The sequence below is a fragment of the Micromonospora sp. NPDC048871 genome, from assembly GCF_043198155.1.
In the GTDB taxonomy this organism is placed as follows: Bacteria; Actinomycetota; Actinomycetes; order Mycobacteriales; family Micromonosporaceae; genus Micromonospora.
In genome coordinates this window covers 1-54,307 of the sequence record NZ_JBICUM010000002.1, presented here as the reverse complement: position 1 = coordinate 54,307, position 54,307 = coordinate 1, and the positions used below count along the sequence as shown (strand labels likewise).

General features: G+C 71.7%; 56 protein-coding genes and 1 pseudogene (1 of these 57 cut by a window edge). 34 read left to right on the top strand and 23 right to left on the bottom strand.

Annotation, left to right across the window (positions count from 1 at the left end):
* From ACGFIK_RS04860 to ACGFIK_RS04850, 3 genes and pseudogenes are all read right to left on the bottom strand, one after another.
* Positions 1–936: pseudogene (locus tag ACGFIK_RS04860) on the bottom strand (NAD(P)-dependent alcohol dehydrogenase); it reaches 37 nt to the left of the window's first position.
* Positions 933–1,166, bottom strand: coding sequence for a helix-turn-helix transcriptional regulator (locus ACGFIK_RS04855; protein ID WP_327025479.1), 234 nt, complete (start codon positions 1,164–1,166; stop codon positions 933–935). Before ACGFIK_RS04855 ends, ACGFIK_RS04860 begins: the two are co-directional and overlap by 4 nt.
* Positions 1,160–1,588, bottom strand: coding sequence for a hypothetical protein (locus tag ACGFIK_RS04850; protein WP_327025480.1), 429 nt, complete (start codon positions 1,586–1,588; stop codon positions 1,160–1,162). Before ACGFIK_RS04850 ends, ACGFIK_RS04855 begins: the two co-directional genes overlap by 7 nt.
* A 224-nt stretch (positions 1,589–1,812) precedes the next feature.
* Here ACGFIK_RS04850 and ACGFIK_RS04845 point away from each other — a divergent pair, with 224 nt between their 5' ends.
* The 3 genes from ACGFIK_RS04845 to ACGFIK_RS04835 are packed head-to-tail and all read left to right on the top strand — an operon-like array spanning position 1,813 to position 5,137.
* Positions 1,813–2,727 carry a polyphosphate polymerase domain-containing protein gene (locus tag ACGFIK_RS04845; RefSeq protein ID WP_393337736.1) on the top strand — a complete coding sequence of 305 codons (915 nt, stop codon included), beginning with the start codon at positions 1,813–1,815 and terminating at the stop codon, positions 2,725–2,727.
* A 5-nt stretch (positions 2,728–2,732) separates the two neighbouring features.
* A complete protein-coding gene (locus tag ACGFIK_RS04840) occupies positions 2,733–3,407 on the top strand; it encodes a DUF4956 domain-containing protein (RefSeq protein ID WP_327025482.1) in 675 nt (224 codons plus the stop codon).
* Positions 3,407–5,137 (top strand): CotH kinase family protein, encoded by a 1,731-nt coding sequence (locus ACGFIK_RS04835; RefSeq protein WP_327025483.1) that lies wholly within the window; start codon positions 3,407–3,409, stop codon positions 5,135–5,137. Before ACGFIK_RS04840 ends, ACGFIK_RS04835 begins: the two co-directional genes overlap by 1 nt.
* 1 nt (position 5,138) lies before the next feature.
* Here the strand turns inward: ACGFIK_RS04835 and ACGFIK_RS04830 are convergent, their stop codons facing one another.
* Positions 5,139–5,717 (bottom strand): WHG domain-containing protein, encoded by a 579-nt coding sequence (locus tag ACGFIK_RS04830; protein ID WP_327025484.1) that lies wholly within the window; start codon positions 5,715–5,717, stop codon positions 5,139–5,141.
* Positions 5,718–5,793: 76 nt separating this feature from the next.
* Between ACGFIK_RS04830 and ACGFIK_RS04825 the strand changes: the two genes are divergently transcribed.
* Together ACGFIK_RS04825 and bla are read left to right on the top strand one after the other, a co-directional pair.
* The gene (locus ACGFIK_RS04825) at positions 5,794–6,285 is read left to right on the top strand and encodes an FBP domain-containing protein (protein WP_327025485.1); all 492 of its coding nucleotides are present in this window, start codon (positions 5,794–5,796) and stop codon (positions 6,283–6,285) included.
* A 35-nt stretch (positions 6,286–6,320) separates the two neighbouring features.
* Positions 6,321–7,253, top strand: coding sequence for a class A beta-lactamase (gene bla / locus ACGFIK_RS04820; RefSeq protein ID WP_393338508.1), 933 nt, complete (start codon positions 6,321–6,323; stop codon positions 7,251–7,253).
* Between the two features lie 148 nt (positions 7,254–7,401).
* On the opposite strand, the gene ACGFIK_RS04815 is transcribed toward bla, so the two are convergent.
* Complete coding sequence (locus ACGFIK_RS04815) at positions 7,402–8,880, bottom strand: glutamate--cysteine ligase (RefSeq protein WP_327025487.1); 1,479 nt, start codon at positions 8,878–8,880, stop codon at positions 7,402–7,404.
* 153 nt (positions 8,881–9,033) lie between these two features.
* Here ACGFIK_RS04815 and ACGFIK_RS04810 point away from each other — a divergent pair, with 153 nt between their 5' ends.
* On the top strand, positions 9,034–9,378 hold the full coding sequence (locus ACGFIK_RS04810; protein WP_327025488.1) for a DUF3817 domain-containing protein: 345 nt from the start codon (positions 9,034–9,036) through the stop codon (positions 9,376–9,378).
* Positions 9,379–9,429: 51 nt separating this feature from the next.
* On the opposite strand, the gene ACGFIK_RS04805 is transcribed toward ACGFIK_RS04810, so the two are convergent.
* The gene (locus ACGFIK_RS04805) at positions 9,430–9,969 is read right to left on the bottom strand and encodes a hypothetical protein (RefSeq protein WP_327025489.1); all 540 of its coding nucleotides are present in this window, start codon (positions 9,967–9,969) and stop codon (positions 9,430–9,432) included.
* Between the two features lie 174 nt (positions 9,970–10,143).
* On the opposite strand from ACGFIK_RS04805, the gene ACGFIK_RS04800 reads away from it, so the two are divergent.
* From ACGFIK_RS04800 to ACGFIK_RS04785, 4 genes are all read left to right on the top strand, one after another.
* Positions 10,144–11,262 (top strand): Vms1/Ankzf1 family peptidyl-tRNA hydrolase, encoded by a 1,119-nt coding sequence (locus ACGFIK_RS04800; protein ID WP_327025490.1) that lies wholly within the window; start codon positions 10,144–10,146, stop codon positions 11,260–11,262.
* On the top strand, positions 11,255–12,235 hold the full coding sequence (locus ACGFIK_RS04795; RefSeq protein ID WP_393337731.1) for a thiamine pyrophosphate-binding protein: 981 nt from the start codon (positions 11,255–11,257) through the stop codon (positions 12,233–12,235). The genes ACGFIK_RS04800 and ACGFIK_RS04795 overlap by 8 nt, the downstream gene beginning before the upstream one ends.
* Before the next feature lie 335 nt (positions 12,236–12,570).
* Entirely contained in the window at positions 12,571–13,917 is a 1,347-nt protein-coding gene (locus tag ACGFIK_RS04790; protein WP_393338505.1) for a hypothetical protein, read from the top strand.
* Between the two features lie 215 nt (positions 13,918–14,132).
* Positions 14,133–15,005 carry a SigB/SigF/SigG family RNA polymerase sigma factor gene (locus tag ACGFIK_RS04785; RefSeq protein ID WP_327025492.1) on the top strand — a complete coding sequence of 291 codons (873 nt, stop codon included), beginning with the start codon at positions 14,133–14,135 and terminating at the stop codon, positions 15,003–15,005.
* A gap of 76 nt (positions 15,006–15,081) precedes the next feature.
* Here ACGFIK_RS04785 and ctaD read toward each other — a convergent pair whose 3' ends face one another.
* The 3 genes from ctaD to ACGFIK_RS04770 all read right to left on the bottom strand — a co-directional run bounded on the left by ctaD (position 15,082) and on the right by ACGFIK_RS04770 (position 18,927).
* Positions 15,082–17,085 carry a cytochrome c oxidase subunit I gene (ctaD, locus tag ACGFIK_RS04780; RefSeq protein WP_327025493.1) on the bottom strand — a complete coding sequence of 668 codons (2,004 nt, stop codon included), beginning with the start codon at positions 17,083–17,085 and terminating at the stop codon, positions 15,082–15,084.
* A gap of 88 nt (positions 17,086–17,173) precedes the next feature.
* On the bottom strand, positions 17,174–17,902 hold the full coding sequence (locus ACGFIK_RS04775; protein ID WP_327025494.1) for an ATP-binding protein: 729 nt from the start codon (positions 17,900–17,902) through the stop codon (positions 17,174–17,176).
* 101 nt (positions 17,903–18,003) lie between these two features.
* A complete protein-coding gene (locus ACGFIK_RS04770) occupies positions 18,004–18,927 on the bottom strand; it encodes a glucosyl-3-phosphoglycerate synthase (RefSeq protein ID WP_393338502.1) in 924 nt (307 codons plus the stop codon).
* Between the two features lie 389 nt (positions 18,928–19,316).
* On the opposite strand from ACGFIK_RS04770, the gene secA2 reads away from it, so the two are divergent.
* The 4 genes from secA2 (at position 19,317) to ACGFIK_RS04750 (ending at position 24,023) form a co-directional block, all read left to right on the top strand.
* Positions 19,317–21,611 (top strand): accessory Sec system translocase SecA2, encoded by a 2,295-nt coding sequence (gene secA2 / locus ACGFIK_RS04765; RefSeq protein WP_327025496.1) that lies wholly within the window; start codon positions 19,317–19,319, stop codon positions 21,609–21,611.
* Between the two features lie 209 nt (positions 21,612–21,820).
* Entirely contained in the window at positions 21,821–22,561 is a 741-nt protein-coding gene (locus ACGFIK_RS04760; protein ID WP_327025497.1) for a GAF and ANTAR domain-containing protein, read from the top strand.
* Positions 22,562–22,662: 101 nt separating this feature from the next.
* A complete protein-coding gene (locus ACGFIK_RS04755) occupies positions 22,663–23,196 on the top strand; it encodes a DUF2231 domain-containing protein (protein WP_327025498.1) in 534 nt (177 codons plus the stop codon).
* Between the two features lie 71 nt (positions 23,197–23,267).
* On the top strand, positions 23,268–24,023 hold the full coding sequence (locus tag ACGFIK_RS04750; protein ID WP_327025499.1) for a class I SAM-dependent methyltransferase: 756 nt from the start codon (positions 23,268–23,270) through the stop codon (positions 24,021–24,023).
* 2 nt (positions 24,024–24,025) lie between these two features.
* Here ACGFIK_RS04750 and ACGFIK_RS04745 read toward each other — a convergent pair whose 3' ends face one another.
* Positions 24,026–24,418, bottom strand: coding sequence for an ankyrin repeat domain-containing protein (locus ACGFIK_RS04745; RefSeq protein ID WP_327025500.1), 393 nt, complete (start codon positions 24,416–24,418; stop codon positions 24,026–24,028).
* A 179-nt stretch (positions 24,419–24,597) separates the two neighbouring features.
* Here ACGFIK_RS04745 and ACGFIK_RS04740 point away from each other — a divergent pair, with 179 nt between their 5' ends.
* From ACGFIK_RS04740 to ACGFIK_RS04705, 8 genes are all read left to right on the top strand, one after another.
* Positions 24,598–25,059, top strand: coding sequence for a cysteine dioxygenase family protein (locus ACGFIK_RS04740; RefSeq protein ID WP_327027094.1), 462 nt, complete (start codon positions 24,598–24,600; stop codon positions 25,057–25,059).
* A gap of 34 nt (positions 25,060–25,093) precedes the next feature.
* Complete coding sequence (locus ACGFIK_RS04735; RefSeq protein WP_327025501.1) at positions 25,094–25,585, top strand: rhodanese-like domain-containing protein; 492 nt, start codon at positions 25,094–25,096, stop codon at positions 25,583–25,585.
* Between the two features lie 45 nt (positions 25,586–25,630).
* A complete protein-coding gene (locus ACGFIK_RS04730) occupies positions 25,631–26,152 on the top strand; it encodes a winged helix-turn-helix domain-containing protein (RefSeq protein WP_327025502.1) in 522 nt (173 codons plus the stop codon).
* Positions 26,153–26,490: 338 nt separating this feature from the next.
* Complete coding sequence (locus tag ACGFIK_RS04725; protein ID WP_327025503.1) at positions 26,491–27,102, top strand: winged helix-turn-helix domain-containing protein; 612 nt, start codon at positions 26,491–26,493, stop codon at positions 27,100–27,102.
* A gap of 45 nt (positions 27,103–27,147) precedes the next feature.
* Positions 27,148–27,789 carry a uridine kinase gene (locus ACGFIK_RS04720; protein WP_327025504.1) on the top strand — a complete coding sequence of 214 codons (642 nt, stop codon included), beginning with the start codon at positions 27,148–27,150 and terminating at the stop codon, positions 27,787–27,789.
* Positions 27,790–27,911: 122 nt separating this feature from the next.
* On the top strand, positions 27,912–28,310 hold the full coding sequence (locus tag ACGFIK_RS04715) for a TraR/DksA C4-type zinc finger protein (RefSeq protein WP_327025505.1): 399 nt from the start codon (positions 27,912–27,914) through the stop codon (positions 28,308–28,310).
* Between the two features lie 45 nt (positions 28,311–28,355).
* Positions 28,356–29,231 carry a DUF72 domain-containing protein gene (locus tag ACGFIK_RS04710; RefSeq protein WP_327025506.1) on the top strand — a complete coding sequence of 292 codons (876 nt, stop codon included), beginning with the start codon at positions 28,356–28,358 and terminating at the stop codon, positions 29,229–29,231.
* A gap of 293 nt (positions 29,232–29,524) precedes the next feature.
* Positions 29,525–29,953 (top strand): DUF2267 domain-containing protein, encoded by a 429-nt coding sequence (locus ACGFIK_RS04705; RefSeq protein ID WP_327025507.1) that lies wholly within the window; start codon positions 29,525–29,527, stop codon positions 29,951–29,953.
* A 106-nt stretch (positions 29,954–30,059) separates the two neighbouring features.
* Here the strand turns inward: ACGFIK_RS04705 and ACGFIK_RS04700 are convergent, their stop codons facing one another.
* Positions 30,060–30,806, bottom strand: coding sequence for a PIG-L deacetylase family protein (locus ACGFIK_RS04700; RefSeq protein WP_327025508.1), 747 nt, complete (start codon positions 30,804–30,806; stop codon positions 30,060–30,062).
* Positions 30,807–31,059: 253 nt separating this feature from the next.
* On the opposite strand from ACGFIK_RS04700, the gene ACGFIK_RS04695 reads away from it, so the two are divergent.
* Both ACGFIK_RS04695 and ACGFIK_RS04690 read left to right on the top strand, forming a co-directional pair.
* On the top strand, positions 31,060–31,362 hold the full coding sequence (locus ACGFIK_RS04695; protein ID WP_327025509.1) for a hypothetical protein: 303 nt from the start codon (positions 31,060–31,062) through the stop codon (positions 31,360–31,362).
* 12 nt (positions 31,363–31,374) lie between these two features.
* Positions 31,375–32,637 (top strand): JmjC domain-containing protein, encoded by a 1,263-nt coding sequence (locus ACGFIK_RS04690; protein WP_327025510.1) that lies wholly within the window; start codon positions 31,375–31,377, stop codon positions 32,635–32,637.
* Positions 32,638–32,800: 163 nt separating this feature from the next.
* Here ACGFIK_RS04690 and ACGFIK_RS04685 read toward each other — a convergent pair whose 3' ends face one another.
* The 5 genes from ACGFIK_RS04685 to ACGFIK_RS04665 form a co-directional block, all read right to left on the bottom strand.
* Positions 32,801–33,463, bottom strand: coding sequence for a hypothetical protein (locus ACGFIK_RS04685; protein ID WP_327025511.1), 663 nt, complete (start codon positions 33,461–33,463; stop codon positions 32,801–32,803).
* Positions 33,460–36,123 carry an FtsK/SpoIIIE domain-containing protein gene (locus ACGFIK_RS04680; RefSeq protein WP_327025512.1) on the bottom strand — a complete coding sequence of 888 codons (2,664 nt, stop codon included), beginning with the start codon at positions 36,121–36,123 and terminating at the stop codon, positions 33,460–33,462. Before ACGFIK_RS04680 ends, ACGFIK_RS04685 begins: the two co-directional genes overlap by 4 nt.
* Positions 36,116–37,099 (bottom strand): hypothetical protein, encoded by a 984-nt coding sequence (locus tag ACGFIK_RS04675; RefSeq protein ID WP_327025513.1) that lies wholly within the window; start codon positions 37,097–37,099, stop codon positions 36,116–36,118. The genes ACGFIK_RS04680 and ACGFIK_RS04675 overlap by 8 nt, the downstream gene beginning before the upstream one ends.
* Positions 37,100–37,108: 9 nt before the next feature.
* Positions 37,109–37,369 carry a hypothetical protein gene (locus ACGFIK_RS04670; RefSeq protein ID WP_327025514.1) on the bottom strand — a complete coding sequence of 87 codons (261 nt, stop codon included), beginning with the start codon at positions 37,367–37,369 and terminating at the stop codon, positions 37,109–37,111.
* A 194-nt stretch (positions 37,370–37,563) separates the two neighbouring features.
* Positions 37,564–37,941, bottom strand: a complete 378-nt coding sequence (locus ACGFIK_RS04665; RefSeq protein WP_327025515.1) for a hypothetical protein — start codon at positions 37,939–37,941, stop codon at positions 37,564–37,566.
* Between the two features lie 233 nt (positions 37,942–38,174).
* Between ACGFIK_RS04665 and ACGFIK_RS04660 the strand changes: the two genes are divergently transcribed.
* Genes ACGFIK_RS04660 through ACGFIK_RS04650 form a run of 3 tightly spaced genes read left to right on the top strand, consistent with a single transcriptional unit; the run spans position 38,175 to position 41,278 of the window.
* On the top strand, positions 38,175–40,730 hold the full coding sequence (locus ACGFIK_RS04660) for an ATP-dependent Clp protease ATP-binding subunit (RefSeq protein WP_327025516.1): 2,556 nt from the start codon (positions 38,175–38,177) through the stop codon (positions 40,728–40,730).
* A 30-nt stretch (positions 40,731–40,760) separates the two neighbouring features.
* Positions 40,761–40,925, top strand: a complete 165-nt coding sequence (locus tag ACGFIK_RS04655; protein ID WP_327025517.1) for a hypothetical protein — start codon at positions 40,761–40,763, stop codon at positions 40,923–40,925.
* The gene (locus ACGFIK_RS04650) at positions 40,925–41,278 is read left to right on the top strand and encodes a DUF3140 domain-containing protein (RefSeq protein WP_327025518.1); all 354 of its coding nucleotides are present in this window, start codon (positions 40,925–40,927) and stop codon (positions 41,276–41,278) included. The genes ACGFIK_RS04655 and ACGFIK_RS04650 overlap by 1 nt, the downstream gene beginning before the upstream one ends.
* Positions 41,279–41,326: 48 nt before the next feature.
* Here ACGFIK_RS04650 and ACGFIK_RS04645 read toward each other — a convergent pair whose 3' ends face one another.
* The 3 genes from ACGFIK_RS04645 to ACGFIK_RS04635 form a co-directional block, all read right to left on the bottom strand.
* Positions 41,327–41,563, bottom strand: coding sequence for a hypothetical protein (locus tag ACGFIK_RS04645; protein WP_327025519.1), 237 nt, complete (start codon positions 41,561–41,563; stop codon positions 41,327–41,329).
* 19 nt (positions 41,564–41,582) lie between these two features.
* A complete protein-coding gene (locus tag ACGFIK_RS04640; RefSeq protein WP_327025520.1) occupies positions 41,583–42,581 on the bottom strand; it encodes a LysR family transcriptional regulator in 999 nt (332 codons plus the stop codon).
* Between the two features lie 71 nt (positions 42,582–42,652).
* Positions 42,653–43,252, bottom strand: coding sequence for a hemerythrin domain-containing protein (locus ACGFIK_RS04635; RefSeq protein WP_327025521.1), 600 nt, complete (start codon positions 43,250–43,252; stop codon positions 42,653–42,655).
* A gap of 152 nt (positions 43,253–43,404) precedes the next feature.
* Between ACGFIK_RS04635 and ACGFIK_RS04630 the strand changes: the two genes are divergently transcribed.
* Both ACGFIK_RS04630 and ACGFIK_RS04625 read left to right on the top strand, forming a co-directional pair.
* Positions 43,405–44,733 (top strand): M20/M25/M40 family metallo-hydrolase, encoded by a 1,329-nt coding sequence (locus ACGFIK_RS04630; RefSeq protein WP_327025522.1) that lies wholly within the window; start codon positions 43,405–43,407, stop codon positions 44,731–44,733.
* 57 nt (positions 44,734–44,790) lie between these two features.
* On the top strand, positions 44,791–45,438 hold the full coding sequence (locus ACGFIK_RS04625) for a hypothetical protein (RefSeq protein WP_327025523.1): 648 nt from the start codon (positions 44,791–44,793) through the stop codon (positions 45,436–45,438).
* Between the two features lie 66 nt (positions 45,439–45,504).
* Here the strand turns inward: ACGFIK_RS04625 and ACGFIK_RS04620 are convergent, their stop codons facing one another.
* A complete protein-coding gene (locus tag ACGFIK_RS04620) occupies positions 45,505–46,155 on the bottom strand; it encodes a YoaK family protein (protein WP_327025524.1) in 651 nt (216 codons plus the stop codon).
* A 309-nt stretch (positions 46,156–46,464) separates the two neighbouring features.
* Between ACGFIK_RS04620 and ACGFIK_RS04615 the strand changes: the two genes are divergently transcribed.
* Together ACGFIK_RS04615 and ACGFIK_RS04610 are read left to right on the top strand one after the other, a co-directional pair.
* On the top strand, positions 46,465–46,710 hold the full coding sequence (locus ACGFIK_RS04615) for a hypothetical protein (protein ID WP_327025525.1): 246 nt from the start codon (positions 46,465–46,467) through the stop codon (positions 46,708–46,710).
* Positions 46,694–47,839 (top strand): cupin domain-containing protein, encoded by a 1,146-nt coding sequence (locus ACGFIK_RS04610; RefSeq protein WP_327025526.1) that lies wholly within the window; start codon positions 46,694–46,696, stop codon positions 47,837–47,839. The genes ACGFIK_RS04615 and ACGFIK_RS04610 overlap by 17 nt, the downstream gene beginning before the upstream one ends.
* Positions 47,840–47,892: 53 nt before the next feature.
* On the opposite strand, the gene ACGFIK_RS04605 is transcribed toward ACGFIK_RS04610, so the two are convergent.
* A complete protein-coding gene (locus ACGFIK_RS04605) occupies positions 47,893–49,911 on the bottom strand; it encodes a helix-turn-helix transcriptional regulator (protein ID WP_327025527.1) in 2,019 nt (672 codons plus the stop codon).
* Positions 49,912–50,196: 285 nt separating this feature from the next.
* Here ACGFIK_RS04605 and ACGFIK_RS04600 point away from each other — a divergent pair, with 285 nt between their 5' ends.
* Entirely contained in the window at positions 50,197–50,922 is a 726-nt protein-coding gene (locus ACGFIK_RS04600; protein ID WP_327025528.1) for a YoaK family protein, read from the top strand.
* A 25-nt stretch (positions 50,923–50,947) separates the two neighbouring features.
* Here ACGFIK_RS04600 and ACGFIK_RS04595 read toward each other — a convergent pair whose 3' ends face one another.
* Together ACGFIK_RS04595 and ACGFIK_RS04590 are read right to left on the bottom strand one after the other, a co-directional pair.
* Complete coding sequence (locus ACGFIK_RS04595; protein WP_013734349.1) at positions 50,948–51,139, bottom strand: DUF5703 family protein; 192 nt, start codon at positions 51,137–51,139, stop codon at positions 50,948–50,950.
* Positions 51,140–51,209: 70 nt separating this feature from the next.
* Complete coding sequence (locus ACGFIK_RS04590) at positions 51,210–52,181, bottom strand: aldo/keto reductase (protein WP_327025529.1); 972 nt, start codon at positions 52,179–52,181, stop codon at positions 51,210–51,212.
* A gap of 138 nt (positions 52,182–52,319) precedes the next feature.
* On the opposite strand from ACGFIK_RS04590, the gene ACGFIK_RS04585 reads away from it, so the two are divergent.
* On the top strand, positions 52,320–53,372 hold the full coding sequence (locus ACGFIK_RS04585) for an LLM class F420-dependent oxidoreductase (RefSeq protein WP_327025530.1): 1,053 nt from the start codon (positions 52,320–52,322) through the stop codon (positions 53,370–53,372).
* Positions 53,369–54,205: an undecaprenyl-diphosphate phosphatase gene (locus ACGFIK_RS04580; RefSeq protein WP_327025531.1), complete on the top strand. Its 837-nt coding sequence runs from the start codon at positions 53,369–53,371 to the stop codon at positions 54,203–54,205. The genes ACGFIK_RS04585 and ACGFIK_RS04580 overlap by 4 nt, the downstream gene beginning before the upstream one ends.
* Positions 54,206–54,307: the final 102 nt, after the last annotated feature.

Genomic DNA, 54,307 nt, shown 5'->3' with positions numbered 1-54,307 from the left:
GTGCGGAGGTGGCGGAGGGCGTCGGCCGCCTCGGCCAGCGGATAGCAGCGGTCGACCGGCGGGGTCAGGGCGCCCGAGGCGATCAGGTCGCGCAACTCCTCCAGGTCCTCACTGCGCTCCATCGCACTGACGTTGCGCAGTCGATGGCTGATGAACAGGGACAGCAGCGGTGCGCCGAACATCTGCCGGCCGTACCCGCCGAGCAGCCCACCCCGGGTGTACGTGCCGCCCACCAGCGCCAACGTCCCGCGCGGGGTGAGCGCGCGGCGCATCAACGACAGCGAGCGGTCGCCGCCGGTGTCGATGACCACGTCGTACACCGGGCCGTCCCGGTCGATCTCCTCGCGGGTGTAGTCGAGCACGTCGTCGGCGCCGAGGGAGCGGACGAAGTCGGCCTTGGCGGGGGCGCAGACCCCGGTGACGGTGGCACCGTACGCCTTGGCGATCTGCACCGCCTGTGATCCGACGCCGCCGGAGGCCCCGATCACCATGACCCGCTGCCCCGGACGCACTGTGCCGCTGTCGCGTACGGCGCGCAGCGCCGTCAACCCGGAGACCGGGACCGCGGCGGCCTGGGCGAAGGACAGGTTCGCCGGCTTGTGGGCCAACCGCCGCGCCGAGGTGCTGGTGAATTCGGCGTACGACCCGCGCAGGCAGGTGCCGAACACCTCGTCGCCCGGCCGGAACCGGGTCACCCGGGCACCGACCTCGGCCACCACCCCGGCCAGGTCCCGTCCGCGTACCGCCGGGCCGGCGCACCCCGCTGGCCAGGCGCACCAGGTACGGCTGACCGACCATGAGGACCCATACGCCGGGATCCACCGCTGCCGCGCGTACCTGCACGAGCACCTCGTCGTCGCCGACGGAGGGCCGGTCGACCTCACCCAGCCGCAGTACGTCGGGCGGGCCGTAGCTGTCCTGAACGATGGCCCTCACGGTGCCACCTCCTCGGAGTCGGGGTACTGGAACACGTCGTCGAGCCGTACGCCGAACACCCGGGCGATCCGGAAGGCCATCTCCAGGGAGGGGGAGTAGCGCCCCTGCTCGATGGCGATCACGGTCTGCCGGGTCACCCCGATCCGCTCGGCGAGATCGGCCTGGGTCATCTCGTCCTGGGCGAAGCGCAACGCCCGGATGTTGTTGGTGACGCGTGTCGGTTTCACCACTGCGGGACACCCGTGCGGTAGACGATCACCTTCGCCAGGGAGCCGATCACGGCCGACAGGACGAAGCAGAGGTAGATGACGTTGGCGATCCAGAACCAGTGCCACTCGGCCATCGCCATCAGCATCGCCGACACCGCGCCGATGATCACGAACGCCTGGCCGACGTGGTCGCCGAGGCGTCCGATCTCCCGGTCGCGGACGTCTTTGACCCGGGAGGCCCGCGGGTTGGCCATGCCCATCACGATCTCGGCCAGGATGCTCGCGACCATGGCGCCGAAGACCGTCCAGAGCAGCGCGCCGACGTAGGGCACCGCGGTGAGCGACCCGCCGTCCTGTCGACCCAGCACGACCGCTACATAACCGCCGTACGCGATCACGCTGACCACCAGCATGATCCAGGCGCGTTTCTCCTCGTGCGTCATGACGGCCTCCCGAGGTAAAGAATCTTTGACATCCTCAGAGTAAGGCGTTCTTGACACCATGTCTAGAAAGCTTTACATGGGAGTTGTTGGCGGGCGGTGTTTGGCCGCGAGGGCCCGGCGGCAGCGGGGGTTCACCGCTGGTTCACCCGGAACGCAAAGCTGATTCATAGCCTCGCCCGGTTGGATGTGCTGGTCCCTGTCCCCGCAGAGATCGGCTCACCTGCATGCGCTCGTGGCTCCGTCGGGCTCCCTCTTCCGCCCAAGAACCGCCGCCAGCCCGCGCACCGTCCACCCCCGATGGTGGACCGGAGACCGGTGACGACCGGGGCGGCCATGCGCTGCGGGCACCGAGCAGGTTGCACGCCTTCAACCGGTACGAGATCAAGTATCTGGTGCCGACCGGCGACGTCCCGGCGTTGCGCGAGCGGTTCGCCGCCCGGATGGACCGGGACAGCCACGGCGGCGACACCGGGTACGGCGTGTGGAGCGTCTACTACGACACCGCCGGGCTGCGCTTCTACTGGGAGAAGATCGAGGGGCTGAAGTTCCGCCGCAAGCTGCGGGTGCGGCACTACGGCGAGGCGTCCACGGTCACCGACGACAGCATCGTGCACGTCGAGATCAAGCAGCGGGTCAACCGGGTCACCCAGAAACGGCGGGTGGCGTTGCCGTACCACCTGGCCCGTGACCTGTGCGACCGGCGGCAGTTGATCGAGCATGTCCCGGAGCAGCGGCCCTTCCTCGACGAGGTGCTGGAGCTGCTCTGCGGCCTGGACCTGCGCCCGGTGGCGATGACCGGCTACCAGCGGGAGGCGTTCGTCGGCCGGGACTCCGACCTCGGCCTGCGGGTCACCCTCGACCACCGGGTACGCGGCCGGGACCGCGACTTCCACCTCGGCGCGGACGCCGAGAACCGGCTCATCGTGCCGCCGAAATACTCCGTGCTGGAGATCAAGGCCAACGAGCGGGTGCCGTACTGGCTGACCGACCTGGCCGCCCGGACGAACCTGTCCATCGTCCGCATGTCGAAGTACTGCCAGAGCGTCGAGGCGTTCGGTCACGCCCCCCGCTCCCTCTTCCACGTTCCCGACGACGCCGACGGGGCTACCGCCGGCAGCCCCGTGAAAAGTGAGGTCTGAACCCCATGCCGTTCGAGTTCCAGGATCTGTCCGGCACCTTCAGTGTCGGCGACATCGCCCTGGCCCTGTCGCTGTCGTTCCTGCTCAGCGCCATGATCGGGTGGGTCTACCGGTTCACCCACCGCAACGTGTCGTACAGCCAGTCGTACGTGCAGACGCTGGTCATCCTGGGCATGCTCATCTCGCTGATCATGCTTGTCGTCGGCTCCAACATCGCCCGCGCCTTCGCCCTGGTGGGCGCGCTGTCGGTGGTGCGGTTCCGCAACGCCATCAAGGAGACCCGTGACGTCGGGTTCATCTTCCTGGTGATGGGCGTGGGCATGGCCTGCGGCACCCGGTTCTACCTGCTGGCGGTGGTCGCCGCCGTGACGATCAGCCTGATCATCGTGCTGATGTACCGCTTCAACTGGTTCGCCTCGAACGTCCAACGCCAGGTGGTCAAGGTGCAGGTGCCGCCCGGCAGCCACACCGACCACATCCAGGACGTGCTGATCCGCTTCACCAGCGAGTTCGAGCTGGTCAGCATGGAGACCATCCGGGGCGGCGCATTGACCGAGATCATGTACACGGTGCGGTTGAAGAAGGGCACCGAGCCCGCCGAACTGATCAACGCGCTGGCCGAGCGGACCGGCGGCCAGCGGGTCACCGTCCTGACCGGCTACGACCAGACGGACCTGTGATGCGCTGGCGGCACCGCATCCCGATCCGGATTCGGCACTACTGGAAGTTCCTGGCGGGCTGCCTCGCGTTTGCGCTGGTGCTCACCGTGACCCTCAGCTCGGTGCCGATCCGCCCGTACGTGACCAGCACCAGCACCAGCACCAGCACCGGCGACCTGGTCACCCAGAACATCGCCGGCACGGTCGACCTCTTCGACGAGACGGTGGCCCACCGCATCGAGCTGGTCTTCCGCGACGCCGACTACGAACGGATGCTGGACGCCTTCTACGACGAGGGGGAGAAGGCGTACCTGGAGGCCGACCTGGTCATCGACGGCACCACCATCCCCAGCGTCGGCATCCGCCTCAAGGGCAACTCGACCCTGCGCGGCCTGACCCGCAACGGCCAGACCCCGCAACGCGGCGGCGGCCCGGAAGGCCCCGAGGGCCGGGTGGCCCCGGGCGGACCGGATGGTCAACGCCGGCCCGGCGGCCAGGACGGCCCGCGCGGCCCCGGCAGACCCGGCGGTCAGTTCGGGCCGGGTGGTCAGTTCGGGCCGGGTGGTGAGTTCGGGCCGGGCGGGCAGACCGCGACTGATGGTCAGACAGCGCCCGGTGGCCAGACAGCGCCCGATGGTGAGGCTGGGCCTGGCGGTCAGGCTGGGCCGGGCGGTGCCGCGATGCCGGGCGGGTTTTCCCGGACGTCGTTGCGGGCTGAGGAGCCGGAGACCTTGCCCTGGTTGATCCGCTTCGACGAGTACGTGGACGGTCGCCGGTATCAGGGCCACCGGGAGATCAGCCTGCGCGTCGGCGGGATGGGCGGCGGCACCTCCGTGCTCAACGAGGCGGTCACCCTCAACCTGCTCACCGCTGCGGGCGAGGTGACCCAGGAGTACGCCTACACCAGCTTCACCGTCAACGACCGGCCGACCACCGCCCGACTGATCGTGGAACATCCCGACGAGCATTTCGCCGAGGACTTCGACAGCGCGGGGGTGCTCTACAAGGCGTTGGCCACCAGTCGGTTCACCGACCAGGGCGACGACCAGACCGCGTACGCCGACGACTTCAAGCAGATCACCATGAAGGGCAGCCAGGACCTGCAACCGGTCATCGACCTGATCAAGTGGGTGGACACGGTCGGCGACGCCGAGTTCGACGAGCAGCTCGCCGACCGGCTCGACGTGACCTCCTTCGCCCGGTACCTCGCCTGGCAGAACCTGCTGCTCAACTCCGACGACATGGCCGGTCCCGGCCGCAACTACTACCTCTGGTACGGCCTGGGGGCGAAACGGTTCACGGTGATCGGCTGGGACTACAACCTGGCGTTCAGCGGCAGCGCCGACCAGGGGCCGCACGACGAGGGTCGGTTCGGCGCTCGGGGCAACGCAGGCCCCGGCGCTGGTGATCCCAGCGCTGGTGACCCCGGTGGCGCTGAGGGCCCCCGCGCTGATGGCGTGGGCGGCCCTGGTGGCATCGGTGGCCCGGGTGGCGGTGGTCACCGGCTCAAGGAGCGCTTCCTGGCCAGCGAGAAGTTCACCCAGTTGTACGAGGACGCGTACCGCGACCTCTATCAGCGGGTCTACCGCGACGGTGCGGCGCTGGCCGCGGTGGACGCGATCAGCGGGGTGCTGGCCACCGTGGACGGGTACGACGCTTCGGTCGCCACCGGCGATGCGCAGCGCCTGCGTACCCTCATCGAACAGCGCACCACGAGCCTCGCCACCAACGAGGTGATCGCCCGGAGCTGAGTCAGGGGCAGCCGCAGGTCGACCGGGCCGACAGCAGCGCGTCGAGGGAGTCCAGGGCCCACGACCACGACTGCTCGCTGTCCGGGAGGCTGTGGCTGAACGCGCCGGCGAGTTCCAGGCTGGCGAAACCGTGGAACACGCTGCCGAGCAGGCGTACCGCGTGGGTCTGCTCCGGCTCGCCCAGTTCGTAGCAGCGCAGGACCGCGCGGGCCAACTGGGCGTGCCGGGGGCCGGCGCTTGCCGCCGCCGTCTGCGGGTCGAGCCGCAGTCGGCTGGCGGCGTACCGGCCGGGGTGTTCGCGGGCGTAGTCGCGGTAGACGTCACCGAGGGCGACCAGGGCGTCCTTGCCAGCCCGGCCGGCGACGGCCTCGGCCGCCCGGTCGGCCAACTCGTCCAGCGCGAGCAGCGCGATGCGTACCTTGAGGTCCTGGGTGCTGCGGATGTGCGAGTAGAGGCTCGCCACCTTGACGCCGAATCGCTGCGCCAGTGCCGAGGCCGTCACCCGGTCGAAGCCGACCTCGTCGGCCAGTTCCGCACCTTCGGCCGCGAGCCGCTGCGGAGTCAGTCCCAGCCGTGCCATGTTCCCTCCGAGGTCCGTGTTCCATGACACCTTTAAAGGTTTTGCCTAAAGTCTTTAGGAACAATACCTTGGCCTTATGGAAGCACTGACCGAGTCAGAGATCCGTGCCGCCTTCGTCAACTGCAGCAAGGGGGAGGCTAAGCGCCTGTTCGTGCCGCGCGACCTGGCCACCCGGCCCTGGGCCGACCTGGATTACCTGGGCTGGCGCGACCCGAAGGCGGAGGACCGCGCCTATCTGGTCACCGAGCAGGCGGGCCGCCCGACGGCGTTGGTCCTGCGCAGCCCGAGCGCCTCCGCCGGGCGAGGCAGCCGCAACATGTGCGCGATCTGCCTGACTTCCCCGGAGGCCGGGGTCAGCCTGCTGGTCGCCCCCAAAGCCGGTCGAGCCGGCCGGGACGGCAGCTCGGTGGGCACCTACCTGTGCAGTGACCTGTCCTGCTCGCTCTACCTGCGGGGCAGGAAGGACGGCGGGGCCGGGGCCCGGCTGCCGGAGACGATCAGCCTGGAGGAGAAGATTGCCCGCACCACGACCAATTTGGCAGGCTTCATAGCCAAGGTGATGAACTGACCGGTTCGTCATCACCGGCTAGCTGGAAGGATGCGATTGTGCTCAGCACCACCCGCAGTGCCCGTACCGGTGTGCTCGCGGCCGTTCTGACGGCCGGGCTGCTCACCGGCTGCTCGTCCGACACCCCGACCGGGCCCGCGTCGCCGACCACCCCGTCAGGCACTCCGTCGGCGACCCCGTCGGCCGGGCCGGTAGCGGTCGACTTCGGCCCGCTGGAGCGGGAGTTCGACGCCCGCCTGGGGGTGTACGCCGTGGACACCGGCACCGGGCGCACCGTCGAGCACCGGGCCGACGAGCGTTTCGCGTACGCCTCGACCTTCAAGGCCCTGGCCGCCGCCGCGGTGCTGAAGGCGACCACCACGGAGGAGTTGGACCAGATCGTCCGCTACTCCCGCGACGACCTGGTCACCTACTCGCCGATCACCGAGCAGCACGTGGCTACCGGCATGACCCTGCGGGCGATCGCCGATGCGGCGGTGCGCTACAGCGACAACACCGCCGGCAACCTGCTTCTCGACCGGCTGGGTGGTCCGGCCGGCTTCAAGCGGGCGCTGCGTGACATCGGCGACGAGGTCACCGAGCCGGCGCGGATCGAGACCGCCCTCAACGAGGCCGCCCCGGGCGATGTCCGCGACACCAGCACCCCCCGCGCGCTGGCCACCTCCCTGCGGGCGTACGCGGTCGGCGACGCCCTCTCCACCGAGGACCGGGAGGTGCTGGTCGACCTGCTCAAGCGCAACACCACCGGTGACAAGGTGATCCGAGCCGGTACCCCGGACGGCTGGGTGGTCGGCGACAAGACCGGCTCCGGCGGCTACGGCACCCGCAACGACATCGCCGTGATCTGGCCCCCCGGCCGCGACCCAATCGTGCTGGCCCTCCTCTCCACCCGCCACACGGAGGACGCCCAGCCCCAGGACGCCCTCCTAGCCCGAGCCACCGAACTAACCCTGACCGCCCTGCCCTGACCCACCCCCCTCCCCACCCTCCGCGCCCCCCTCCCTCCGCGTTGATCATGAGGTTAGCGGCAGTCGTTGATCTCTGAACTGCCGCCAACCTCATGATCAACGCGGAGGGCGGGGGCGGGGGCGGGGGCGGGGGCGGGGGCGGGGGTGGTTAGGGGATGGGCCATTCGTGTACTGGGCGGTTGCTGTGCATCAGGTCCACGTAGTGGCGGACCATCTCGCGTAGGGCTGTCGGGCGGTCCAGGTGGTCGGTGGACTCCAGGCGGTGCAGGGTGGCGATCTGCCAGGTCGCGCCGTTGCGTCCGGTCAGGCACCGTTGCTCGATGATGCTCAGCAGGCGGTCCCGCTCGTCCGGATCGAGTCCCCACCGGTCCAGGCCGTACTGGGCCAACGGCAGCAGGCGCCGCAGCACCAACTCGGTGACCGGCAGGTAACCCAGGCCGGGCCAGAAGACGTGCGCGTCGATGCCGTGCCGGGCACAGGTGTGGAAGTTCTCCTCGGCCGCACTGAACGACATCTGGGACCACAGGGGCCGGTCGGCCTCGGCCAGGGCCCGGATCAGTCCGAAGTAGAAGGCCCCGTTGGCCACCGTGTCCAGCACGGTCGGCCCGGCGGGCAGGACCCGGTTCTCCACCCGCAGGTGCGGGCGACCCCGGAACACGTCGTAGACCGGCCGGTTCCACCGGTAGACCGTGCCGTTGTGCAGTCGCAGTTCACCGAGGGTGGGCACCCCACCGGCGGCCAGGGTCGCCGCGGGATCCTCCTCCTCGCAGACCGGCAGCAGGGCCGGGAAATAGCGCACGTTCTCCTCGAACAGGTCGAACACGGAGGTGATCCACCGTTCGCCGAACCACACCCGGGGTCGTACGCCCTGGGTCTTGATCTCCTCGGCGCGGGTGTCCGTGGCCTGCTGGAACAGCGGGATGCGGGTCTCGCGCCACAACTCCCGCCCGAAGAACAGTGGCGAGTTGGCGCCGAGGGCCACCTGTACCCCGGCGATGGCCTGGGCGGCGTTCCAGTAGTCGGCGAACTGGTTGGGGCCCACCTGCACGTGGAACTGGGTGCTGGTGCAGGCCGCCTCCGGGGTGATGGTGTCCGCGGTGACCGCCAGCCGCTCCACCCCGTTGATGGCGATCCGCAGATCCTCACCCCGCGCCGCGAAGATCTGCTCGTTGAGCAGGGCGTACCGGGGATTGGCCGACAGGGTGGCCGCGGTCAGGTGCTCCGGCAGCACGGTCGGCAGGATGCCGATCATCACCAGGTGGGCCCCGACCGTACGGGCCCGCTGGTCGGCGGCGTTGAGGGTGTCCCGCAGGTGCTGCTCGAACTCGACCGTGCCGGTACCGGCCAGGCGCCGGGGGGTCACGTTGATCTCGATGTTGAACTGGCCCAGCTCGGTCTGGAAGCTCGGATCGGCGATCGCCCGCAGCACGTCGGCGTTGCGCATCGCCGGCATCGAGTCCTCGTCGAGCAGGTTGAGTTCGATCTCCAGCCCGGTCATCGGCCGGTCGATGTCGAAGCGGGACTCGCGCAGCATCTCGGCGAAGACGTCGAGGCAGCGACGAACCTTGTCCCGGTAGCGAGCCCGATCCTGACGGCTGAAGGTCTGTACGCCGACTTCCTCGCCCATGGTCACCACCTTGTCACCACTGGTACCCCCAACGTCGCATGTCCATGCACTCCGGGAAAAGTCCGGACGTCCGGTTGTCCACCATCCGGTGCACGGATGTCCGGCCTTGCTGCCCGACCCGGCGTCGCGGGCCGGCGCGGCAGCGGCACTACCATGGCCCTCGTGCGCGACAAGGTGACCCGGTTGTTCGTGATGGCGGCGATCGCGGAGGCGATCTCCTGGGCCGGCCTGTTGGCCGGAATGGCGGTCAAGTACGGCCCGCCCGGCAACGAACTGGGGGTGCAGATCTTCGGTCCGGTGCACGGCGCCCTGTTCGTGATCTACGGGGTGCTGGTGCTCGCGGTGGCCCGGCTGCGGGGCTGGCGCATGACGACCGCGGTGGTCGCGCTGATCTGCGCGGTACCCCCGTTCGCCACCATCGCCTTCGAGCGCTGGGCCCGTCGGCGCGGCCTGCTGGGGAGCACCGAACCGGTACGCGAACCCGCCCCGGTCGGCTGACCTGGCCGCCGCGGACGCGGCGGCACCTCAGCGTCACCGGCTGCGGCACCCTCAGGTCAGGGCGGTGCAGGCACCCAGCCCGGCGATCAGCAGCACCCCAAGGGTGGCCTGCAACAGCAGCGGGGGCCCGAGATGCGACCACATGGTGGCCGTACGCGGGCGCAGCAACTGTCCGGTGGTCAGGTTGACGATCCGCTCGATCTTCGGCGCCAGGTCGGGGTCCCCCTGGTCGCGCAGGGTCAACTGGACGAGGTCGGCCGAGTGCAGGGCGCTCTGCGGCAGATGCCCGTGCAACTCCACCTCGTACAACCGGCCGTTGTCGTCGCGCAGCCGGATCGGGGTGACCAGGTATTCCGGGCCCTTCTTCAGGTCCTTGAACTTGCGTCGACCGCTGCCCGAGCCGGCGGACAGGGCGGCGCGGACCAGCTTGGCCAGCAGGCCGACCACCCCGGCCGCCGCCAGCACCAGGACCAGCGCGGGCTGCTTCACCCGTACCTGTCGGGGATAGCCCTCCATCAGGCGGACCACCCGGGCGGTGAGGATGCGGCCGCTGGGGTGCAGGCTGCGCCGGGAATACGATGTCGTGTCCATTTTCCCACCACCCTGAGTCCGCGACTGTGCACAGATCGTATCGATCCACACGATTGATCAACATGAATGAAATTCGGTCATGTGATGGGTCATGCGGTCGGTCACCCGGCGTCGAGGAGGTGACAAGCCGGGTGGGGCGGGTAAGCGCGGGGCCGAGCTGGAAAGGGGTCGAGCATGCAGTTGTCTTTTCTGCGCCCGCTCTACGACCGTCCTGGTCCGTGGTGCTCGGTCTACCTGGACGCCTCCCTGGACACCGAGGACGCCCACGCGGCACTGGATCTGCGCTGGCGTGACCTGCAACGGCGACTGGCCGAGCAGGGTGCCGACGAGCCGACGATCGCCGCCATCGACCGGGTGATCCGGGGTCACGATCCCATGCCCGGCGACTACGGCCTGGCCGTCTTCGGCACCCGGGGCCGGGTGGTGCTCTCCGAGTACCTGTCCGCCCCGCCGCGTCGTGACCTGGCCGCCTACTCGGCGCTGCCGCACGTCATGCCGCTGCTGGCCCAACGCGGCGAGCAGGTGGCCTGGGTTCGGGTGCTGGCCGACCGCACCGGGGCCGACGCGATGTCGGTGAGCGCCGGTGGGGTGCCGCGTCGGGCCCAGGTCGTCGGCCGGGAGGACTTCCAGTTGCGCCGGGTCCAGCCCGGCGGCTGGTCACAGTCGCGCTACCAGCGCGCCGCCATGGAGGCGTGGCACCACAACGCCGGAGATGTCACCGCCGCCACCGTGGAGCTGGCCGAACGGGTCGGCGCCGAGGTGGTCGTGGTCGCCGGGGACATCCGCGCCACCGGCGTGATCGCCGCACAGATGCCGCAGCGCTGGCAGGACCTGGTGGTACGCACCGATGCCGGCTCCCGGGCCGGGGGCGCCGACCAGACCCTGCTGGACGACATCACCGTGCAGACCGTCGCCGAGGTCGCCGACCAGCGGATCAGCGCGGCCCTGGACCGCTTCGGCATGCAGGAGGATGTCGGCGCCGGGCTCGACGCCGTGGTGGCCGCCCTGCAGCGTAACCAGGTCGACACCATGCTGATCGTGGACGACGCCTCCGCCGACGGTGAGCTGTGGATCGGCCCGGCCGCCACCGACATCGCCACCGAGCCGGATCAGCTTCCCGGGGTCGGGGACCCCGAGCGGGTACGCGCCGACGCGGCCCTGGTCCGCGCCCTGGTGGGCACGGACGCGGAACTGACCGTCCTCGGCCCCGACGAGGCGCCGGAACTGGCGGACGGAGTGGGTGCGGTGCTGCGGTACGTAGACCCCGCCACTCCGGGACGGGGCGGTGCCTGATCCACGGCTGTCGGACACGGTCGTCGCACGGCTGGCGGCCTGGCGGGTACCACGGGTGTTCGGCATCCCCGGGGAGCCGGTCGCGGAACTGGTCGAGGCGTTGCACGCGGCCGGCGGTGAACCGGAGCTGGTGCCCGTACGACACGGCGGGAACGCGGCCGCCATGGCCATCGCGCACGCCCGGCTCACCGGCGGGGTCGGCATCTGCCTGAGTCCGGCCGGACCGGCCGCGTACGGGCTGCTCGGCGGCCTGGACGCGGCCCGGCGGGACACCCCACCGGTGGTGGCCATCATCGGTGGGGAGGACCCCGTCCGGGTCGACCAGATGGTCGCCGGGCTGTGCCGACAGGTGTGGCATGTCGAGGATCCGCGACGGGCACCGGCCCGGGTGGACGAGGCGGTACGCGCGGCCCTGGCCGGCCGGGGACCGGTCTGCCTGGTGCTGCCCGGTGCCCTGGGCGGCCCGCGGCCCACCCCCGCCGACCCGGCCGGGGCGGTCGTCGAGGAACTCTCCGCCCGGTTACCCCCGGCGGCCACGGTGACGGTGGACGGGGAACCCGACCTGATCCGCCACACCGGCCGACTGCCGCCCGACGCCACGGTCCTGGCCTGCGCCGCCCACGAGGCCCCCGGGGCGGCGCTGTCCTGTGCCGTGGCCGCCAAACTGGCCGACCCGGACCGGCCGGTGTTCGCCCTGGTCACCGACGACGGGATGCGCGCACAGGGGTTCACCGAGCTGGTCACCATCGCCCAGGGCTGGCCGAGGTGGCCCGATCCCCGGCTGGTCGTGCTGGTGCTGCACACCCGGGCCAGTCACCCGGCCGACGAGGTCCCCTACGCCGGCTGGGCCCGCCTGCTGGGCCTGCACGGCGTACGCGTCACCCGCCCGCCCCTGCTAGGCCCCGCCGTCACCCAAGCCTTGACCGCCGACCGCCCCTCCGTCCTCGACGTCCCCCCAACCCCCCACCCCTGACCCACCCCACCCCCCGCCCTCGTCGCCCCGCCCGCCCCCTTCGCCCCTCGATCTTGCACTTTGTGTCGCCTTTATGCACTGTTTGCGCCCTTTGTCGGGGCAGGAAGCGCATGATCGCCGCGTGAGGGTGTCGCCGCGTGGGGGTGTGGGGTGGTGTCGGGAACGGTCAAGATCCGATGGTTGATGCCGATGGGTGGGGTGATGCCCTGTTTAACCCGCATCCGGGCGGGAAGCCGGGGCGCGTGAGCGAACGGGGCAGGGTGGGGCCGGTGCGCAAGGTGCGGCGGGAGGTCATCGCGGCGGGTGCCGGGTTGGCCGGTGACCGGGTGGTGGCGATGGGCAGTACCGCCCGGGTCCTGGTCGCGGCCATCGCCCGGGGACTGCGCGGGGAGGACTGCGCCGATCTCGGCCAGGTGGGACCGATGTCCCGGTTCGTCGGCACTCCTGATCCGGTCCGCCGGGCGGTGGCCGTACGCTCCGCCGGTCGGGTGGCCCTGACCGCCGGGCAGGCCGCCGAGGTGGACGCGGCCCGGGTCGCGGAGTGGTTCGTCGGTCAGTATCCGGCCGGCCGCTACCCCGGGGTGCTGCTGGGCTCGCCGCACGGCGCCGCCGCCCACCTGGCGGTGGCCCTGGGGGTGCCCTGGCTGCCGGCGGGGTTCGAGATGGTCGCGCACTGGCCCAAGGGCTCCGTGGACCGCCCCCGGGCCGCCCTGGACCACGGCGCCGCCCTGGCCGGACGGATGCTCGCCGGCAACCCCGACCTGCACCTGCGGCAGGTGCACTGCCCGGCCAGCCGGGGCGCGCTGGCCTCGGCCACGGTGGCGCTGACCGCCCGGTGGCTGAGTCTGCCGCAGGCCTACCGGCGCTTTCTGGCGCAGCGGCTGGAACCGGGGGCCCCGGTGGTGGTGCTGCGCGACGCCCGGACCTGGCCGGTCTTCGAGGCCGCCGAGGGGCACAGCTTCCAGGTGGGCTGCCCGGCCAGCGGGCTGGACCCGGTGGACTTCCACCCTGACAGTCACACCCTTCGTCAGGTGCTGCGGTCCGCCGGGGGCGACGGGGCGCAGTGGGAGCCGCCGGAGATCTCCACTCCGCCCGAGGGCGCCGAGCACGGGGTGGAGGCCGGTTTCGACAGCAGTGTCGCCGGCTGGGCCGGGCGCGAGGGACATCCCCTGCACCAGATCGTCGTCCCCAGTCCCGCGGCCTTGAGTGCGGCCACCGCCGACCTGTACCGCCGCTGGCTGCGGGCCGCCGGCAAGACCGGCAACCGTCTGGTGGTCGAGTGCGGCCGGCTGCTGGACCCCTGGCAGGTGGTCCGCGCCGGCATGGTGCCGTACTGGTGCGAGAACGCCACCCGGCGCTGTGTCGAACAGGCCGAATGGTGGCTGGCCGGCAGCGAGCCCTTCACCTCGGTGGACGTCCTGCCGGAGCCGCCCGGGGTGCGGTCCCCGGCCCTGGCCGGGCTGCCGCAGTGGCTGGCCGTCGCCGGCTTCGGCCGCCGTCGTCGGGCCCTGGACCGAACGGCTGCCCGCGGCTACCCGGTCACCTCGGTACCCACCCGCCGGGCCACCGAGGTGCTCCGCGCCCAGCCGTACGACCTGCCCACCCCGCCCCGCATCGAGGTGGCAGACGCCCTGGCCGCGCTGCGGGCCGGCAGCGCCGCGCACGGCCTACGGGTTCGCTGACCTGGCGAAACATCCTCGCGAACCCGCGCTCCCGTGATTGAGTACCTACGGAGCGGGAACACCGCCGGCTGCGACAGGCTGATCACTTGGCGTGGCAGAGGGCCGTCGCCCGCTCGCATCCCAGTCATGTAACCCAGTCCACCGGCCCGTGCGTGTCCACGCCCGGGTGCGGTGCCGGCCGAATCCGGGCGGGGTCCTTCCTGAGGGAGGCGCGGATGTTCGGACAGACCACCACGACCACACCACCATCCACCGATCGGGGCCTGGAGGACCTCGACGCGGCGGCGCTGGCGTACGCGGCACGGATCGAGGGGTTGCCCCCGGAACGTCGCCACGAGGCGCGCGACGACCTGGTGCGCTTCGCGATGCCCTTCGCCGGACGTCTGGCGCGCCGGTACCGGGGGCGTGGGGAGCCCCTGGAGGATCTGGAGCAGGTGGCCCGGTTGGGTCTGGTCAACGCCGTTGACCGGTACGACCCGGAACGGGGCTCGTTCACCGCCTACGCGGCGATCACCATCGTGGGTGAGATCAAGCGGCATTTCCGGGACCGCACCTGGGGTGTGCATGTGCCCCGTCGGCTGCGGGACCTGATCCTGGAGGTGGGGCAGGCTACGGCGGCCCTGACCAGTGAGCTGTCCCGGGCCCCGACGGTGGCCGAGTTGTCGAAACGGCTGGAGACCCCGGAGGAGGAGATCCTCGCCGCCCTGGAGTCGGCCGCCGGGTACAGCCCGGCCTCGCTGAACGCGCCGGTGGGTGGGGAGAGTTCGGCCGAGTTCGGTGACCTGGTGGGCGAGTCGGACATCGCGCTGGAGTCGGTCGACGACCGGGTGACCGTCAGCGGGCTGCTGCACCGCCTGCCCTGGCGGGAGCGGCGGATCCTGGCCATGCGGTTCTACGGCAACCAGACTCAGGCGGAGATCGCCGCCCGGTTCGGCATCTCCCAGATGCACGTGTCGCGGCTGCTGTCGCGGGCCCTGACCTGGCTGCGTCAGGCGATGCTTGCGGACACCCCGCCACCCTGGCAGAACGGGACCGCCGAGACCGAGTCGGCGACGGCCAACCGTCCCGCCTCGGTACGGGCCCGCTGACGCCCGGACCGGCGGAGACGGACGGTCAGCAGGGCGGCACCGACCGGTGCCGCCCTGCTGACGCGCGTACTCCCGCTCAGTTGTCCGGGGTGTCGCCGTGGCCGCGCGGATGCCGCCACCGTTCGGAGGACTGTGGACCGCGATCGGCGCCCAGGGGGTTGTCCTCCGGTTCGTCGGTCTCCTCGAAGCGGGGCCGGAGCACCTCGTCCGGTTCCGGCACCTCGACCGGTCGGGCTCCGGAGCGGGGATCGGGGTGGTAGGCGGTGGCCTCCTGGGCGCCGTGCGCCCCCTCGGCGCTGGGCGACTCGGGCCGGTGCTTCTCCCAGTGCATCTCGTCGTGCAGCTCCTGGGGTGGGCGGGTGGTCCGTTGCGGCAGGTCACTACCCAGATCGGAGACGTAGGGCCCGTACTTGGCGTCGAAGGCCGGGCGTTCGGAGCGGATCCGGGGCATCTGGTCGAAGTTGCGCAGCGGTGGTGGGCAGGTGGTGGCCCACTCCAGCGAGTTGCCGAAACCCCAGGGGTCGTTCACGGTCACCACTGCGCCGAACCGCCACGACTTCCAGGCGTTCCAGATGAAGAACAGGGTGGAGGCGCCGAGGACGAAGGAGAAGATGCTGGAGATCGTGTTCAGGGTGGTGAAACCGTCCGTGGGCAGATAGTCGGCGTACCGGCGGGGCATCCCCTCGTTGCCCAGCCAGTGCTGCACCAGGAAGGTGCCGTGGAAACCGATGAACATGGTCCAGAAGTGCAGCTTGCCGAGCCGCTCGTCGAGCAGCCGCCCGGTCATCTTCGGCCACCAGAAGTAGAAGCCGCCGAAGAGGGCGAACACCACCGTGCCGAACAGCACGTAGTGGAAGTGGGCCACCACGAAGTAGCTGTCGTGGGTGTGGAAGTCGGCCGGCGGGCTGGCCAGCAGCACCCCGGTGAGTCCACCCAGCAGAAAGGTCACCAGGAAGCCGATGGCGAACAGCATCGGGGTCTCGAAGGTGATCTGCCCCTTCCACATCGTGCCGATCCAGTTGAAGAACTTGACCCCGGTCGGTACGGCGATCAGATAGCTGAGGATGGCGAAGAACGGCAGCAGCACCTGGCCGGTGGTGAACATGTGGTGTGCCCACACCGTCATCGACAACACGGTGATCGCGGCGGTGGCGAGCACCAGGCCGGTGTAGCCGAAGAGCGGCTTGCGGGAGAAGACCGGGATGATCTCGGTGATGATGCCGAAGAACGGCAACGCGATGATGTAGACCTCGGGATGGCCGAAGAACCAGAACAGGTGCTGCCACAGCATCGGCCCGGCGGTGTCGGCGTTGTAGACCTGCGCGTCCAGCAGCCGGTCGGCGCTCAACGCCAGCAGCGCGGCGGCCAGCAGCGGGAAGACCAGGATCACCAGCACGCTGGTGAACAGCATGTTCCAGGTGAAGATCGGCATCCGGAACATGGTCATGCCGGGTGCCCGCAGGGTCAGGATCGTGGTGATCAGGTTGACCGCGCCGAGGATGGTGCCCAGCCCGGAGACGACCAGGCCGACCACCCACATGTTCGCGCCGACCCCGGGGGAGTGCTGGGCACTGCTCAGCGGGGTGTACGCGGTCCAGCCGAAGTCGGCCGTCCCCTGGGGGGTGAGGAATCCGCCGATGACCATCAGTCCGCCGAACAGGTACAGCCAGTAGGCCAGCGCGTTCAGCCGGGGAAACGACACGTCCGGGGCGCCGATCTGGATCGGCACGATGTAGTTGCCGAATCCGAACGCCGCCGGGGTGGCGAACAGCAGCAGCATCACCGCGCCGTGCGAGGTGAACAGCTGGTTGTACTGCTCGGGGGAGAGGAACTGCATGCCCGGCCGGGCCAGTTCCGCGCGGATCAGCATCGCCTCGATCCCGGCCACCAGGAAGAAGCCGAACGAGGTCATCAGGTAGAGCAGCCCGATCTGTTTGTGATCGGTGGTGACCAGGAACCGGACCAGCTTGCCGCCCGGCAGGGTCTTGTTCAGGGCGCCGGGATAGCCGCCGAACTGGGCCGGTGCGAGGATGGCCGGCCCACGGTCCTGGCCGGTCTCGGTCGGTACCCGCTTGGGCATGATGCTTCCACCCCGTCGACGACGCCAAAGGACGGGCGTGACTACCCGACCCGCCGACCATGTAACCAGGCGAGAGGGGGGAATTCGGTCAATTCGCCAGTAGTGTTGCCCAGACGGCCTTTCCGTCGCCGGCCGGTGCGCTACCCCACCGGGCGGCCAGTTCACGGACCAGCAGCAGGCCCCGGCCACCCTCGTCGCGCTCACCGGGACGGCCGGGCTCGGCCGTCTCGGGGCTGCCGTCGACCACGGTCAGGTGCAGCCAGGGCCGACGCAGGGTCAAGGTCACCTGCATCGGGGTGCCGGCATGCCGGACCACGTTGCCGACCAGTTCGCTGAGCACGATCGAGGCCGGTTCGACGGCCGCGGGCAGATCCCACCGGGCGCAGGCCTCGGCGACCAGTTCCCGCGCGCGTCGGCAGGCCGCCGCCACCGGCTCCAGCCGCAGCCGCACCCTCGGCACCGCCGAGGCCCCCGCCACCCGGGCCGCCTCGTCGCAGTCATGGCGTACCGGCACCACCCGGCAGGCCGGGGAGGCGGCCAGCGAGGCGGCCGGGTCCGGGTACGGCGCGCAGATCACCATCGGCACCACCGGCCAGCCCGCGGCCTGCCGCGCCGCCGCGGTGAACACCGCCACCGCCAACGGGTCGTGCACGGTCAGCCCGGTCAGGTCCACCACGAGCGCGTCGGGCTGGGTGGCCAGACACCGGTCCAGCGCCGCGAAGGCCTGGCGGGTGGTGGTCAGATCCAGGCTGCCGGCGAGGCGTACGACGGTGACAGGTGTCCCGTCGTCCACGTCGCAGGTGATCCGGCTCGCCATCTCCGCCCTCGTTCCGCCGGTGTCGCAGGGCTGTCAACTACCCGGCGTCCCGCCCACCGAAACGGCCTCCCCGGGCCGGGTGGGCCGTCATGTGGGGCGGGTCACGCCGCGGCCACCCGGCGTGGCAACCGGTGGCGCAGTTCGGCCAGGGGCGGCCGTTCCTCGACCCGTACGTCACTGACGACGATCTCCCGGTCCAGGTTCGGCAGCGCCTCGGAGCCACCCCGGCGGAACTGGGTCAGCACGGCCGTGGGCAGCATCTCCGGGCTGGCCCAGCCCCGACGCTGCAACCGGGACCAGACCGTCAGCATGATCTGGGCGGACATCCGCCCCAGGGCGGCGGTGTCCTGGTGCCGGTGCTTGCGTTCACCCAGGTCGACCTGGGCCAGGGCGTCCAGGCCGACGAGTTCGAGCAGGTCGATCAGCATGGCGGTCTCGACACCGTAGCCGGAGACGAAGGGCACCCGGGCCAGCACCTCGCGGCGGCCCGCGTACTCACCGGCCAGGGGCTGCACGAAACCGGCCAGTTCCGGCCAGAACAGGTTGAGCATGGGGCGGGCCATCAACTCGGTAACCCGGCCACCCCCGTCGGCCTCCACCGCGTTCCGGCCGATCAGCGGCCGGTGGTAGAACCCCTTCACGAAGTCCACCGAGGGGTCGGTGAGCAGGGGGCCGAGCAGCCCGGTGACGAAGTGAGGGCGGAACTCCCGCAGGTCGGCGTCGATGAAGGCCACCACATCCCCCTCGGCGGCGGCCAGCCCGGCCCACAGGGCGTCGCCCTTGCCGGTCAGCCGGGGCAGCCCGTGGGTCATCGCGTCCTGGCTGACCACCTCCGCCCCGGCCGCCCGGGCCACCTGGGCGGTGCGGTCGGTCGAGCGGGAGTCCACCACGATCAACTCGTCGACCAGGGGCACCCGGTCCACCAGATGTTCGCGGATGGTCGACACGATGGCCCCGACGGTGGCCTCCTCGTTGCGGGCCGGCAACACCACACTGACCCGGCTGCCCCCCTTGGCCCGCAGCAGCCGCCGAGTCGGCCAGTCCGCGGCGGAACTGGTCCGGTAGGTGGCCCAGGCCTCGACAACCGGCGAGACCAGAGGTTCGGTGTTCCGCACAGGCACCCCCTTCGCGGGAGCACCGGGATTCCCCGGTGCTCCGTGTTAGCTAACCGGATCGCTGTCTCTAGCTTGATCACAGCCCTGCTCCAGGCAGGTTCCCGGCCGGTGAAGCTTTGATTGCGGTGCTGCTTTACGCCCGACTCTGCGCCCTGCTCCTCGCCCTGGTCAGCCGGGGTCGCCCCGGGTCGCCGAGGCGGTCGGTCCGGACGACGCGGCGGCCGGGCTACCTGGGCGTAACCTCAAGGCGCGCCGGGGAGGGCGCGAAAGAGGCCTCCGGTCGCGTACCGTTGCCGCTCATGGGTGTGTCGCAACGGTTGAAGACCAGGTTCCGCCGGTTCCTCCAGCGCCCGGGGACCACGGTCGACCTGGCCCCGCTGGAGAAGCTGCTGCCGGCCATCGAGGCCCGCGAGGAGAAGGTCCAGGCCTTCGACGACGCGGAGCTGACCGAGGCGGCAGGGGTGGCCTCGACCTACGAGGAGATCTGCGCCCTTGGGCGCGAGGCCGCCCGCCGCGGCCTCGACCAGCGGCCGTACGACGTTCAGCTGCTCGGCGCGATGTCGCTGCTGTCCGGCAAGGTCGCCGAGATGGCCACCGGTGAGGGTAAGACCCTGACCGCGGCCATCGCCGCCTACGGGCATGTGCGGCTGGGCAACGGCCCGGTGCACGTGCTGACGGTCAACGACTACCTGGCCCGCCGGGACGCGCAGTGGATGGAGCCGGTCTACACCCTGCTCGGGCTCACCGTGGGCTGGGTCAACGAGGCCTCGACCCCGGCGGAGCGGCGGGCCGCGTACGCCTGTGACGTCACCTATGTGGCCGTCAGCGAGGCCGGTTTCGACTTCCTGCGTGACCAGCTCGTCACCGACGTAGCCGACCGGGTCCAGCCGGCCCTGCGCACCGCGATCGTCGACGAGGCGGACTCGATCCTGATCGACGAGGCCCGGGTGCCGATGGTCCTCGCCGGCTCGGTCCCCGGCGAGCAGGACCCGGTGCACGCCGCCGCCGCCCTGGTGCGCGGCCTGCGCAAGGGCAAGCACTACACGGTGGCCGAGGACGGCCGCAGTGTCGCCTTCACCTCCGCCGGCCTGGCCGCCGTCGAGGCCAAGCTCGGCATCGACCTGTACGACGAGGAGAACGTCGAGCAGCTCTCCGCGGTCAACGTGGCGTTGCACGCGCACGCCCTGCTGCACCGCGATGTCGACTACATCGTCCGCGACGGCTCCGTGGAGCTGATCGACGAGATGCGCGGCCGGGTGGCCCAGCGCCGCCGCTGGCCGGACGGGTTGCAGGCGGCGGTCGAGGCCAAGGAGGGCCTGGACGCCACCGCCGAGGGTGAGGTGCTGGGCACCATCGCCGTGCAGGCGTTCATCGGTCTCTACCCGAAGGTGTGCGGCATGACCGCCACCGCCGTGCTGGTCGGCGACCAGTTGCGGGAGTTCTTCGGGCTGGAGGTCGCGGTGATCCCGCCGAACACCCCCTGCGTGCGGGTGGACGAGCCGGACCGCATCTACGCCACCCGGGCGGAGAAGGACGAGGCCCTGATCGACGAGATCCAGCGCTGCCACGCCGCCGGACGCCCGGTGCTGGTCGGCACCCTGGACGTCAAGGAGTCCGAGCAGCTGGCCGCCGGGCTGGGCGCCGTCGGGGTGCCGTGCGTGGTGCTCAACGCCAAGAACGACGACGAGGAGGCGGCGATCATCGCCGAGGCCGGTGCCCACGGCGCGGTGACCGTCTCCACCCAGATGGCCGGTCGAGGGGTGGACATCCGCCTCGGCGGCAGCGACCAGAGCGACCAGGAGCGGGTCGCCGAACTCGGCGGCCTCTACGTCATCGGCAGCGGCCGGCACGACAGCCGCCGGGTCGACGACCAGCTGCGCGGACGGGCCGGCCGGCAGGGCGACCCGGGTGGGTCGGTCTTCTTCGTCAGCCTGGAGGACGACCTGGTCGTGCGGCACGCCGGCGACACCGTCCCGCCGTCGCCCCGGATGAACGCCGACGGTCTGGTCACCGACCCGCAGGTGGACTACGCCGTGGAGCACGCCCAGCGGGTCGCCGAAGGGGTCAACCACGAGATCCACCGCAACACCTGGCGCTACAGCGTGGTGATCGAGCAGCAGCGCAAGGCCCTGGCCGAGCGTCGGGAACGGCTGCTGACCAGCGACGTCGCCGCCCTGATGCTGCTGGACAAGATGCCGGAGAAGGCCGGCGAGATGGACGAGGACCTGCTCGCCCGGGTGGCCCGGTCGATCGCCCTCTACCACCTCGACCGGCTCTGGGCCGACCACCTGGCCGAGCTGTCCGAGGTCCGCGAGGGGGTGCACCTGCGCGCCCTGGGCCGACTGGACCCCCTGGACGAGTTCCACCGGGCGGCCGTGCCGGCCTTCACCAACCTGGTCCCGGAGATCGAGGCGCGCACCCTGGCCACCTTCGCCGAGACCGAGTTCGACGAGGACTGGCAGCCGGACGCGGCGGAGCTGGTCCGGCCGACCGCCACCTGGACCTACCTGGTGCACGACAACCCGTTCGGCTCCGAACTGGACCGGCTGATCGCCTCGGTCGGTCGACGGCTCAGCGGAGCGGGCGCTCGCTGAGGCGTACCGACCGATCCGGTCGCGGCCCCTCCCGGAGGTACCCGTACCCTGGGAGGGGCCCCGCTTTGCACCGTTTCGACCATAGTTGTGGCGGGTAGTAGGGCGGGTCGTTGACGCCAGGGTCGCCGTCGGGGCCGCCCTGGTGCCTGTCTCGGAGCCGAGGAGGAGACCGTGAGGACGCTGGCCAGGCGTACGGGGGCTGCGGGTCGGTGAACCTGGAGACGAGTCCACCGCTGATGGAGACCCTCGGCGTGTTGGAGACGGCGGCCCTGTTGCGGGAGCTGACCGCCGGACTGATCGGTCTGGACGATTTCGACGAGGCGCTGTCCGCCCTGGTCCGCATCACCCGGGACGCCATCGCGGGGGTCAACTGGTGCGGGTTCACCGCCCTGCGGGCCGGTGAGCCGGTCGGGGTGGCCGCCTCCGACGCCCCGATGAGCGGGCTGGACGACCTGCGGTACAGCTCCGACACCCCGGCGATGGACGCCATCCGGCTGCGGGAGATGGTCCGGGCGGAGAACCTGGCCACCGAGCCCCGCTGGCCGCACTGGCGGGCCCAGGCCACCGAGTTGGGGGTACACGGGGTGATCTCCGCCCCGGTCGACGTGGACGAGCAGGTGATCGGGGCGATCAACCTCTACGCCGACCGGTCGGACGCCCTGACCACCGGCCACCAGCTCACCGCCATGCTCCTGGCCGAGCAGGCCGGTCTGCTGCTGGCCGCCGTACGGGACCGGCAGCGGCGCAGCGCCCAGGCCGACGCCCGGGACGCCGCCCTGCTCGGCGAGGGGGTGATCGGCCAGGCCATCGGGGTGATCATGACCCAGCGGGGCTGCCCCCCGGAGGACGCCCTGGAGGTGCTGCGCAGCGCGGCCACATCGCTGTCCATCCCGTTGCGGGAGGTGGCCGAGCGGCTGGTCAGCACGGTCTCCCGTCCTCGGGACAACTGAGTTCCCGACCTCGGACGACTGAGCCCGGCTCTCGTTTCGCCCTGGTGGCCCCCGGGTAGCACCCTGGACTGGTGGGCTGATTCCAATCCCAGGGGGGAACGATGCAGAGCCGACTGCGGGTGCAGGGGCACCCCATTCAACCGATGCTGGTGACGTTCCCGTACGGGCTGTTCGTCTGCGCGACCATCTTCGACTTCGCCCAGGTGGTCGGCGGCCCGGCCCTGCTCGGCGAGGTCGGTTACTGGACCGTGGTGGCCGCCCTGGTGGCGGCGGGACTGACCACGGCGGCCGGCATGGTCGACCTGTGGGACGTGCCGCCGGACCGGACCCGCAGTACCGCGATCAGCTTCAACCTGGTCAACGCCGGCATGGCCGGGCTGTTCCTGCTCTCCTGCCTGGTGCGGGCGGAGTCGCCGACCCGGGGTGCGACCGCCGTACTGCTGGTGGTCGAGGTGCTCGCCCTGGCCGTCGGGGGTCTAGGGGTGGCCCTGGGCGCCCGGCTGATGCGCCACTACGAGCCCGGTCGGGCGGAGCCGACCAGCTTCGACGCCCTGCGTGGCTCCGGCACCCCGCGTGCCGCCGCCCTCAGTGGCGTCGACGCCCGGACGGTCGAGATCGTCCGCCCTCGTCGGTAGCCCGCCGGGCCCGGGGGGCACCCGGGTAAAGGCGTTGCCACCGGTCAGCCACTCCGGAGACCCTGAGCCCTGTGTCCAGGCAGGCGAGTTTCGAGGAGTTGGTCGCTGAGGGGGCGACCGCGCCGGTCGAGGGCTGGGCCTTCGACTGGCTCACCGGACGGGCCACCGAGGAGCGTCCACCCTGGGGGTACGCCCGCCTGGTGGCGGAGCGGATGGCGACGGTCGACACGGCGCTGGACATCGACACCGGCGGGGGAGAGGTGCTCGCCGAGGTGCCCCACCCGCCGCGGCTGCTGGTGGCTACCGAGGCCTGGCCGCCGAACGTGCCGGTGGCCCGGGCCCGGCTAGCCCCGATCGGGGCCCGGGTGGTCGCGGTGGGTCCGCACGCGCCGCTGCCGCTGCGCAGCGGCGCCTTCGACCTGGTGGTCAGCCGGCATCCGGTGCACACCGACTGGCCCGAGGTGGCGCGCGTGCTGCGGCCCGGTGGGACGTTCCTGTCCCAGCAGATCGGGCCGGGCACCGTACGCGAACTCAGCGAGGCGATCCTGGGGCCGCTGCCGCCCCCGGCCCACCGGCACCCGGAGCAGGCGGTCGCCGCCGCCGAGGCGGCCGGGCTGACCGTCGTCGACCTGCGTACGGCCACCCTGCGTACGGTGTTCCACGACATCGGCGCCGTGGTCTGGTTCCTGCGCAAGGTGGTCTGGACGGTGCCCGGTTTCACCGTGGCCGCCCACCGGCCGGCGTTGGCCCGGCTACACGAGCGCATCCGCGCCGAAGGCCCCTTCGTGGCCCACGCCAGGCGTTTCCTCATCGAGGCCCGGCGTTGAGGTCAGGCGGGACGCAGCAGGGTGAGCATCTCGGACAGGTCGAAGAACTGCGCGGTCTCCACGGCGGAGGGGTTGCCGTGGTCCGGGTCGGCGCCGGCGGCCAGCAGGGCGCGTACCGCCTCGGCGTTGCTGCGGAACACCGCCGCCGCCAGGGCCGTCTGTCCCCGGTCGTTGGTCCGGGTGTGGTCGGCCCCCCGGTCTAGCAGCGCGGCCACCGTCTCCGGGTGGGCGTGGTACGCCGCCAGGATCAGCAGGGTGTCGCCCTTGTCGTTGGTCAGGTTGACCGGCAGCCCCGCGTCGACGTACCCGGACAGTTCGGCGGTGGCCCCGTCGCGCGCCAGGTCGAACATCCGGTGCGCGAACTCCAGGGTCTCGGCGTCGAGTTCCTCGCTCACCGGGTCAGGTTAGTCGCCCCGCCGAGGGGGCGCTCGGCCCGGCCATCCGTGCCCCTCACTGGCTGGGGATGCGGTAGCCGTCGAAGGAATCATGTCCCGGCATTCGGGATAACCTACTAAACCTATAGGGTTTGCATCCTAGACTGGTGGGGATCCTGCCGACCATCGCGAGGGACCTCATGCCTGCCCTGTTCGCCACCGAACCCGACCTGCTCGCCGTCGCCCGGCGCTGGGCCGGTGACCCGACCCGCTGGCCGGTACCGCTGCGCTTCGACCCGGCCACCCGGTGGTACGCCCGGCTGGCCGCCGACGACGACCACGAGGTGTGGGCCCTGAGCTGGTTGCCCGGACAGGGCACGGACCTGCACGACCACGGCGGCTCCTCCGGGGCCTTCCTGGTCGCCTCGGGAGTGCTCACCGAGCAGACCGTCAGCGGGGCGGGGCTGCGTCCACATCTGCTGGCCGCCGGCACCGGCCGCCGATTCGGCCCCCGGCACGTGCACATGGTCACCAACCGGCATCCCGAGCCGGCGGTCAGCGTGCACGTCTACCGCCCCGCCCTGCGTCGGATGACCCGCTACCACCTGGACGGAGGTCGGCTGCGCGTCACCGAGGTGGCCGAGGCCGGCGTGGCATGGTGAACCCCCTTCACCCGCGCAACACCTGGAAGGAACGATGATGCCGCAGACCGACCCCGCCGCCCACTGTCCGACGCCCCCGCCGGGCTCCCGGGGGATCGAGGAGATCCTCAGCGCCGCCCGGGCCCGGCTGGACCGGCTCGACCCGGAGCAGGCCCACCTGGCGTACCGGGGCGGGGCCCTGCTGGTCGACATCCGACCGGCCGCGCAGCGGGCCGCGCACGGCACCGTGCCCGGGTCCCTGGTGGTCGAACGCAACGTGCTGGAGTGGCGCTTCGACCCCCGGTGTCCCGCCCGGCTGCCCCAGGCGGTCGGCTACGACCTGCCCGTGATGGTGCTCTGTCAGGAGGGCTACACCTCCTCGCTGGCCGCCGCGTCGTTGCAGGATCTCGGCCTGTTCCGGGCCACCGACGTGATCGGTGGCTTCGCCGCCTGGCGGATCGCCGGCCTGCCGGTGCTGGGCCCCACCTCGTTGATCCGCCCGTCCACCCCCGCGCCCCCGGCGACCGCCGGCCGGGTGTCCCACTGATCAGCCACGCCCACCCGGCGTGGCGGTAGCCCCCAGGAGGCCGTCGTGTCCGTCGTCGCCATCACCCCACGCCAACACCCCTCCGGCCGTACCCACCGGGGTCGCCTCCTCCGGCGACGCACCGGACCCACCCTGACCATCACGGTCGACCTGGCCGCCGCGGCGACGAGCCCGCGCCTGCATCGGCTGGTGGAACTGCTCGGCGAACTGGCCGAGTCGGGGGAGGGGCGGCTGTCCGGCGACCCGGTCGCCGCCCCGCCGGCCGATCCGAGCGTCCTGCGCATCCTCACCGGACCCCGGACCGTCCGGCAGGGCGACCGGGTGATCCCGCTGACCCGCATCGAGTACGACCTGCTGCTGTTCCTGGCCGAGCGGCCCCGGCGGGTCTTCACCCGCCTCCAGCTGCTCAACCAGGTCTGGGGGTACGACCACGCGGTGGCCCGCACGGTGGACGTGCACGTGCGTCGGTTACGCGCCAAACTCGGCCCCGGTACGCCGCTGCTGACCACCGTCCACGGTGTCGGCTACCGACTGGCCGACGATGCCCGGGTGAGCGTCGAACGCTGAGTCGACGTCCAGCGTGGCGGGTCCCGGTCGGGGCCGCGCCACGCTGACCAGGTCCGGACCCGGAGTCTGGGCAGTTAAGCAGGCCCCGTTCGGGCAGGTGATCGTGGCTCCCGACGAAAGGTGAACTCCGGTGTCGACCCCCCGTATCGGGTCAAGTTGGCGACTCTGCTGTAATCATCTGGCCTCGTACGCAGAGCGAGCGGACGGCTCCGAAGTGTCGGCCAATTGTCACATTCACACAACGCAGCCGCCCCTTGACCCGCACACCGGCGCCGGGAAACATCGATAAAGCGGCGTCCCGGGGCCGTGGGGAAAGCCCGGACCAGCCTAGGAGGACCATGTCGGTCAGCCCCGCTTCGTCGCGCGCCGGATGGCATACGTCCCAACCAGCGGTCCCCGGTCGGCCACCCGGCGGTCAACGCCGCCCCACCAGCAGCGCGACCCCGGTCATCACGGTCACCCTGTCGATTCCGCTGGCCTGTGAGGAGTCCCTGACCCCGGCCGCCCGCCAGCTGTTGGAAGCCGCCAGGGAGCTGCTGGAGAACGGCGAGGGCACGATCGTCAACGGGGGCCCGGCGGTGCCGGAGCGGCGCACCGAGGTCGTACCGGCCGGGCGGGCACCGACCCGACCCCTCGCCCCGACCATCCCCACCCTGCACATCCTGGCCTCCTCACGGTCGGTGCTGCGCGACGGCGAGCCGCTGCCGCTGACCCGGCTGGAATTCGACCTGCTGCTGCACCTGGTGGTGCATCCCCGTCGGGTGTTCACCCGGCTTCAGCTGCTCAACGCCGTCTGGGGTTACGAACACGCCGGTGTGCGTACGGTCGACGTGCACGTACGCCGACTGCGCGGCAAGGTCGGGGTGGACGTCCCCCTGGTCACCACGGTCTACGGGGTCGGCTACCGGCTGGCCGACGAGGCCCGGGTCACCCTGGACGAGACCGGCTGAGCGCCACGGGCGATCGGTCCGAGGATCACCGGGCAGGATTGTCGGATGCGTGTGCGTCCCATCTCCCCGCAGCGACTGGTCACCGAACTGGCGCAGCGACTCGCCGACACCGACCCGACCCGGCGCCTGCGGGTGGCCGTGGACGGCCCGAGCGCCGCCCGCCCCGAGGAGATCGCCGCGGCCCTGGTGGATCCGCTGCGGGCGTGGGGTCGCCCGGCCCGGCACCTCCGCTCCGAGGATTTCCTGCGCCCCGCCTCGGTACGCCTGGAGCGGGGCCGGACCAACCCGGACTCGTACTACGAAGGCTGGGTGGACGAGGCCGGACTGCGCCGGGAGGTGCTCGATCCGGCCGGGCCGGACGGGGACGGGCGGATCCTGCCCTCCCTGTGGGACCCACGCACGGACCGGGCCAGCCGGGCCGAATACGTCGAGTTGCCCCCGAACGGGATCGTCCTGGTCAGCGGCGCCTTCCTGCTCGGCGGAGGGCTGCCCTTCGAGATCACCGTGCACCTGGAGATGTCGGCCGCCGCCCTGGAACGGCGTACCCCTGCCGACCTGGCCTGGACCCTGCCGGCCCACGCCCGCTACGCCGAGGAGGTGGCCCCGGCCACCTTCGCCGATCTGGTGGTCCGGTTGGAGGACCCGCGCCGGCCGGCGATCGTGGAATCCGTGCCGGACGCGGTTTGACCTTCGGGCCACCGGGGTAATCGCGGGGCTCACAGCGCCCGGGTGATCACCAGCCGGGGCGGTATGACCGGGTGGGGTGGTCCCATCCGCGATGACGATGAGTCCCAGGAAGGCAGGCAGCCATGCTCGTCCACGACACGGTCGGCACGGGCCGATCCCAGGCGGAGATCGACCAGATTCGGCTCTCCCTTCAGGCCCGCTACGCCGAACTGTCCGAGGAGTACGAGCAGGCCGTGCAGCAGAGCCAGGTGCTGCGGCTGGTGGAGGTCGGCGACACCGCGGGCGACGACCAGGCCGACAGCGGCACCAAGACCGCCGAACGGGACACCGCGCAGTCGCTGTTGCGCACCATCCTCGACCGCCGGGCCCAGTTCGAGCACGCCCTGACCCGGCTCGACGAGGGCACCTACGGCTTCTGCGAGGGCTGCACGGCACCCATCCCGGTGGAGCGGCTGGAGATCTTCCCATCGGCCACCACCTGCGTGACCTGCAAGCAGACCCGGGAACGTCGGGCCGCGTGAGCGGGAGCGGTCGGCGGTCGGTCCGGAACGCGGAGCAGGGCACCCATGGGCGAGATCACCGTGGGGACCGCCTCCTGGACCGACCGCACCCTGCTGGACTCCGGGTGGTACCCCCAGACGGCGGACACCCCGGAGAAGCGGCTGGCCTACTACGCCCGGCAGTTCCCGCTGGTCGAGGTCGACGCCACCTACTACTCCCCGCCGGCTGAGCGGACCGCCCGGCTCTGGGCCGACCGCACCCCGCCCGGCTTCACCTTCAACATCAAGGCCTTCAGCCTGCTCACCGGCCACCCCACCAAGGTCAGCGCCATCTACCAGGATCTGCGGCCGGCCACGGACAAACGCAACCTCTACCCGGACGACCTGCCCCCGCAGGCGTACGAGGAGGTCTGGACCCGGTTCCTCAGCGCCCTGGACCCCCTGGTCGAGGCGGGCAAGCTCGGCGCCCTGCTGTTCCAGTTCCCACCCTGGTTCACCCTGCGCCGGGACAACAAGCAGTACCTGCTGGAGGTGACCCGGCGCTGCGCGCCGCTGCGTCCGGTCTTCGAGTTCCGGCACGCCTCCTGGTTCGACGGGGACAACGCCGCCGAGACCCTGGACTTCCTGCGTGAGCATCGGTTGGCCTACGTCAGCGTGGACATGCCGCAGGGACACCGGTCCTCTGTTCCGCCGGTGCTGGCGGCCACCTCGGATCTGGCGGTGGTCCGCTTCCACGGCCACAGCGACAAGTGGACCAGCCGCGACATCCACGAGAAGTTCGGTTACCGCTACTCGAAGCGGGAGTTGGCCGACTGGGCCCCCAAGCTGCGCGAACTGGCCGATCAGACCCGGCAGACCCAGGTGTTGATGAACAACTGCTACCGGGACTACGCCCAGGTCAACGCCAAACAACTCCAGGCCCTGCTGACCGAATCCGACTGACCGCCGCCGGGGCATCTCACCCGGAGGGGGTGAGGGTGGGTCACCTCGCCTCGGCGCAGGGTGGTGGCAGCGCGGAGATCGTCCGCGCGAGACGACCGCACGGAGGTGGATGGCGATGACGGTGACACCGCATCGGCGGCGGAACGCCGTCCTGCGGGTCGTCGGGGCAGCCGACCGGGCTCGGCGGGCAGGTCCCGGGCTGGGCAGCCCGATCCGCCCGCGACCCGGGCCGGTGGGGCCGCCGCGACGCCCCGACGACCGACGGTGGGAGACCGACCTACGGAGGTGGACAGATGGCTGAGCGGTTCGAGTCGGCGATAGAGTCCTCGGTGGACAAGACCAACCTGATCCTCAAGGACATCGAGCAGGCGTACGGCTGGCCCAAGGCGCAGCGCAACCAGTCCTACGCGGCCCTGCGTACGGTGCTGCACCTGCTGCGCGACCGGATGCCGGTGCAGGAGTGCGCCCAGTTCTCCGCGCAACTGCCGATGCTGGTGCGGGGCCTCTACTTCGAGGGCTGGCAGCCGGAGAAGGTGCCGATCAAGCTGAACCGGGAGGACTTCCTCCAAGAGGTGCGTCAGGGCTTCCCCTACGACACGCAGGGCGGCCCGCAGCGGGTGGTCCAGGTGGTGCTGGACACCCTGCGCCGGCACCTCTCCCCGGGCGAATGGGAGGACGTCCGGTCCACCATGCCGGAGGATCTCGTCCCGCTCATGCCCTGACCGTCCGGCTCACCTTGATCGACTTCGCTACGCCGGAATGGCGGTTTCCCGCAGCCCTGGATCCCGCCGTTTCGGCGTAACGGCGCGGGCTACCCACCCTGCCGGCCTACCAGAGGTCGAAGTGGAACACCTCGAACGAGGTGCCGTAGCGCACCCCCAGCCGGGTGCCGACCGGTCGGGCCCCACCTTCCAGGAACTCCTCGGCGTCGAAGCTGCCGTCACCCAGCCCGGTCAGGTACGCCTCGTGCGCCAGCAGGGAGGCCACCCCCTTGTCGAAGGTCTCGGTGGTGTCCACCCCGTGCTTCGACCGGGGAGAGGAGGCCGCCCAGACCTGGCGTACCCCGCCCCACGGCTCGATCGCCTCGGTCAACTGCTCCGGGAAGATCCACCGGTTGCCGGCGTCGCGTACCGCGTCCAGGGTGGCCCGTCCCACCGCGATGTGATCGGCCTGGTTGAGGGTGTCGGCGCCGTCCCAGGTGGCCCGGAAGTTGTTGGTGATCACGATCTCCGGCCGGTGTCGACGGACCACGGCGGCCAGTTCCCGGCGCAGGGGCACCCCGTACTCCAGGATCCCGTCGGGCAGGCCCAGGAACTCGACCGTGTCCACCCCCACCAGGGCCGCGGAGTCGCGCTGCTCCTGCTCGCGTACCTGTCGGGCCTGCGGTGGTGGCATCCCGTCGATGCCGGCCTCCCCGCTGGTGACCAGGCAGTAGACCACCTGTTTACCCTGCCCGGTCCAGCGGGCCACCGCGGCGGCGGCGCCGAACTCCAGATCGTCGGGATGGGCCACGATCGCCAGGGCGCGCTGCCAGTCCTCGGTCACCGGCTCCAGGGGTTCCAGTGCTTCGGTCATCGCCACCTCCGTACTGCTCGGCTCGCCCCATCCTGTCACTGTCGGCCGTATTGCACCGGAATCGACCTTCGCCACCGCAGCCCGCACGCCGGTCCCTCGGGTGGGGGTACCGAGCGGGGCGAACCGGGCGTGTCGCGGCGAATCGGCGTCTACGGTGGGTGGCACTGGTTTAGAGAAGATCGCGCGTGGGGTACCACGCGCGGCACGGCAAACCCCACCGACGGCGGGGGCTGGTTTCATCCGAGGGAGCACGATGCCACTCAACGACGACGACATCCAGAGCACCAGCGGCGGCGGCCTGGAAGGCCCGGCCGACGGCGGCGCGACCCCCGGTCAGCACGACGGTGGGGCGGACGGCAGCGCCGAGGGTCCGGCTGACGGTGGTGCGACGCCGGGTCAGCACGATGGTGGGGCGGACGGCAGCGCCGAGGGTCCGGCTGACGGTGGTGCGACGCCGGGTCAGCACGATGGTGGGGCGGACGGCGCCGCCGAGGGTCCGGCCGATGGTGGTGCCACGCCGGGTCAGCACGACGGTGGTGCCGACGGTGCGGCCTGACGACCGAGCACGATGACGCGACTCGATGCGCCGGGCGGCGGTGTCCGCCCGGCGGTTGCGTACCCGACCTCCGCGCTGGCCCGCTGTGTCAGCGTCGAGCCGGAGAAGTTCGCCACCGCCCACTGGGGACACACCCCGCTGCTGTCCCGCGCCGCCGAACTGCCCAACCCGGCCGGCTTCAACGACCTGCTGAGCCCGGAGGACGCCGACGAACTGCTCAGCCGCCGTGGTCTGCGTACCCCCTTCCTGCGGGTGGCCAAGGACGGCCAGGTGCTGCCGGCGGCGCGTTACACCGGCGGCGGTGGCGCCGGCGCCGAGATCGGCGACCAGGTCCTGGACGAGAAGATCCTCCAGTTGTACGCCGGGGGCGCCACCCTGGTGCTTCAGGGTCTGCACCGCAACTGGCCACCTCTGATCGACTTCACCCGCGACCTGAGCCTGGCGGTGGGGCAGCCGTTGCAGGTCAACGCCTACCTGACCCCGCCGGGCAGCCAGGGCTTCGCCACCCACTACGACACCCACGACGTGTTCGTGCTCCAGGTCGACGGGCGCAAACATTGGCGGATCCACCCGCCGGTGCTGCCCGATCCGCTGGAGCGCCAACCGTGGGGCGGACGGGCCGACGAGGTCGCCGCCACCGCCGCGGGACCGGCCACCCTGGACGTGGTGCTGGGGCCGGGTGACGCGCTCTATCTGCCCCGGGGCTGGCTGCACAGCGCCCAGGCGCAGGAGTCCAGTTCCCTGCACCTCACCGTCGGCGTCCGGGCCCTGACCCGGTACGCCCTGGTCGAGGAGTTGCTGGCCCTGGCCACCGAGGACCCCCGGCTGCGGGCCACCCTGCCCTTCGGCATGGACCTGGCCGACCCGGAGGCCATCGAGCCGGAACTCACCGAGACCGTCGAGGCGCTGCGCGACTGGTTGTCGCACGCCGACCCGGCGGCGGTGGCCGCCCGGCTTCGGCAGCGGGCCTGGTCGGCGTCCCGACCCGCCCCGATCCGTCCCCTGGCCCAGGCCGCCGCCCTGGCCACCTTGACGGTCGACAGTCGGGTCACCGTCCGCCCCGGCCTGCGCTGGCAGTTGACCCTCACCGGCGACCAGGTCACCCTGCGCCTGTTCGACCGCACCATCACCCTGCCCGCCTACTGCGAACCCGCCCTGCGCGCCCTGCTCACCGGCGAGGTGACCCGGGTAGGCGACCTCCCCGCCCTGGACACCGACACCGACCGCCTGACCCTCACCCGCCGCCTCCTCCAAGAAGCAGTCCTAACCCCCTAACCCCTCCCTCCCTCCCTCTGCGCGCCGATCTTGCACTTTCGGTCGCTGATTCGCCCCGATTCGCGGCTTCTGCGGCGACGAAAAGTGCAAGATCGATGCGCAGATAGAGGGGCGGGGCGGGGAGGGGTGGGGGAGGGAGGGGTGGGGGGAGGGAGGGGTGGGATTAGAGGGTGGTTAGGAGGAGGAGGGTGGTGGTGAGGCCGGCGGACACCACCAGGAGGACGGGGCGGGGGGTCAGGACGGCGTGTTGGCGGTCGGCGATCAGGCGGGCCGGGAGCAGGCCCAGCACCGGGCCGAGGAGGGTGATCACCAGAGCCAGCACGGGTAGGCCGACGGCCAGTTCACCCTCGCTGCGGGCACCCAGGGCCCGGGCCCCGACCCCCAGGGCGTACGCCAGCACGGCACCGCCCACGCCGCACAGCAGCATCAGCGGGTTGACCTTGCTGGACAGTTCGCCCCGCTGGCGGGTGCGCCGCAGCAGGTCGCGTACCCCCTCCAACAGCGGCAGGGGGTCGCCGGTGGCGTCGGCTCTCGGTGTCGGTGGCGCGCCGGCGCGGCGTCCGCCGCCGCCCAGCCGGGCATTGAGTTCCTGCCACAGCACCGAGACCTCGGCGTCGACCCGTTCCTGGGTCTCCCGGGCGGCTACCAGTTCCCGCTCGGCCCGGTTGACCTCCTCGGCGGACTCGGCCACCGCCCGGTCGGCCGCCGCGCACTGCTGCTCGTACCAGCTGTGCGCCTCGGCCTGTTGCTCCCGCACCCGGGCGGTCAGTTCGGCCAGACGCCGCAGCGCCGCCGCGTAGGTCTGGCTGGTCACCGGTTCGTTCATCGGGCTGGTCCGTAGGGGATGATGGTCTGCCCGGTGCGGTGCACCGCCCGGTCGAAGAACAGGCCCCGCCACGGCCGGGGATACCAGTCCGGCCCGGTGCCGGGGTAGAGGGAACCCAACTCCCCGCCGTGGGTGTCCAGCGCCACCCAGGCCCCGATCTGGTCAGTACGGGCGCTCGGTCCGCCCAGGTCGGCACGCATCCGGGCGATCCCCCGCCACCAGGCCAGCACATGGGTGCGCCGTTCCGGGCCGTCGTGCAGGATCCGGCGCAGGTGGGCGCCCCCGGTGGCCTTCCCGATCCGGGTGGCCAGGGCCCCGGCCGCCGCGTCGACGGCGAACAGCAGCAGATAGTGGGGGGCCTGGCTGACCCCGGGGGCACCCAGCCCCTCGGCGGTCTCGGCCAGCAGTTCGGCCACGCTCTCCTCGTCGTACCAGGCGGCGTCGTCGGCCAGTTCCTCGTACAGGGCCCGGGCCGCCGGGTCGGCGTCCGGGTCCAGGCAGGCGATGGAGAACCGGGCCGTACCCGGACGGTGCTGGCGGGCCAGGGAGCGGGCGGCGGCGTCCAGCACCGCGCAGGCCTCGTCGACCCGGGTACCGAGCACGGCCAGGTTCCGCCCCGGAGCGCGCGGTAGCCGCAGGGCGGCCGACCGGGCCTGTACGTCGATGATCTCGCCGAGCAGGGCCACCGGGCCGCGGGGGGTGCCGATCTCCGGGGCGGTCAACGCCCGGAAGTCCGGCGCGTCCGCCAACCGGGGGATCGCATCGCCGTCGAACAGCCGCGCCGGTGCCGCCTCGGCCGGACGCATCCGCCACAGCCGGTGCTGAAGCTCGCTCCAGGTCTCCCAGTCACTGGCCGAGGGGATCCGGGCCACCTCGTTGCCTTCGGGCAGGCCCGACTCGGCGTTGACCACCGCGTGGAACTTCGGTAGCGACTGGGCGGCGTCGTTGCGTTCGGCCAGGATCCGCAGGGCCTTGGGCAGGGCGATACGCAGGGTGAACTGGGCCACCAGCGCCGGACGCCCCCACAACGCCTCGATGCCGCGTACGTCCTGGGAGGCCAGCACCAGGTGGATGCCCTGGGAGCGGCCCCGCCGGGCCAGGTCCTCCAGCAGGTCGGCGGCCTCCCGGGCCACCGCATCCCGTCCGGCCAGCAGCATCTGGAACTCGTCCACCACGGCCACGATCCGGGGCCAGTGCCCGGTGGGGTCCACCGCCCGCAGCTCGGCCAGCTTGGTGACCTCGTGTTTCTTCGCCGCGTCGGCCCGGCGGCGCAGCTCCTCGGCGAGGAAGCGCAGCAGCGCCAGACCGAACTCCCGGTCGGTGTTGACATTGATGCCGACCAGTCGCATGTGCGGCAGCCAACTGGGGTCCCGCCGCCCCTGGGCGAACCGGGCGAAGGACACCCCCTCCTTGAAGTCGAGCAGGTAGAACTCCAGCTCGGCGGGGGAGTAGCGGGCGGCCAGGGCGCCGATCCAGGCGAAGATCAGGTTGGTCTTGCCGGTGCCGGAGGGCCCGCCGATCAGCGCGTGCGGCGGATAGTCGCCGAGGGTGACCAGCACCGGGCGGCCGTGCGGCCCCTCGCCGATCGGGGCGGTCAGCCCGGTCGCCGAGTCCTCCCGCCACATCTGCTCCGGGGCGGGCAGCAGATCGGTGAAGGGGGTGGGGGCGGGACCGGCGTTGACCACCGAGGCGATCTGGCGGCAGGTCTCGGTGACCAGGGCGGCCGGCGGGGGCGGGTCCAGGTGCACCGGCAGGGTGTCGACCCGGGCCTGGGCCCCGGTGACCCGTATCCGGGTGACGGTCGGTTCCGCCGGCAGCGGCACACCCTGCACGATCAGGTGGACCCCGCAGGCCGCGCCGGCCCGGACCACCCGGTCGAGTTGGCCGCGTTCGTGGCGGGACAACTCCTCCCCGCCGAGCAGCACCGCCACCCGCCAGGGCTCGGGTCGGCGGCCGGTGGTGGCGGCCAACTCGCGCAGGGTGGCGTGTTCACCGGCGAGCACGGTCTCGTTGATCCGGCGGATCTGCTCCACCAGGTCGTCCAGCAGCCGACCCAGCCCACCCGGCCCGACGAAGGTGAGCAGCCCGGCGGTGCCCAGGGGGGCGAATCCGGCCAGTCCGCCGCCCAGGTGATCGGGGTCGTAGCCGACCACCCGCACCCCTCCCGGCACGGCCCGGCCCAGGCTGCGCAGCAGCAGGGCGGAGACCACGGCGGCGCAGCCCTCGGGGTCTCCGTCGAGTGCCACATGGCCGGCGTCGAGCAGGGCCACCAGCGCCGGCACCGGGTCGACATCGGGCAGTTGCACCGTACCGATGCGGGTTGCGCCCGGGGGTTCGGCGCGATCGGCCGGGGTGGGCCGCCATCGTTCCCACGGCACCGAGCCCGCCCCGGGCGCCTCCCGGGCCGCGGCCTCTGCCGCCTGCCGGGCCAGGGCCGCCAGCCGCGCGGTGTGCTGGGCGTCGATCTCGGCCAGGCGCTTGTCGCGTTCGGCACCCACCCGCTCGGGTACGCCGAGGGCGGCCCGCCGCACCCGTACCGCCCGGTCCCGGGCGGTGGCCAGGGCGGTCTGTGCGGCCTCCGACCTGTTCCGGGCGGAGCCGAGGGCGTCGGCGAGCATCTCCCGGACCCGGACGACGAGCTGGTTGCGCCGATCAGCCATCGATCCCGTTCCCGGGCCGGCCGTTCGTCCCCTGCTCGGTGGTGGGCCGTCTCGGTGGGCCGGCCGACGGTGGCTCGCGCCGGGGCGGGCGGGCCTCGGCGGCTCCGGTCGGCTCCCCCGGGGTGCCGGCGCTCTCCGGCAGGTCGCGGCCGAGCCGGTCGAGCAGGACCCCGGCGAGTACGCCGGCGGTGACCGCCGGATCGGCCGCGTGTGGCTGCTCGCCCTCACCGCGTCGCGGCGGTGGCATCCGGCAGACCCGGGTCAGCATGGTGTCCAGCACCGGGGCGGGCAGACCGGGCAGCAGGTCCCGCACCCGGCCGTCCAACTCGCGGTGCAGCCGGGGCAGATCGTCGCCCCGGGGCGGGTGGCCGAGCAGTTGCCCGGCCAGATCACGCAGCAACGGGGGTGCCACCGCGGCCAGCCCCAGGCCGACGTCGGCGTGGGCCCCCCGCAACTCCCGGTGCAGCCGGTCCCGGTCACCGGCGCGTACGCCGTGCACCACCCGGCGCAGCAGTTCCCGGGAGTCGGTGACCCGTTCGTCGGGCCGCTCGCCCGACCCCTCGCCGCCGCCGGTCAACTCCGCCACCCGCACCGCCCACCAGCGGCGCAGCCGCACCTCACCGGCCGCTTCCGGGGCCTCCTCGGCGACCATTTCGCTGGCCGGGGGAGCGTCGTGGGCAGGCCGACGCTGGGGTGCGACCGGCGGTGGTGCCGCCCCGTCGGGGGCCAGCCCGATCGCGGCCAGGTATTCGGTCAGCTGCTCCTGGGCCACCCGCAGCGCGTATCCGGCGGTCTCGGCGTGCTCGACCGCAGCGGACAGCTCCGGCACCCCCATCGGGCTGGCCGACTCCTGCCGTACCCAGCGCAGCCGCTCGGTGGCCAGCCCGAACTTCTCCAGGGCCTGCGCCAGCAGGCCCAACGGCAGTTCCTCGGCGGAGGCCCGGACCTGTGCGCCGACATCCTCGACGATGGACACGCCCGGCCCCTAGAGTGTCGCGACGTACTGCTGGGCCTGCTCGACCGCGACGAGCGTCGCGGCGAGGCACTCCTCAAGCTCCTGACTGGCCTGGGTCAGCGACGCCTGCGCCGCCTCGACGGTGGTGTGTCCGCTGCCCTCCAGGGCACCGGCGAGGGTCTGCTGCGCCTCGGCCAGTTTCTCGCCGGCGGCCTGGACGGCGCTCTGGCCGTCACCGATCTGTTGGAGCGCTATCTCGATGGCTGCCTTGAGCTCGGCGACGCTCGCCACGCGGGAACCTCCTGGGGGCGGGGAGGACTCCATTAGAGCCTATGCCGGTTACGGAACGGACATCCGCCCTGTCAGTGTTGCTGCCTTGCTGACCGGTTGTCGACCGCAGGGGACGTGAGTCCGATTCGTGAGACCCGGGGTCGTGAGATCACCAAACGTGATCAATGCCTGGTCGCAGCGGCGTACGGGCGGGATCAGGGGCGCAGCCATCGGGGGCCGTACACCTCGGCGCCGAGCACGGTGACCCGATCCCGCAACGCCCGGTCGGCGGTGACCACCAGGCGTCGCCGGTCGCTCGCGTCGGCGACCAGCTCGACCACGGCGTCGTCCCCGGAACCGGTGGCGGAGACCACCCGCACCCCCTCGACCCCGGGCACCTTGCGGGCCGCACCCTCGACCACCAGCACCACCTCCACCGGCGGGGGCAGATCCGGCGGCACCCCCTGCCCACTCAGCGGCACCAGGGTGTCCCGCAGGCGGGCGGTCGCCCCGGCCCGGTCCCACCACCAGCCGTCCGGCCGGGATCCGACCACGTTGGCGGCGTCCACGATGAGCAGCGGAGTCGCGTTCATCGGCCCACCATGCCACCCGGCCCAGGGCGCGGCGTGACCGCCGCGCCGGGCGGCCTGGGTCGCTCACCCGCCGTCCCCGCTCCCGCCGTTTCGGCGAAACGGCGGCCTCCTGCTGCCGCGGACACCGCCATCGCGCCGAAACCGAGTCGATCAAGCAGCCGGGGTGGCGTTTGTCCGGCCGGGGGCCGGGTAGCCCGTGCCGACCCGTCTCGCGCCCGACCGCGGAGGAAGACATGATTGGACCCGGCGACTTCGGTTCGGACCCGTGGGACGAGTTCCTGGCCCGGTACTTCGGTCGGGGTGAGGGTGGGCGTCGGTCCGCCCACCGGGTCGACATCACCCGACTGATGACCGCGGACGCCCGGGAGATGCTCGCCGACGCGGCCCGGCGGGCGGCGCAGCGCAAGAGCAACGACCTGGACACCGACCACCTGCTCTGGGCCGCCCTGCAACGGGAACCCCTCCAGGATCTGGTGCGTCGCGCCGGGGCCGATCCGGACACCCTGATCAACGCGTTGGGTGGGCGGGGCGACGGTGCTCCCCGGGGCGAGGTGCCACACAACCTGTCCTTGACCCCGGCGGCCAAGCGGGCCCTGCTGGACGCCCATCAGCTGTCCCGGGCGATGGGCGCCAACTACATCGGTCCCGAGCACATCCTGATGGCCCTGCCGCTGAACCCGGAGTCGCCGGCCGGTCGGATGCTCGCCGCCGGGCGGATCCAGCCGGAGTCCTTGCAGGCCGCCAACGCCGAGCGGGGGCCGATGGCCAACCCCCGCCCGGATCGCGGCACCCCCACCCTGGACCAGTACGGCCAGGACCTCACCGAGCTGGCGCGCAACGACCAGATCGACCCGGTCATCGGACGGACCGCCGAGATCGAGCAGGCGGTGGAGATCCTGTCCCGGCGGACCAAGAACAACCCCGTGCTCATCGGCGAGGCCGGGGTCGGCAAGACCGCGATCGTGGAGGGCCTGGCCGAGCGGATCTGTGACGGTGACGTGCCGCAGACCCTGCTCGGCAAGCGGGTGATCCAACTGGACCTGGCCGGTCTGGTGGCCGGTACCCGCTACCGGGGCGACTTCGAGGAACGGCTGAAGAAGGTGATCGACGAGATCCGGGCCCACCGGGAGGAGCTGATCATCTTCCTGGACGAGATCCACACCCTGGTCGGTGCGGGCGGCGCCGGCAGCGAGGGCGGCATGGACGCCTCGAACATGCTGAAACCGGCCCTGGCCCGCGGCGAGCTGCGGGTGATCGGCGCCACCACCCTGGACGAACACCGCCGCAGCATCGAGAAGGACGCCGCCCTGGCCCGCCGTTTCCAGCCGGTGTTCGTGCCCGAGCCCAGCGTCGAGGACACCGTGGCCATCCTGCGCGGCCTGCGGGACCGCTACGAGGCCCACCATCAGGTGCGGTTCACCGACGAGGCCCTGGTCGCCGCCGCCGAACTGTCCGACCGCTACATCACCGACCGCTACCTGCCGGACAAGGCCATCGACCTGATCGACCAGGCCGGGGCCCGGGTCCGGCTGCGCACCCGGACCCCGGCCGCCGACGTGCGCGACCTGGAGCAGCAACTCGAGGAGGTACGCCGGGACAAGGAGCAGGCGGTCGCCGACGAGCAGTACGAACGCGCCTCCGCCCTGCGGGACCGGGTGGCCGAACTGGAGGAGCAGGTAGGCCGGGCCCGTGGCGAGGACGGCGGCGCCAACCAGGTACCCGAGGTGGGGTCGGAGGAGATCGCCGAGGTGGTCTCCCGGGCCACCGGCATCCCGGTCAGCCAGCTCACCGAGGAGGAACGCGACCGGCTGCTGCGCCTGGAGGGGCACCTGCACCAGCGGGTCATCGGCCAGGACGACGCGGTCAACGCGGTGGCCGAGGCGGTACGCAGGTCGCGTACCGGGTTGGCGGACCCGAACCGCCCGATGGGCAGCTTCCTGTTCCTGGGCCCCACCGGGGTGGGCAAGACCGAGCTGGCCCGGGCCCTGGCGGAGGCGTTGTTCGGCGAGGCGGACCGGATGGTCCGGGTGGACATGAGCGAGTTCCAGGAACGCCACACGGTCAGTCGGCTGGTCGGCGCCCCACCCGGCTACGTCGGGTACGAGGAGGCGGGCCAGCTCACCGAGGCGGTACGCCGCCGACCGTACGCGGTCGTGCTGCTGGACGAGATCGAGAAGGCGCACCCGGACGTCTTCAACATCCTGTTGCAGGTGCTCGACGACGGTCGGCTGACCGACAGTCAGGGCCGGACGGTCAACTTCAAGAACACCGTCCTGATCATGACCAGCAATCTGGGCTCCGAGTTGATCACCGGCACTCAGCGGTCGGTCGGCTTCGGTGCCGGTGCCCCCGGCGAGAGCCAGGAGAACGACGAACTGCGGGAGCGGCTGATGCGCCGCCTCAAGGAGAACTTCCGCCCGGAGTTCCTCAACCGCATCGACGAGGTGATCATCTTCCGTCGGTTGGAGGCCGAGCAGTTGCGGCAGATCACCGGCCTGATGCTGGAGGAGACCCGCCGTCGGCTGCACGCCCAGGACATCGAGGTGGACTTCACCACCGCCGGGGTCGACTGGCTGGCCGAGCACGGCTACCAGCCGGAGTTCGGGGCCCGACCGCTGCGCCGGGTCATCCAGCGGGAGGTGGACAACCAGTTGTCCCGGATGCTGCTGGAGCAGCAGGTGTCCCCGGGGCAGCGGGTGATCGTGGACGCCCGCGAGGGCCACCTCGACTTCGAGGTGGCGGCCGGGGAGCGCGGCTACACGGCCGCCTCCACCACCCATCCCCGCTGATCGGAATGTCCCCGGACCGGGAGGGTACAGATGACCGAACCGGAGGAGAACCGCGACGAGGACCGGGCCGACCCGATCGTCGCCCCGCCGACGGCCAACCCCGCCCGGGTGCAGGTGCCGGCGGAGGGACCGGGTGGGCCGATCGACGAGGGGGACCCGGAATCACCCGGGTCGCCGCCGGCAGAGGAGGGCTGATGGTACGCGAACAGCGACTCGAACCCGAGGTGGAAGTGCTCTGGGACGACTTCCACGCCGAGGTCAACGTGCCGTCCGAACAGCTACGGCAGTGGCTGCTGACCCGTGGTTCCGGTGAGGAGGCGTTCGGCCCCGGCCCGGATCTGGACCTGCCCGAACCGGGGCGGCAGATCCTCGCCGTACTGCGCAAGCGCAAGGTCGACCTGACCCCGGAGGACATCGAGGTGATGCGGGAGGCCGTGGAGCGCATCCGGGAACTGACCGCGGCCCGGCCCAGCCGGGGCAACGCCGACGACCAGTGGCGGCACTCCCTGCTCGACCTCGGACACGACGTCCTGGTGGTGAAGCGGTAGGGCCACTCGCCAGCGCCGCCGTCGGGACCCCCGACGGCGGCGCCGACGCTACTCCGTGCCCAGACTGGCGATGGTCAGACCGGTCGCCTCCGCGGCGGCCGTCCGGTCGGCGCGGGTCTGCTCCTCCCGGGTGAGCAGGTCGGCGTACTCGGTCAGGTCGGCCGGGTCCGGAACCTCCGGCAGCCGACGGAGGAAGGCTTCCACCTCCCGGACGGCGGTGGTGTGTCGCGCGGCCGCCTCGCGGAGGACCTCGCGGTCGTCGGCGGCGGGGTAGAGGTCGGTCATGGCCGCCCTTTACCCGCCCTCAGGCCGTTCGCACCCCGGGGTCCACCACCACCGGCGCCGTCGCCCGCAACCCGAACGCCGGGTTGCGCAACAACCAGGCCAGGTACGCCGGGTGTGGGGCCAGGGAGTCGGTGTACGAGGTCAGCGCCGTCTCCAACACCAGATCGGCCATCCGGGCGGCCGGTGACTCCGGATGCCAGCCCAGCATCAGCCGCCACCGCAGGGGGCTACCGGTCAACCGCCGGGTCACCAGCCCGGCCACCGGCCGGAAGGTGGCCTGACACAGGGCCACCGCCTCACCGGCGTCCACCAGATCTATGCAGCCGCGCACGTCGGTCTCGTACACCTTGCGGGGGGTGAACCCGGCCCGGGCGCAGGCGGCGGCGAAGCAGTCGCCGAAACAGCCGTCCCCCGGGGCGGCCACCCACTGCTCGTGGCGCAGGTCGGCCAGCGCCACCTCGTCGCGCCGGGCCAGCGGATGGGTCTCCGGCAGCAGCACCATGATCGGGTCTACGGCCACCTCCCGCCAGCTGAGCCCGTAGTCCGCCGAGGGGGTGGAGTCGCCGCACACCCCGGTCAGGGCGAAGTCCAACCGCCCACCGGCGACCAGCTGCGCCAACTCGTCCACTGACCAGGAGGCGTACGTGGTGATCTGGGCCTGTGGCTGCTCGGCGGCGAGCCGGTGCACCAGCCGACCCAGGATCGGGCTGTTCACCCCGCCGAACCGGTAACGGCGTGGGGCGTCCCCCGCGCCGGCCAACCGGGCCGCCTCGTCCTGAAGGCCCTTCATCGCGGGCAGCAGCACCCGGGCCCGGGCCAACACCAACTCGCCGAGGGCGGTGGGCCGGGCCCCCCGACGATCCCGTTCGAACAGCGGCCCGCCCAGGGTCCGCTCGATGCGCTGGAGCTGGGCGGTGAGTGCCGGCTGAGCTAAGCCCAGCGTCGAAGCCGCCTTGGTCACGCTCCCGGTCTCCGCGATGGCGCAGACCACCCGCAGGTGGCGCAACTCCAGGTTCATAGCGTGACGGTAGGGCCACGGAGCAGTTGGCGGTAGTGCCTGGAGGTATCAACGGCCATGAACATGCTCACTCAGCGCCCGGGCCGCTCCTCCAACTCGCTGAGCTGTGTGTGTCGGCCGGTCACCGCGTCCCGGAACTTGTCGACCAGGGCCACCGCGGGCTCGACGATCCGGTTCCACGGCGGGGTGTGCGGCACCCCCGGATGCGGGCGGGTGGGTGCGGCCTCCTCGGCGATCTCCAGCCGGTTGCCGAGCCGGACCAGTTCCTCCTCGGTGGCGGCCTGACACAGCCGCTGCACCAGCGGGTCGACCGCCGACACGTGGGTCTCGACCAGTTGGGCGACCATCGCCAGCCGGTCCTCGGTCAGCCCCCGCAACGCCATGAGCAGCGCGGCGTCGCCGGCCAGCACCTCGGCCACCGGCTCGTCGGCGTCCTCGAGGGCCTGGCGGACGGCCGGCAGCAGGTACTGCTCCTCCGCCGACAGGTGCCGGGACAGGGCGGCGACCAGGATCTCCCGGCCGTGCGCGGGGTCCGGGCCCGGCTCGACCAGCCGCCGGGCGAGCGCCAGCAACTGCCGGTGCTCCTCGGCGATGGTGTCGGCGATGCTGCGCCCCGGGGGCTGGTAGCCGTCGCCGGGGGTGGGCGGTAGCGGCGGCAAATGGACGGACACGGTCCCTCCTCGGCGGGGCGGTGGAGGGCCGATGATATGGCAACCTCGGCGCGGGGCAGTACCCGCACCGGTCGGTGTCGAAACCGTCTCACCACGGCGTCGGCTGTACCGCTGCCGCACGCGCCTGACCTGCGGGCTGGTATGAAGAGGCGATGACGAGTGACGCCCGCCCCGCCCTTCCCGCGCCGACCGACGAGGTCGTCGACCTCTGCCGGGATCTGCTGCGCATCGACACCACGAACACGGGCGACAACGCCACCAGCGTCGGGGAGCGCCTCGCCGCCGAGTACGTAGCGGAGAAGCTGGCCGAGGTCGGCATCGACCCGGTGCTGCACGAGTCCGCCCCGGGCCGGGCCAACGTGATCGCCCGGATCCCCGGCACCGACCCGAGCCGGGGAGCCCTGCTGGTGCACGGCCACCTGGACGTCGTACCGGCCGACCCGCACGAGTGGTCCGTGCACCCCTTCTCCGGTGAGCTGCGCGACGGCTACCTGTGGGGTCGGGGGGCCATCGACATGAAGGACTTCGACGCGATGGTCCTGGCGGTGGTACGCCACTGGCAGCGCACCGGGGTCCGGCCGCCGCGCGACATCGTGCTGGCGTACACCGCCGACGAGGAGGCCGGCAGCGACTACGGCGCGCACTTTCTGACCACCCGGCACCGGGAGCTGTTCGACGGGTGCACCGAGGCCGTCGGCGAGGTCGGCGGATTCTCGTACAGCTTGGACGAGAACCGGCGGCTCTACCTGATCGAGACCGCGGAGAAGGGCATCGACTGGTTGCGCCTGCACACCAAGGGCCGCCCCGGGCACGGTTCGATGGTGCACGACGACAACGCGGTCACCGCCCTGGCCGAGGCGGTGGCCCGGATCGGGCGGCACCGCTTCCCGGTGGTCGTCACCGACACCGTCCGGGCCTTCCTGGAGGAGGTCTCCGAGCTGCTCGACATCGAGCTGGACCCGGAGGACCCGGAGACGGCGATCGCCAAGCTCGGCCCGATCGCCAACATCATCGGGGCCACCATCCGCAACACGGCCAACCCCACCCGGCTGGCCGCCGGGTACAAGGAGAACGTCATCCCCGGCAGCGCCAGCGCCACCATCGACTGCCGCAGCCTGCCCGGCCAGTCCGAGCTGCTGGAGCAGCAGCTACGGGAGCTGATCGGCCCGGACATCGCGATCGAGTACATCCAGCGCCAGCCCGCCCTGGAGACCACCTTCGACGGTGACCTGGTCGAGGCCATGTCCGCCGCGCTGCGGGCCGAGGACCCGGGGGCCCACCCGGTGCCGTACATGCTCTCCGGGGGTACGGACGCCAAGGCCTTCTCCCACCTGGGCATCCGCTGCTTCGGTTTCGCACCGCTGCGGCTGCCGGCCGATCTGAACTTCTCGGCGTTGTTCCATGGCATCGACGAGCGGGTTCCGGTGGACGGACTACAGTTCGGCGTGCGGGTTCTCGACCGGTTCCTGCGTACCTGCTGATGCCGTGCCCGGTTCGGGCCCGGCAGCTGACGAAACTTCCTGAAAGGGACGCCTCCTATGACCGACCAGCACGGTGAGCTGGATGCCGCTCTCGAGCGCGTGATCGAAGCGGCCCGCCACCACCTGGCCGCCGTCCGCGCCGCGCAGGGCCGGATCGACGACGACGACGTCTGGCGGGCGTACGTCGCGCTGAACAACGCGTCCTTCGCCTACGACGAGCAGCTCATGGACGCCTTCGGTGAGGTCACCCCGTGGGATGTCGAGTCGATCGACCCCGACGAGGTCGACCAGCGCCTCGGCGCGGCCGACGGGGTGGAGGCGACCGACCCCCACCCCCAGGTGATCTCGGTACGCCAGCGGCGCGACTACCGGGTGCCGAGCGTCTCCGCGCTGATCCGGATCGCCGAGGCGGCCCGGCGGGAGGGCATCCCGGCCGAGGAGGAGGTGCCCCCGGTGGAGGGGGTCGGCGAGGCCGTGCTGGAGCTGCTGCAGAGCGGCGACGGTTCACTGTCCGCGCTGGACGTGCCCGAGTTGGAGCCGCTCGACGGGGTCGTCATGGTCAGCGAGGTCGGCACCCCGGTCGACCTGGAGTCCTTCGACGACGACGATGCGGTCGGCCCCTTCCAGCCGGCCACCGGTGACCGGCTGGTCGGGCGGCTCGACGAGCACCCCTTCCTCGACGACGAGGCCGAGCACGCGCACTGATTCCATGACCGCCGGGCCGCTGCCGTCATCCGACGGTGGCGGCCCGGGGGGCGGATCGACCCCGGGTCACGGGGTGTGCCGGGGTCGCTTCGACAGGGCCAGCAGCAGCATCACCACGATCAGCGCCCAGGTGATCACGTAGGTGACCATCGGCCGTTGCTCACTGGCCGCCCCGACATATCCGCCGATCGCGTAGCTGGCCAGGCAGAGCAGACCCAGCCCGGCGATCCGTCGGGCGCCGCTGGTGTCCCCGCGCTCGAAGACCCAGTCGGCCAGCCCTCGGGTGGTCCGCAGCACCGTGCCGGTCTGGAAGGAGGTCGCGGTCTGCACCCCGAAGGTACGGGAGACCAGCCCGCCGAGGATGCCGACCGGGAAGGCGCACAGGGCGGTCAGCACGGTCCGCTCGGTCAACGAGTCCCGACCCGAGTCGAGGGACTTGTCCACCAGCCCCCACAGCACCAGCAGGGCCAGCATCGCGAGTAGTTCCCACCCGGGGGGTCGCAACGGACCCGCAGTGGGGAACCGGCGCAGCCCGGCGCCGAGCAGACCGCCCAGACCGAACGCGATGATCGACGCCAGGGCGGACGGCCACGCCGGGAGATGCCCGGCCAGGCCCATACCGATGAAGGCTACGTTTCCGGTCTGGATTCCGACGAACACCTTGTACCGCAGGAACGAGAAAGCGTCGACGACTCCCGCCAATCCGGTTCCCAACATCAGGGCGAACAACGGATACCGAAAGTCGAGTTGGGTCGTGTTCCACTGTTGTGGGGACCCTCGCCCTGCTGGTCCGGTTCTGCCTTGACGATTGGACATTGCGCACCCTACCCGGACGCCTGATCCGGTAAACGCCGGCGCTTTCCGTCCTTCGTCGCTGGAACGGATTCCACCGAATGGCGCGATCGCGTGATTCCGCGTACGCCAATTGCGGGCCAGGATCACAGGTAGGCGCCCAGCCGTGCCGTCGAACCATGGACGGCCACTTCTTGCCGGGCGCTTTTCCCGCGACTCCTGAGGAGGTCCGTCATGGATCTGGTCTCCATGGCCGGATTGCGCGTCAAGCTCTACTCGTTCGCCGCTCTGGCCGCCGCCGGAGTCGCCATCGACGCGCCGATCTGGAGCATCACGGCACTCGTGTTCCTGTGTGCCGCGATCCCGCTCGCAGTCGCGCTCCAGGGCACTGGACGTGTCCGCGCGCTCTTTCTTCCGTCCCGGGACGCCACCATGGCGGCCCCTCAACGAGAGGTTGTTCGCGATGCGCAAGTCCGATGAGTTCGGCATGGGATCCAACGGCGGCGGTTCGCTGGTGGGCACCCTGCCGCGTAACCCGGCGATCGACGACACCCACCCCGACCTGGTCACTCCGCCCTCGACCGACGACGGCCTGCTGCCCAACATGGTGTTCCCCTTCTCGCTGGCCCACACCCGCAGGGAGAGCGGCGGCTGGACCCGGGAGATCACCGACCGGCTCCTGCCGATCGCGCACGACCTGGCGATCATCGACATGAAGCTGGACCCGGGGGCGTACCGGGAACTGCACTGGCACATCCAGTCCGAGTGGTCGATCATCCTCAAGGGCAGCGGCCGGATCGGGGCGGTGGACCAGGAGGGACGCAACTTCCTGGAAGACGTCAAGGCGGGCGACCTCTGGTACTTCCCGGCGGGCATCCCGCACTACATCCAGGCCTTCGAGGAGGGCATGGAGTTCCTCCTGGTCTTCGACGACGGGTGCTACTCCGAGGACGCCACCTTCCAGTTGACCGACTTCCTCGCCCACGTGCCCAGGTCGGTGATCGCGAAGAACTTCGGCTGGACCGAGGAACAGATGCGCAACCTGCCGGAACGCGAGAAGTACATGTTCCACGGGCAGGTGCCGCCGCCGCTGGCCGAACAGCGGGTCTTCAGCCCCACCGGCGACGTGCCGCGTACCTTCAAGCACGCCTTCCTGTCGCAGACCCCGGAGCGGTTCGAGGGGGGCAGCGTACGCATCGCCGACTCGACCAACTTCGCCGCCGCGACCACCACCACGGTGGCCATGGTGGAGTTGGAACCGGGGGCTATGCGGGAGCTGCACTGGCACCCCAACGGCGCCGAGATGCAGTACGTCATCTCCGGCCAGGGCCGGATGGGGGTGTTCAGCGGTGGCTCCACCGCCCGGACCTTCAACCTGCAACGCGGTGACGTCGGCTACGTGCCGATCTCCCTGGGCCACTACGTGGAGAACCTCGGCGACGAGCCGTTCGTGTACCTGGAACTGTTCCGGACCGCGAAGTTCGAGGACATGTCGCTGGCCCAGTGGCTGGCCAACGTGCCGCCACAGGTCGTCGCGGACACCCTGAACATGCAGCGGCAGGTCATCGAGGTGCTGCCCAAGGTGAAGAACGCCGTGCAGCGGCACTGAGCAGCGGCTACGGACGCCACGACCTGCCAGCGGGTCGTGGCGCCGGGGCCTGTTCAGGAGGGTCGGTGGGCGTCCCAGAGGCGGGCCAGCTGCACCCGGGTGCGGATGCCGAGCTTGGCGTAGATCGCCCGCAGTTGGGTGTCCACGGTGTGGAAGGAGACGAACAGCTCGGCGGCGGCCTGCTGTTTCGTGGCGCCTCCGGCGAGCAGTTCGGCCACCCGGGCCTCCGCGGGGGTGAGGGCCTCGATTCCGTCCGGCCGGAGCGGGTGCCGGTCGCGGGTGCCGGCGGCGAGGTGGCGGCGGAACTGCCGGGCCCGATCGTGGTCCCCGGTGGCGCCGAGGCGCGCGTACAGGGCGGCACACTCGTCGAGTACCTCGACCGCTTCCCGCCGAGGTAGGTGCGGCGAGCGCCCCAGGTCGAACATCGCGTCGGCCAGCGCCGGACGGGCCGCGGTGGTCCGCAGCCGGGCCACCGCGGTGGACAGGGCCGCCGGGTCGCCGCTGATGATCCCGTCGGCCTGGTGGGCGATGCCCTGCCACAGCCGGTTGTTCACCGTGCCGGCTACCCGCTTGAGGTGGTCGGCGAGGATCTGGGCGTGCCGGTGGTCGTCGAGCAGCAGGGCGGCGCGGACCAGTCGCGGACCGTGGTGGGGCACCAGCAGCAGGGGAGCCGCCGCCCGGTGCGACATCCGCAGCATCGCCCGCAGCAGGGGTGCGTGCCGTTCGGGTTCGGGATCGGCGGCCGCGGCAGCCCCCAGGCGAAACCATTGCAGGCCGTCCGGCCAGTCCAGGGCGGGTTTCTCCGGTGCCAGCAGGGCCCGGGCCATGGAGACCTCGTCGCGCCGCAGCAGCTCCTCCACCACGGTGCCGAGCAGGGTGGCCCGGGCCTCGTCGGGCAGCGCCTCGGCGGCCGGATCCTCCAGGGCCAGCCGGGCCCGCGCCGAGGCCTCGGCGAACTCGCCCACCGCCAGGCGGGCGACACAGTCCAGGGCGGTGACCAGGGGTCGGGCCACCCCGCCGAGGGTGTCGATCTCCTCGGTGACCGCCTCCAGGGCGCTTCGCGCGTCCGTGAACTGGCCGAGGGAGAGCTGGTTGGCGATCCGGTCCACCCGCAGGAAGACCACCTGGCTGCGGGCCCCCGGTGCGCTGGTGTCCACCTCGTGCAGGATCCGGGCGGCCCCGGGCAGGTCGGCGCCGACCGTGGCCTGGGCCGCCTGGGCCAGGGCCAGCCGGATCCCACCCTCGGGGGCCGGGGCGGTGCGGTGCGCGCGCTGCGCCTCGGCCAGCAGGTCACCGCTGTCCGGGTAGCCGAAGCGGGCGGCCACCGAGGCCCGCATGGCCAGGGTCCAGCTCCGTTCGGGGCCGCCCAGGTGCTCCTCCAGGGCCCGCTCCAGGTAGCGCATCGACAGTGAGGGGCGCTGGGTGGCGTGGTAGGCACCCAGCCGACCCAGCAGGAGGGCCCGCTGGTGTGCGGCGCAGCGGGCTACGGCGAGTTCGGTGCGCAGCAGGAGCATGGCCTCGGGCAGCCGTCCGGCGAGGAAGAGGTGGTCGGCCGTGGCGACCAGCCAGTCCAGTTGGTGATCGGGCGCGCCGGGTGCCCCGCAGGCCAGCAGCAGGTCCGCCGAGAGGGTGGGGCTGACCGCCGGGTCGGTAGCCAGCCGGGCGGCCAAGGCCCGAGCACCCTGTTCCACGGTCGGCATGGCCTGGAGCAACCGGCGGGCGGCCGGGGCCGGGCGGCCCGCCTCGGCCAGCACCTCGGCGGCGCTCTCGTGCAGTCCCCGCTGCATCGACAGCGGCAGCTCCGCCAGCACCCCCTCGCGCAGTCGCGGCGACGCCAGCCGCAACCCGGTCGGGCCGTCGACGAGGGTCCCCCGGGCGATCAGCTCCTCCACGGCCGTCTCCAGCGCCAGCCGGGTGCCGACACCCGCGCGGGCCAGCAACCGTTCCAGGAACCAGAGTTCGCAGGGCGGGTCCGCGAGGGCGACCATCCGTACCAGGAACCGCTGAATATCGCTGGTCGCCGGTGACCCGCCGGTGGACATCTTGGGACGCTGTACGGATGCCTCGGGCATCGGAATCACCGTCAATGCCTCCCCGAATTCGGTTCTCCGGTGCCTGTCTGGCCGTCGGTGAGCCGTTATGGGGAGGCTAACCAGGCCAGCGGGACATTCGGAGGGGAAACCGCGAGGAAAACTCCGATCCATTGCTGTCGGCGGGCGAATTCGAATACCGGGTCATCCGGTGGTATCCGCCCTTTCGGTGACCCGGGTTCGGTAAGTTGCGAAATCATCGGCACCGGTCGCAACGACGCATGACTTGCCGGACCGCCCGAACAGACCGCCAGGTGTGGAGAACCGATGTCGAGTGCCGAACCGCCCGTCGGGGGGAATCGGATCGGGGCCGATCCGGCGGACGTCTACCGCGAGTTCCGCCATCCGATCCTCGTCCTGGGGGTGAGCACGGTGGTCGCCGGGGCCCTGGACGCCTTCGCCTTCCTGCGGTACGGGGCCTTCGTGGGCAACCAGTCCAGCAATGTCCTGTTCCTGGGGATCGGACCGGCCGGTGGGCATCCTGCCTGGCCCACGGCGGCGGCCTCGATGGTGGCGTTCGTGGTCGGGACGGGTCTGACCACCCGGCTGCGTGCCGTGCCGAGTCGGTGGACCTCGGTCTCTCGGGGCCTGGCCCTCGCGGTGGCCGCGGTAGCGCTCTGGGGGGCCCTCAACGTGCTGTTCGAGTACGGCCGGGACAGCCCCCGGCTTCGGGCCCTGCTGGCCGCCGTCGGCGGGTTCGCGATGGGTGCCCTGGCCACCCTGTTCGTCCGCACTGCCGGGACAGCCACCACCATCACCTACCAGTCGGGCACGGTGGCGAAGACCGGTGAACGGATCGTCGGCTGGCTGCTCGGCCCACCCCAGGGTCGCGGCAGAGCCAGAAAAGGCTTCCTGCTCGGCCTGCTGACCCTCGCCGGTTACGCCTGCGGTGGCGGGATCGGCACCCTGGCCCAGCATCGACCGCTGTGGGTGCCGGCCTGGGCGGCCCTGGCCCTGCTGGCCGTGGCGCCCCTGATCCGCCACCGGGGATGACCCACCGGCGGATCGGCGACCACCCTCAGTACGACAGTCCCGGCTGCGGCTGGTTGACCCGGCGGCGACGCAGCACCACCTGCCGGGTGCCGTCCCGGTACAGCCGCACCCGGGCCAGTTCCCAGCCGGAGAACTCCGCCTGGATGGCCAACTGCGCCGCAGCGGTCAACCGGTCGACATTCGGCGGCAGCCGCAGCGGCGCGTATTCGTAGTCCATGGACCCTATGCTGCCCAGCCCGACCCCTCCGCCGCCACCCTGCCGCTGACCTGGCGCGAAAGGTATCGGATCAGCCGTCCCGTTCGGGGTAGCCGACCTCCAGCGCGGAGACGTCGTCCAACGCCGTGGTGATCTCCTCGGGCAGGGTCATCCGCTCCACCTGAAGGGCGCCGAGCAACTGCCCGCAGGTACGGGCGCCGAGGATCGGGGCGGTCACCCCGGGCCGGTCCCGGATCCAGGCCAGCGCCACCTCCAGGGGGGACACCCCGAGGCCGGTGGCGGCGGTCGCCACCGCCTCCACGATGCTGGAACAGCGCGGCTCCAGATAGGTGGCGACGAACCGTTCGAAATGCGGCGACACCGCCCGGGAGTCCGCCGGTCGGCCGTGCCGGTACTTACCGGTCAGCACCCCGCGACCCAGCGGGGACCAGGGCAGCACCCCCAACCCCAGGGCGTCGCAGGCCGGCAGCACCTCCCGTTCCACCCCCCGCTCCAGCAGGGAGTACTCCACCTGGGCGGCCACCACCGGGGCCCGCCCCGGCCAGGCCGCCTGCCAGGCCGCCGCCCGGGCGGTCTGCCAACCGGAGAAGTTCGACACCCCGACGTAGCGGACCCGGCCACTGGCCACCGCGTGGTCCAGCGCGGCCAGGGTCTCCTCCAGGGGGGTCTGCGGGTCGTAGCCGTGCACCTGGAACAGGTCGACATGATCGGTGCCCAGCCGGCGCAGCGAGGCGTCCAGGGTGCGCAGCAGGTGCCCCCGGGAACCGTCCCGACGTCGGCTGCCGCCGGGCCGCAGACCGGCCTTGGTGGCGATCAGCAACTCCTCGCGCGGCACCAGACTGCCCAGTAGCGAGCCGATCACCGACTCGGCGTCACCGTCGCCGTACACGTCGGCGGTGTCGACCAGGTTTCCACCTGCGTCGAGGTAACTCTTCAGTTGGGCGGCCGCGTCGTCGGCGTCGGTGTCCCGACCCCAGGTCATGGTGCCGAGCGCGAGCCGGGAAACCGCCAGCCCGCTTCGGCCGAGCGGTCGCTGCTGCATGGTTGAACCTTATTTCGAACCGGGCCAGACGGATATCCTCGCTCCTGTCGAGTCTGCTGGCGATTCGGGGTGAGCCGGTGATCGTCCCCAGCGCCGCGATTGCGTAACCTGATGCGACTGCGGATAGGGGAGGACTCTGTGCGACTCGGGCTAAGCCTCGGATACCAGACAGCGTGGAGCACACCGGCTGATCATCTGGCCCTGGCTCAGGAGGCGGACCGGCTCGGTTACTCGGTGGTGTGGGCGGCCGAGGCGTACGGCTCCGACTCGCCCAGCATGCTCGCCTGGATGGCCGGGCAGACCGAGCGGATCGACATCGGCAGCGCCGTGATGCAGATCCCCGCCCGGACCCCGGCGATGACCGCGATGACGGCCGCCACCATCGACTCGCTCTCCGGCGGCCGGTTCCGGCTAGGCCTGGGGGTCTCCGGCCCGCAGGTCTCCGAGGGCTGGCACGGCGTACGCTTCGCCAAGCCCCTGGCCCGGACCCGGGAGTACGTCGACATCGTCAAGCTGGCGGTGGCCCGCAAGGAGGTCGCCTACGACGGCCAGTTCTACACCCTGCCGCTGCCCGACGGCCCCGGCAAGGCGCTGCGGCTGGGCTTCCACCCGCCGCGCGAGCACATCCCGATCTACCTGGCCGCGGTCGGCCCGAAGAACCTGGAACTGGCCGGTGAGATCGCCGACGGCTGGTTGGCCATCTTCTACGCCCCGGAATTCGCCCAGGAGCAACTGGCCTCGGTCGCCGCCGGTCGGGCCCGGGCCGGCAAGGAACTCGCCGGGTTCGACGTGGTGCCCTCCGTGCCGGTCGTGGTCGGCGACGACGTCGACTCCTGCGCCGAACTGGTCCGCTGGTACACCGCCCTGTACGTCGGCGGCATGGGCAGCCGGCAGCAGAACTTCTACAACCAGCTGGCCACCCGGATGGGGTACGGCGACGCCGCCCGCGAGGTGCAGGACCTCTACCTGGCCAAGCGGCAGCGTGACGCCGCCGCCGCGGTGCCGCTGGAGTTCATCGACCGCACCTCCCTGCTCGGCCCCAAGGAGCGCATCGCCGACCGGATGCGCCAGTACGCCGAGGCCGGGGTGACCACCCTCTCGGTGACCCTCTTCGCGGCCGACCGGGACAGCGGAGTGCAGACCCTGCGTACCGTCGCCGAGGCCCTGGAACTCTCAGGAGTCGGGGAGTGACCTGGGTAGAAGCCATCGTCCTGGGCATCGTCCAGGGACTGACCGAGTTCCTGCCGGTCAGCTCGTCAGGCCACCTGCGGATCACCTCGGCGATCTTCTTCGACCAGGACGCCGGGGCCTCCTTCACCGCAGTCACCCAGTTGGGCACCGAGGCGGCCGTCCTGCTCTACTTCGCCAAGGACATCTGGCGAATCGGCCGGACCTGGACGGTGGGGATCTGGGACTCCTCGGTCCGCTCCAGCCTCGACTACCGCATGGGCTGGTACGTGATCGTCGGCTCGATCCCGATCGGGGCGCTCGGCTTCCTGTTCAAGGACCAGATCCGGGAGACCGCCCGCAACCTGTGGGTGGTCGCCACCACCCTGATCGTCTTCGCCTTCATCCTGGCCTTCGCCGAGTACTGGGGCCGGCAGACCCGGACCCTGAAGGACTTCCGGATGCGCGACGGCGTGGTCATGGGGTTCGCCCAGGCGCTGGCCCTCATCCCCGGGGTGTCCCGCTCCGGGGCGACGCTGACCTTCGGCCTGTTTCTCAACCTGACCCGGGAGACGGCCGCCCGCTACTCCTTCCTGCTGGCCATCCCCGCCGTGGTGATGTCCGGCATCTTCAGCCTGGGTGACGTCTTCGAACCGGCCGCTCCGGGCACCTCGGTGCCGAGCGTCGCGCAGATGGTCGTCGCCACCGTCATCGCGTTCGCGGTCGGGTACGCGGCCATCGCCTGGCTGCTGCGCTATGTCGCCCACCACACCCTGTACATCTTCGTGCTCTACCGGGTGGCGGTCGGGACCCTCGTCCTGGCCCTGCTGATGACCGGGACGATCAGCGCTACCTGAGTTCGGGTTTCTGGGTGGTTGCGGTGTGGGCTGGGGGGGGGGGGGGGGCCGGGGGGGGGGGGGGGGGGTGTGGAAAGACCGCGCCCCCGGGCCCCCACCCCC

What these genes read in the sequence shown, in the direction of transcription:
- ACGFIK_RS04640 (WP_327025520.1), bottom strand. Translation starts at nt 42,581, where the DNA reads ATGAACCTGGAGTTGCGCCACCTGCGGGTGGTCTGCGCCATCGCGGAG.
- ACGFIK_RS04625 (WP_327025523.1), top strand. Translation starts at nt 44,791, where the DNA reads ATGACCGACCAGCACGGTGAGCTGGATGCCGCTCTCGAGCGCGTGATC.
- ACGFIK_RS04695 (WP_327025509.1), top strand. Translation starts at nt 31,060, where the DNA reads ATGCCACTCAACGACGACGACATCCAGAGCACCAGCGGCGGCGGCCTG.
- ACGFIK_RS04680 (WP_327025512.1), bottom strand. Translation starts at nt 36,123, where the DNA reads ATGGCTGATCGGCGCAACCAGCTCGTCGTCCGGGTCCGGGAGATGCTC.
- ACGFIK_RS04605 (WP_327025527.1), bottom strand. Translation starts at nt 49,911, where the DNA reads ATGCCCGAGGCATCCGTACAGCGTCCCAAGATGTCCACCGGCGGGTCA.
- ACGFIK_RS04685 (WP_327025511.1), bottom strand. Translation starts at nt 33,463, where the DNA reads ATGAACGAACCGGTGACCAGCCAGACCTACGCGGCGGCGCTGCGGCGT.
- ACGFIK_RS04645 (WP_327025519.1), bottom strand. Translation starts at nt 41,563, where the DNA reads ATGACCGACCTCTACCCCGCCGCCGACGACCGCGAGGTCCTCCGCGAG.
- ACGFIK_RS04835 (WP_327025483.1), top strand. Translation starts at nt 3,407, where the DNA reads ATGCGCTGGCGGCACCGCATCCCGATCCGGATTCGGCACTACTGGAAG.
- ACGFIK_RS04850 (WP_327025480.1), bottom strand. Translation starts at nt 1,588, where the DNA reads ATGACGCACGAGGAGAAACGCGCCTGGATCATGCTGGTGGTCAGCGTG.
- ACGFIK_RS04650 (WP_327025518.1), top strand. Translation starts at nt 40,925, where the DNA reads ATGGTACGCGAACAGCGACTCGAACCCGAGGTGGAAGTGCTCTGGGAC.
- ACGFIK_RS04735 (WP_327025501.1), top strand. Translation starts at nt 25,094, where the DNA reads ATGATGCCGCAGACCGACCCCGCCGCCCACTGTCCGACGCCCCCGCCG.
- ACGFIK_RS04630 (WP_327025522.1), top strand. Translation starts at nt 43,405, where the DNA reads ATGACGAGTGACGCCCGCCCCGCCCTTCCCGCGCCGACCGACGAGGTC.
- ACGFIK_RS04665 (WP_327025515.1), bottom strand. Translation starts at nt 37,941, where the DNA reads ATGAACGCGACTCCGCTGCTCATCGTGGACGCCGCCAACGTGGTCGGA.
- ACGFIK_RS04715 (WP_327025505.1), top strand. Translation starts at nt 27,912, where the DNA reads ATGCTCGTCCACGACACGGTCGGCACGGGCCGATCCCAGGCGGAGATC.
- ACGFIK_RS04725 (WP_327025503.1), top strand. Translation starts at nt 26,491, where the DNA reads ATGTCGGTCAGCCCCGCTTCGTCGCGCGCCGGATGGCATACGTCCCAA.
- ACGFIK_RS04660 (WP_327025516.1), top strand. Translation starts at nt 38,175, where the DNA reads ATGATTGGACCCGGCGACTTCGGTTCGGACCCGTGGGACGAGTTCCTG.
- ACGFIK_RS04810 (WP_327025488.1), top strand. Translation starts at nt 9,034, where the DNA reads ATGGCCCTCGTGCGCGACAAGGTGACCCGGTTGTTCGTGATGGCGGCG.
- ACGFIK_RS04700 (WP_327025508.1), bottom strand. Translation starts at nt 30,806, where the DNA reads ATGACCGAAGCACTGGAACCCCTGGAGCCGGTGACCGAGGACTGGCAG.
- ACGFIK_RS04595 (WP_013734349.1), bottom strand. Translation starts at nt 51,139, where the DNA reads ATGGACTACGAATACGCGCCGCTGCGGCTGCCGCCGAATGTCGACCGG.
- ACGFIK_RS04800 (WP_327025490.1), top strand. Translation starts at nt 10,144, where the DNA reads ATGCAGTTGTCTTTTCTGCGCCCGCTCTACGACCGTCCTGGTCCGTGG.
- ACGFIK_RS04610 (WP_327025526.1), top strand. Translation starts at nt 46,694, where the DNA reads ATGCGCAAGTCCGATGAGTTCGGCATGGGATCCAACGGCGGCGGTTCG.
- ACGFIK_RS04615 (WP_327025525.1), top strand. Translation starts at nt 46,465, where the DNA reads ATGGATCTGGTCTCCATGGCCGGATTGCGCGTCAAGCTCTACTCGTTC.
- ACGFIK_RS04620 (WP_327025524.1), bottom strand. Translation starts at nt 46,155, where the DNA reads ATGTTGGGAACCGGATTGGCGGGAGTCGTCGACGCTTTCTCGTTCCTG.
- ACGFIK_RS04720 (WP_327025504.1), top strand. Translation starts at nt 27,148, where the DNA reads ATGCGTGTGCGTCCCATCTCCCCGCAGCGACTGGTCACCGAACTGGCG.
- ACGFIK_RS04740 (WP_327027094.1), top strand. Translation starts at nt 24,598, where the DNA reads ATGCCTGCCCTGTTCGCCACCGAACCCGACCTGCTCGCCGTCGCCCGG.
- ctaD (WP_327025493.1), bottom strand. Translation starts at nt 17,085, where the DNA reads ATGCCCAAGCGGGTACCGACCGAGACCGGCCAGGACCGTGGGCCGGCC.
- ACGFIK_RS04845 (WP_393337736.1), top strand. Translation starts at nt 1,813, where the DNA reads ATGCGCTCGTGGCTCCGTCGGGCTCCCTCTTCCGCCCAAGAACCGCCG.
- ACGFIK_RS04790 (WP_393338505.1), top strand. Translation starts at nt 12,571, where the DNA reads ATGGGCAGTACCGCCCGGGTCCTGGTCGCGGCCATCGCCCGGGGACTG.
- ACGFIK_RS04825 (WP_327025485.1), top strand. Translation starts at nt 5,794, where the DNA reads ATGGAAGCACTGACCGAGTCAGAGATCCGTGCCGCCTTCGTCAACTGC.
- ACGFIK_RS04690 (WP_327025510.1), top strand. Translation starts at nt 31,375, where the DNA reads ATGACGCGACTCGATGCGCCGGGCGGCGGTGTCCGCCCGGCGGTTGCG.
- ACGFIK_RS04600 (WP_327025528.1), top strand. Translation starts at nt 50,197, where the DNA reads ATGTCGAGTGCCGAACCGCCCGTCGGGGGGAATCGGATCGGGGCCGAT.
- ACGFIK_RS04655 (WP_327025517.1), top strand. Translation starts at nt 40,761, where the DNA reads ATGACCGAACCGGAGGAGAACCGCGACGAGGACCGGGCCGACCCGATC.
- secA2 (WP_327025496.1), top strand. Translation starts at nt 19,317, where the DNA reads ATGGGTGTGTCGCAACGGTTGAAGACCAGGTTCCGCCGGTTCCTCCAG.
- ACGFIK_RS04710 (WP_327025506.1), top strand. Translation starts at nt 28,356, where the DNA reads ATGGGCGAGATCACCGTGGGGACCGCCTCCTGGACCGACCGCACCCTG.
- ACGFIK_RS04840 (WP_327025482.1), top strand. Translation starts at nt 2,733, where the DNA reads ATGCCGTTCGAGTTCCAGGATCTGTCCGGCACCTTCAGTGTCGGCGAC.
- ACGFIK_RS04755 (WP_327025498.1), top strand. Translation starts at nt 22,663, where the DNA reads ATGCAGAGCCGACTGCGGGTGCAGGGGCACCCCATTCAACCGATGCTG.
- ACGFIK_RS04590 (WP_327025529.1), bottom strand. Translation starts at nt 52,181, where the DNA reads ATGCAGCAGCGACCGCTCGGCCGAAGCGGGCTGGCGGTTTCCCGGCTC.
- ACGFIK_RS04830 (WP_327025484.1), bottom strand. Translation starts at nt 5,717, where the DNA reads ATGGCACGGCTGGGACTGACTCCGCAGCGGCTCGCGGCCGAAGGTGCG.
- ACGFIK_RS04805 (WP_327025489.1), bottom strand. Translation starts at nt 9,969, where the DNA reads ATGGACACGACATCGTATTCCCGGCGCAGCCTGCACCCCAGCGGCCGC.
- ACGFIK_RS04785 (WP_327025492.1), top strand. Translation starts at nt 14,133, where the DNA reads ATGTTCGGACAGACCACCACGACCACACCACCATCCACCGATCGGGGC.
- ACGFIK_RS04775 (WP_327025494.1), bottom strand. Translation starts at nt 17,902, where the DNA reads ATGGCGAGCCGGATCACCTGCGACGTGGACGACGGGACACCTGTCACC.
- ACGFIK_RS04705 (WP_327025507.1), top strand. Translation starts at nt 29,525, where the DNA reads ATGGCTGAGCGGTTCGAGTCGGCGATAGAGTCCTCGGTGGACAAGACC.
- ACGFIK_RS04815 (WP_327025487.1), bottom strand. Translation starts at nt 8,880, where the DNA reads ATGGGCGAGGAAGTCGGCGTACAGACCTTCAGCCGTCAGGATCGGGCT.